47 protein-coding genes and 2 pseudogenes (1 of these 49 running past the window's edge) are annotated in these 56840 nt (G+C 66.1%); 24 read left to right on the top strand and 25 right to left on the bottom strand.

Annotated features, from left to right (window positions below):
• A protein-coding gene (locus tag F0Q34_RS12090) for an ABC transporter substrate-binding protein (protein WP_149812480.1) crosses the window boundary here: on the bottom strand, positions 1-1012 show its 5' portion. Its footprint begins 593 nt before the window's first position; 1012 of the gene's 1605 nt are visible here — the first part of the coding sequence; it begins with the start codon at positions 1010-1012; the stop codon falls past the left edge of the window.
• A 210-nt stretch (positions 1013-1222) separates the two neighbouring features.
• On the opposite strand from F0Q34_RS12090, the gene F0Q34_RS12085 reads away from it, so the two are divergent.
• The gene (locus tag F0Q34_RS12085) at positions 1223-1990 is read left to right on the top strand and encodes an IclR family transcriptional regulator (RefSeq protein ID WP_149812479.1); all 768 of its coding nucleotides are present in this window, start codon (positions 1223-1225) and stop codon (positions 1988-1990) included.
• Positions 1991-2035: 45 nt separating this feature from the next.
• Here F0Q34_RS12085 and F0Q34_RS12080 read toward each other — a convergent pair whose 3' ends face one another.
• Positions 2036-2632, bottom strand: a complete 597-nt coding sequence (locus F0Q34_RS12080) for a TetR/AcrR family transcriptional regulator (RefSeq protein ID WP_241665458.1) — start codon at positions 2630-2632, stop codon at positions 2036-2038.
• A 178-nt stretch (positions 2633-2810) separates the two neighbouring features.
• On the opposite strand from F0Q34_RS12080, the gene F0Q34_RS12075 reads away from it, so the two are divergent.
• Positions 2811-3221: a RidA family protein gene (locus F0Q34_RS12075; RefSeq protein ID WP_149812477.1), complete on the top strand. Its 411-nt coding sequence runs from the start codon at positions 2811-2813 to the stop codon at positions 3219-3221.
• Between the two features lie 198 nt (positions 3222-3419).
• Here F0Q34_RS12075 and F0Q34_RS12070 read toward each other — a convergent pair whose 3' ends face one another.
• Together F0Q34_RS12070 and F0Q34_RS12065 are read right to left on the bottom strand one after the other, a co-directional pair.
• On the bottom strand, positions 3420-5096 hold the full coding sequence (locus tag F0Q34_RS12070; protein WP_149812476.1) for an alpha/beta hydrolase: 1677 nt from the start codon (positions 5094-5096) through the stop codon (positions 3420-3422).
• A 109-nt stretch (positions 5097-5205) separates the two neighbouring features.
• Entirely contained in the window at positions 5206-6210 is a 1005-nt protein-coding gene (locus tag F0Q34_RS12065) for a Bug family tripartite tricarboxylate transporter substrate binding protein (RefSeq protein ID WP_149812475.1), read from the bottom strand.
• 79 nt (positions 6211-6289) lie between these two features.
• Between F0Q34_RS12065 and F0Q34_RS12060 the strand changes: the two genes are divergently transcribed.
• Positions 6290-7189 carry a MurR/RpiR family transcriptional regulator gene (locus F0Q34_RS12060; RefSeq protein ID WP_149812474.1) on the top strand — a complete coding sequence of 300 codons (900 nt, stop codon included), beginning with the start codon at positions 6290-6292 and terminating at the stop codon, positions 7187-7189.
• A 70-nt stretch (positions 7190-7259) separates the two neighbouring features.
• Positions 7260-8738 (top strand): M81 family metallopeptidase, encoded by a 1479-nt coding sequence (locus F0Q34_RS12055; RefSeq protein ID WP_149812473.1) that lies wholly within the window; start codon positions 7260-7262, stop codon positions 8736-8738.
• A gap of 39 nt (positions 8739-8777) precedes the next feature.
• On the opposite strand, the gene F0Q34_RS12050 is transcribed toward F0Q34_RS12055, so the two are convergent.
• Positions 8778-9539, bottom strand: coding sequence for an IclR family transcriptional regulator (locus tag F0Q34_RS12050; RefSeq protein ID WP_161600852.1), 762 nt, complete (start codon positions 9537-9539; stop codon positions 8778-8780).
• A gap of 209 nt (positions 9540-9748) precedes the next feature.
• On the opposite strand from F0Q34_RS12050, the gene F0Q34_RS12045 reads away from it, so the two are divergent.
• The 5 genes from F0Q34_RS12045 to F0Q34_RS12025 are packed head-to-tail and all read left to right on the top strand — an operon-like array spanning position 9749 to position 14913.
• Positions 9749-10747, top strand: coding sequence for a Bug family tripartite tricarboxylate transporter substrate binding protein (locus F0Q34_RS12045; RefSeq protein ID WP_149812471.1), 999 nt, complete (start codon positions 9749-9751; stop codon positions 10745-10747).
• Positions 10744-11175, top strand: a complete 432-nt coding sequence (locus F0Q34_RS12040) for a tripartite tricarboxylate transporter TctB family protein (RefSeq protein ID WP_149812470.1) — start codon at positions 10744-10746, stop codon at positions 11173-11175. The genes F0Q34_RS12045 and F0Q34_RS12040 overlap by 4 nt, the downstream gene beginning before the upstream one ends.
• A gap of 6 nt (positions 11176-11181) precedes the next feature.
• Positions 11182-12693 carry a tripartite tricarboxylate transporter permease gene (locus F0Q34_RS12035; RefSeq protein WP_149812469.1) on the top strand — a complete coding sequence of 504 codons (1512 nt, stop codon included), beginning with the start codon at positions 11182-11184 and terminating at the stop codon, positions 12691-12693.
• Positions 12694-12727: 34 nt separating this feature from the next.
• Positions 12728-13687, top strand: coding sequence for a hydroxymethylglutaryl-CoA lyase (locus tag F0Q34_RS12030; protein ID WP_149812468.1), 960 nt, complete (start codon positions 12728-12730; stop codon positions 13685-13687).
• On the top strand, positions 13684-14913 hold the full coding sequence (locus F0Q34_RS12025) for a CaiB/BaiF CoA transferase family protein (RefSeq protein ID WP_149812467.1): 1230 nt from the start codon (positions 13684-13686) through the stop codon (positions 14911-14913). The genes F0Q34_RS12030 and F0Q34_RS12025 overlap by 4 nt, the downstream gene beginning before the upstream one ends.
• Positions 14914-14976: 63 nt before the next feature.
• Here the strand turns inward: F0Q34_RS12025 and F0Q34_RS12020 are convergent, their stop codons facing one another.
• From F0Q34_RS12020 to F0Q34_RS22640, 4 genes and pseudogenes are all read right to left on the bottom strand, one after another.
• Positions 14977-15177, bottom strand: a complete 201-nt coding sequence (locus tag F0Q34_RS12020; RefSeq protein WP_149812466.1) for a hypothetical protein — start codon at positions 15175-15177, stop codon at positions 14977-14979.
• Complete coding sequence (locus F0Q34_RS21810; RefSeq protein ID WP_161600851.1) at positions 15174-15347, bottom strand: hypothetical protein; 174 nt, start codon at positions 15345-15347, stop codon at positions 15174-15176. Before F0Q34_RS21810 ends, F0Q34_RS12020 begins: the two co-directional genes overlap by 4 nt.
• A gap of 260 nt (positions 15348-15607) precedes the next feature.
• Positions 15608-17164, bottom strand: a complete 1557-nt coding sequence (locus F0Q34_RS12015) for an FAD-dependent monooxygenase (RefSeq protein WP_149812465.1) — start codon at positions 17162-17164, stop codon at positions 15608-15610.
• Between the two features lie 178 nt (positions 17165-17342).
• A pseudogene (locus F0Q34_RS22640) lies at positions 17343-17684 on the bottom strand (TRAP transporter large permease subunit); the annotation flags it as partial.
• 317 nt (positions 17685-18001) lie between these two features.
• Between F0Q34_RS22640 and F0Q34_RS12005 the strand changes: the two are divergent.
• Positions 18002-19744, top strand: a complete 1743-nt coding sequence (locus F0Q34_RS12005) for a transglycosylase domain-containing protein (protein WP_161600850.1) — start codon at positions 18002-18004, stop codon at positions 19742-19744.
• A 211-nt stretch (positions 19745-19955) separates the two neighbouring features.
• On the opposite strand, the gene F0Q34_RS22330 is transcribed toward F0Q34_RS12005, so the two are convergent.
• On the bottom strand, positions 19956-20507 hold the full coding sequence (locus F0Q34_RS22330) for an addiction module antidote protein (protein WP_241665457.1): 552 nt from the start codon (positions 20505-20507) through the stop codon (positions 19956-19958).
• A gap of 1531 nt (positions 20508-22038) precedes the next feature.
• Between F0Q34_RS22330 and F0Q34_RS11990 the strand changes: the two genes are divergently transcribed.
• Entirely contained in the window at positions 22039-22323 is a 285-nt protein-coding gene (locus F0Q34_RS11990) for a hypothetical protein (protein WP_149812463.1), read from the top strand.
• A gap of 47 nt (positions 22324-22370) precedes the next feature.
• On the opposite strand, the gene F0Q34_RS11985 is transcribed toward F0Q34_RS11990, so the two are convergent.
• From F0Q34_RS11985 to F0Q34_RS11965, 5 genes are all read right to left on the bottom strand, one after another.
• Positions 22371-23354, bottom strand: coding sequence for a Bug family tripartite tricarboxylate transporter substrate binding protein (locus F0Q34_RS11985; protein WP_149812462.1), 984 nt, complete (start codon positions 23352-23354; stop codon positions 22371-22373).
• Entirely contained in the window at positions 23354-24337 is a 984-nt protein-coding gene (locus tag F0Q34_RS11980) for a helix-turn-helix domain-containing protein (RefSeq protein WP_161600849.1), read from the bottom strand. Before F0Q34_RS11980 ends, F0Q34_RS11985 begins: the two co-directional genes overlap by 1 nt.
• 1035 nt (positions 24338-25372) lie before the next feature.
• Positions 25373-25747 carry an SUMF1/EgtB/PvdO family nonheme iron enzyme gene (locus F0Q34_RS11975; RefSeq protein ID WP_149812460.1) on the bottom strand — a complete coding sequence of 125 codons (375 nt, stop codon included), beginning with the start codon at positions 25745-25747 and terminating at the stop codon, positions 25373-25375.
• A 148-nt stretch (positions 25748-25895) separates the two neighbouring features.
• Positions 25896-27026 carry an OmpA family protein gene (locus F0Q34_RS11970; RefSeq protein ID WP_149812459.1) on the bottom strand — a complete coding sequence of 377 codons (1131 nt, stop codon included), beginning with the start codon at positions 27024-27026 and terminating at the stop codon, positions 25896-25898.
• Positions 27027-27454: 428 nt separating this feature from the next.
• The gene (locus tag F0Q34_RS11965; RefSeq protein ID WP_161600848.1) at positions 27455-27928 is read right to left on the bottom strand and encodes an RT0821/Lpp0805 family surface protein; all 474 of its coding nucleotides are present in this window, start codon (positions 27926-27928) and stop codon (positions 27455-27457) included.
• A 490-nt stretch (positions 27929-28418) separates the two neighbouring features.
• Here F0Q34_RS11965 and aspT point away from each other — a divergent pair, with 490 nt between their 5' ends.
• The 6 genes from aspT (at position 28419) to cysC (ending at position 37241) form a co-directional block, all read left to right on the top strand.
• Positions 28419-30110 carry an aspartate-alanine antiporter gene (aspT, locus tag F0Q34_RS11960; RefSeq protein ID WP_149812457.1) on the top strand — a complete coding sequence of 564 codons (1692 nt, stop codon included), beginning with the start codon at positions 28419-28421 and terminating at the stop codon, positions 30108-30110.
• 270 nt (positions 30111-30380) lie between these two features.
• Entirely contained in the window at positions 30381-31973 is a 1593-nt protein-coding gene (locus tag F0Q34_RS11955) for a DUF3300 domain-containing protein (protein WP_149812456.1), read from the top strand.
• A gap of 80 nt (positions 31974-32053) precedes the next feature.
• The gene (locus F0Q34_RS11950; RefSeq protein WP_241665456.1) at positions 32054-32971 is read left to right on the top strand and encodes a DUF2950 family protein; all 918 of its coding nucleotides are present in this window, start codon (positions 32054-32056) and stop codon (positions 32969-32971) included.
• A gap of 53 nt (positions 32972-33024) precedes the next feature.
• Positions 33025-34218: a sulfotransferase family protein gene (locus tag F0Q34_RS11945; protein WP_149812455.1), complete on the top strand. Its 1194-nt coding sequence runs from the start codon at positions 33025-33027 to the stop codon at positions 34216-34218.
• Positions 34219-34419: 201 nt separating this feature from the next.
• Complete coding sequence (gene cysD / locus F0Q34_RS11940; protein ID WP_149812454.1) at positions 34420-35373, top strand: sulfate adenylyltransferase subunit CysD; 954 nt, start codon at positions 34420-34422, stop codon at positions 35371-35373.
• The gene (gene cysC / locus F0Q34_RS11935; RefSeq protein WP_149812453.1) at positions 35373-37241 is read left to right on the top strand and encodes an adenylyl-sulfate kinase; all 1869 of its coding nucleotides are present in this window, start codon (positions 35373-35375) and stop codon (positions 37239-37241) included. Before cysD ends, cysC begins: the two co-directional genes overlap by 1 nt.
• Before the next feature lie 115 nt (positions 37242-37356).
• Here the strand turns inward: cysC and F0Q34_RS11930 are convergent, their stop codons facing one another.
• From F0Q34_RS11930 to F0Q34_RS11915, 4 genes are all read right to left on the bottom strand, one after another.
• The gene (locus F0Q34_RS11930; RefSeq protein ID WP_149812452.1) at positions 37357-39048 is read right to left on the bottom strand and encodes an aspartate-alanine antiporter-like transporter; all 1692 of its coding nucleotides are present in this window, start codon (positions 39046-39048) and stop codon (positions 37357-37359) included.
• A 33-nt stretch (positions 39049-39081) separates the two neighbouring features.
• Complete coding sequence (locus tag F0Q34_RS11925) at positions 39082-40782, bottom strand: aspartate:alanine exchanger family transporter (protein ID WP_149812451.1); 1701 nt, start codon at positions 40780-40782, stop codon at positions 39082-39084.
• A gap of 29 nt (positions 40783-40811) precedes the next feature.
• On the bottom strand, positions 40812-43523 hold the full coding sequence (locus F0Q34_RS11920; RefSeq protein WP_149812450.1) for a decarboxylase: 2712 nt from the start codon (positions 43521-43523) through the stop codon (positions 40812-40814).
• Positions 43524-43669: 146 nt separating this feature from the next.
• Entirely contained in the window at positions 43670-44272 is a 603-nt protein-coding gene (locus F0Q34_RS11915) for a hypothetical protein (protein ID WP_149812449.1), read from the bottom strand.
• A gap of 488 nt (positions 44273-44760) precedes the next feature.
• Here F0Q34_RS11915 and F0Q34_RS11910 point away from each other — a divergent pair, with 488 nt between their 5' ends.
• Positions 44761-45996, top strand: a complete 1236-nt coding sequence (locus F0Q34_RS11910) for a patatin-like phospholipase family protein (RefSeq protein ID WP_149812448.1) — start codon at positions 44761-44763, stop codon at positions 45994-45996.
• Between the two features lie 57 nt (positions 45997-46053).
• Here F0Q34_RS11910 and F0Q34_RS11905 read toward each other — a convergent pair whose 3' ends face one another.
• The 3 genes and pseudogenes from F0Q34_RS11905 to F0Q34_RS22325 all read right to left on the bottom strand — a co-directional run.
• Positions 46054-46440, bottom strand: a complete 387-nt coding sequence (locus F0Q34_RS11905) for a hypothetical protein (protein WP_149812447.1) — start codon at positions 46438-46440, stop codon at positions 46054-46056.
• Between the two features lie 297 nt (positions 46441-46737).
• Entirely contained in the window at positions 46738-47526 is a 789-nt protein-coding gene (locus F0Q34_RS11900) for a hypothetical protein (protein WP_149812446.1), read from the bottom strand.
• Between the two features lie 300 nt (positions 47527-47826).
• Positions 47827-48267, bottom strand: a pseudogene (locus F0Q34_RS22325) (transposase); the annotation flags it as partial.
• A 756-nt stretch (positions 48268-49023) separates the two neighbouring features.
• Between F0Q34_RS22325 and F0Q34_RS11890 the strand changes: the two are divergent.
• Positions 49024-49971: a helix-turn-helix domain-containing protein gene (locus F0Q34_RS11890; protein WP_161600847.1), complete on the top strand. Its 948-nt coding sequence runs from the start codon at positions 49024-49026 to the stop codon at positions 49969-49971.
• A 48-nt stretch (positions 49972-50019) separates the two neighbouring features.
• On the opposite strand, the gene F0Q34_RS11885 is transcribed toward F0Q34_RS11890, so the two are convergent.
• On the bottom strand, positions 50020-51066 hold the full coding sequence (locus F0Q34_RS11885) for an AI-2E family transporter (protein WP_161600846.1): 1047 nt from the start codon (positions 51064-51066) through the stop codon (positions 50020-50022).
• A 454-nt stretch (positions 51067-51520) separates the two neighbouring features.
• On the opposite strand from F0Q34_RS11885, the gene F0Q34_RS22320 reads away from it, so the two are divergent.
• From F0Q34_RS22320 to F0Q34_RS11860, 5 genes are all read left to right on the top strand, one after another.
• Positions 51521-51805, top strand: coding sequence for an SDR family oxidoreductase (locus F0Q34_RS22320; RefSeq protein ID WP_306419391.1), 285 nt, complete (start codon positions 51521-51523; stop codon positions 51803-51805).
• Positions 51802-52257, top strand: a complete 456-nt coding sequence (locus tag F0Q34_RS11875) for a hypothetical protein (protein WP_149812442.1) — start codon at positions 51802-51804, stop codon at positions 52255-52257. The genes F0Q34_RS22320 and F0Q34_RS11875 overlap by 4 nt, the downstream gene beginning before the upstream one ends.
• Before the next feature lie 658 nt (positions 52258-52915).
• Positions 52916-53770, top strand: a complete 855-nt coding sequence (locus F0Q34_RS11870) for a hypothetical protein (protein WP_149812441.1) — start codon at positions 52916-52918, stop codon at positions 53768-53770.
• Between the two features lie 438 nt (positions 53771-54208).
• Complete coding sequence (locus F0Q34_RS22035; RefSeq protein ID WP_206668002.1) at positions 54209-54703, top strand: hypothetical protein; 495 nt, start codon at positions 54209-54211, stop codon at positions 54701-54703.
• A 3-nt stretch (positions 54704-54706) separates the two neighbouring features.
• Positions 54707-55948: an HlyD family secretion protein gene (locus F0Q34_RS11860; protein ID WP_149812440.1), complete on the top strand. Its 1242-nt coding sequence runs from the start codon at positions 54707-54709 to the stop codon at positions 55946-55948.
• 29 nt (positions 55949-55977) lie between these two features.
• Here F0Q34_RS11860 and F0Q34_RS11855 read toward each other — a convergent pair whose 3' ends face one another.
• Together F0Q34_RS11855 and F0Q34_RS11850 are read right to left on the bottom strand one after the other, a co-directional pair.
• The gene (locus tag F0Q34_RS11855) at positions 55978-56331 is read right to left on the bottom strand and encodes a hypothetical protein (protein ID WP_149812439.1); all 354 of its coding nucleotides are present in this window, start codon (positions 56329-56331) and stop codon (positions 55978-55980) included.
• Positions 56332-56453: 122 nt separating this feature from the next.
• Positions 56454-56840, bottom strand: a 387-nt coding sequence (locus F0Q34_RS11850) for a DUF3141 domain-containing protein (RefSeq protein ID WP_149812438.1), incomplete at its 5' end; no start/stop codon positions are given.

Here is a 56840-nt window from a genome sequence, read left to right as displayed (position 1 = left end):
ACAGGGAATGGCAGCTCCGCCAGGCCGTGGGGTCCCCGCCGGTGACGAGGTTCATGTAGTTGGGCTGGCTCACCGCCTGCAGGACGATGCGGCGGATCTCCGGCCGGTTGAAGGGCGGCTGCAGCGAGTTGAAGCGGATTACGCCCATGAAGCCGGCCGGGTCCAGGATGTCCGTCGCCACGTCCCGGTTGCGCGACAGAAGGGGCAGCAGGTCGGCCTGCACCTGGTCCAGCCAGTCGATCTCGCCGGTCTGCAGGGCGGCGAGGCCGGTGGCCTGGTCCGGCATGATGGTCCATTCGACGCGGTCGAAATGCATCACCTTGCCGCCCGAGAAGAAGTCCGGCGCTTCCTCGCGCGGCTGGTAGCCCTCGAACCGCTCGTAAACGACCTTGCTGCCGGACACGAACTCGTCCGTCTTGAAGCGCAGCGGGCCGGAGCCGACCATCTCGGTCACCGCCTTCATCGGGTCGGTCCGCGCCAGCCGTTCCGGCATGATCACCGGCAGGGCGGCGGTGGGCTTGCCGATCGCCTCGATCAGCAGCGGAAAGGGCCGCTTCAGCCGGATGCGGAGGGTGCGGTCATCGGCCGCGCCCCATTCCTCGACCACCGCCGCGAGGTCGCGGCCAAAGGTATCGCGGGCGGCCCAGCGGCGCAGGCTGGCGGCGCAGTCGCGTGCCAGCACGGGGCTGCCATCGTGGAATTTCAGCCCTTCGCGCAGGCGGATCGTCCAGGTCAGCCCGTCATCGGAAACGCTGTGCCCCTCGGCCATCTGCGGGCGCGGGCGCAGGCTGGCATCCACGGCGTAGAGCGTGTCGAAGACATAGAAGCCGTGGATGTTGGTGATCGCCGTCAGGTTGGCGACCGGGTCCAGGAAGGTCAGGGAGGCATGCGGCGCGAAGCGCAGCACGCGGGCCTGCTGCGCGACCGCGGGCTGCGCCAGGGCAAGGCGGGGCGGCAGCGCGGCCCCGGCGGCGACGGCGCCGGCGGTTCCGAGAAAGGCGCGGCGCTTCATGGATGACACCGCTGGGCAGGCCGGTCGATGGTCATGGCTGTTCCTCCTTGGCGGGCGGGCAGGCCTGGGCCGTGCTTCACCGCGCTTCTCCCGAAAACCGTTCTTATGGCTTGGCCGGAGCACATGATGCTTTCGCGCCGATGTCAATATACAGGATCGCATCCCAAAATGCGGGATTGCCCTTGAGGGCTGCGCTGCTACCTTCCCGGCATGACCTTTCCCGCCGCCGACGCCGTTCCCACCACCCTGCGCAAAAGCTTCCAGATCCTGGAAGCGGTGGCAGCATCGCCCCGCCCTGTTGCCGGGCTGGTGCTGGCCGACAGCCTCGGCCTGACGCGGTCCACGCTGTCGCGCCTGGCGCTGAGCCTGGCGTCACTCGGCTATCTGGAGCGGGTGGAAGGCCTCGGATGGCAATTGGGGCCGGCCGCGCTGCGGCTCGGGCTGGCCCGGCTGGCCAATCTCGACATCCGCGGCATCGCCGCGCCGCTGATGCGGGCGCTGAGCGAGGAGGTGGACCTGCCGGTCGACCTCGCCATGCCGGTGGGCGACGAGATGCTGCATTTCGAGCTGGCGCAGAAGGCCGGCCAGGTGGTGGTGGCGAGCGAGATGGGCGCGCGGCTGCCGATCGCCCGCACCGCGCTCGGCCATGCGGCGCTGTTCGCCATGGAAAGGCGGCGGCGGCAGGAGATCCTGCGGCGCCTGCGCGACGCCGCCGGGGCTGACTGGCCAGCGCAGGAAGCGGCGCTCGCCGCGTCCTTCGCGCAGCTGGAGCAGGCCGGCTTCTGCATCGTGGCCGGGCAGCTCCGCGCCGATGTGGCGGCGATCGGCGCGCCCTTTGTCGATCCCCGGCGGGGCAGCGTCTTCAGCTTCAGCTGCTCGGCGATCGGCTTCGCGGTGGAGGCCCGGCGGCTGGAAGCGATCGGTCCCCGCCTGCTGCACATGATCCGCCAGGTCGGCGCCGCCATGGGAGCGGGCTGACGGCTTCGCCGCCGCGCCGGCCATGCGGGCGGCGCGGCGGAATGGTCACGCCCTGGCCGCCAGCAATCCCGTGGCGAGGCAGCGGAACGCTTCCACCGCCCGGGGAAGCACGGCCGGGGGATCGGAACTGGCCGCGGTCCAGAGCGCGGCGTTCAGGGCGGCCCCGTTCAGGAGGCGGGCGGCCGCCTCGGCATCCACAGGCTTGAGGACGCCTTGCGCGATCAGCCCCCGCACGGTGTCCACCGTTGTGCGGAGGCAGCCATCCTGGCTGGGCCAGCGCGACGGATCGCCCAGAACGGCGGGCCCGTCGAGCAGCACCACGCGCTGCACCTCCGGCTCCAGCGCCATTTCGATATAGGCCGCCCCCTCGGCCAGCAATCCTTCCCAGGCGTTCTCCGCCCGGCTGCCGATGGCCCGGGCGCGGGCGGCCATTTCCGCGTCGATCTGGTTGACCACCGCCTGCAGCAGCCCCCGCTTGTCGCCGAAATTGTGGTAAAGCGCACCGCGCGTCAGGCCGGCCCCGGCGGTGAGCTCGTCCATCGAGGCCGCCGCGTAGCCCTTCTCGGCGAAGGCCGCCCGGCCGGCGCGGATCAGCTTCGCGCGGGTTTCCTCCATCATCTCGGAACGCCGTTTCGGGGGCAAGTCCAGCTCCTGTTTTTCACATACGCCGCGTATCCGAATTGACAGGCGCGGCGCGTTCTGCGACCGGTTCACATACGCCGCGTATATCGAATTCGAATCGAACAATGAAGCCCCGGCACCGACACCGACCCCGGCCCATGCCGCCGGGCGGGCTCGCCGCCTCCTGAAAGGAACCAGCATGTCCGACCGCGAAGCGATCTTTCCCGCCAACCGGCACGCGCTTTATGAGGCGCATGGCTATTCCGCCGCGATCCGCTCCGGCGACCTCCTGTTTGTTTCCGGCCAGGTCGGCAGCCGCGACGACGGCTCGCCCGAGCCGGATTTCGGGCAGCAGGTGCAGCGGGCCTTCGACAATCTGCAGGCGGTGCTGAAGGCAGCCGGGTGCGGCCTGCGGGACGTGGTGGACGTCACCACCTTCCACACCGATCCGGAAAACCAGCTCGGCACCGTCATGGCGGTGCGGCAGAAGGTCATCGGTGAGCCGCCTTATCCCAACTGGACGGCGGTTGGCGTGACCTGGCTGGCGGGCTTCGATTTCGAGATCAAGGTGATCGCCCGCATTCCGGCAGGCGCCGCCGCCCCGGCATGAGCGGCGGCCTCATGCCGCCGGCCTCCTGTTAGGGGCCGGCCGGGGCAGGGCCGGAGGCCGCCTGAATAAGACGGCCCCTGGCTCCCGCCGGCCTTGGAGCGGATCCCGATCGGGCGGGATCGCCTGATCGGGTCAAGATGCCCGGCAGAACAAGGAGCCAGAGCATTTGAAGTGGAGCCAGCGCGAACGGAGAATGCCCTAGGCGCCTTCCATGCGAGCGCGCAGATGCCGCTTGAGCGCATCGGCCCGCTCGCGTGGCCAGCCCGGCGGCTGCGTCACCTCGATCCAGGGGTCCACGTAATGCTCCGGCGCGTAAACATGGCCGTGGCCCATGGGCGTCGTCGTGGCGACCGCCATGTCGAGGGCGAGCTGCAGAAAGGTGATGAAGGGATACCAGCGCAGCGCCGGCGACACGTCCGGCCCGCGCGGCTCCGCCAGCCAGTCCGGCGCGCGGAAGGCCGAGCCCGGCTCGAAGAAGGTGATCGGGTCGCTGGCATATTGGAGGTAGACGATCCGCAGCGGCCCCCAGGGCGCGGCGGCCTCCCGGAGCGTGTTGGCCTGGCCGGTGAAGCGGACAACCGAGCCGTCGCGGAAGCGCGGCAGCCAGGCGGGCGATTGCGGGTCCCGCTGCGCGGTGGCCTGCCGCCAGGTGCGGCTGGAAAAGGGCGGGCCGCTCCAGAGCGCACCCTGGAACGGCGCGCCGATAACATCGAAAAGATCCACCGACAGGTCGGAATTCAGCGCGCCCAGGCTGAGGCCGTGCAGGTAGAGGCGCGGCCGGCTTTCCTCCGGCAGCTGCCGCCAATGGTCGTAGACCCTGCGGAAAAGCTGCCGCGCCGTGTCCGCGCCATAGGTCGGCTCGACCATCAGCGTGAGCCAGCTCGGCGTGTAGGAATACTGGATGGCGACGGTCGCGACATCGCCGCCATGCAGGTATTCGAGCGGCATCTGGCTGGCCGGGTCGAGCCAGCCCGTGCCGGTCGGCGTGGTGACAACCAGGACCGACCGCGTGAAGGCGCCGACCCGCTGCATTTCCCCAAAGGCCAGCTCGACCCGCTCCCCGATGCTGTCCGCCGAGTTCAGCCCGACATAGATCCGCAGCGGCTCCAGCGCGGGCTGGCCGGTGAAGGCCTCGATCTCGCCGCGCGTCGGCCCGGCCGCGACGGCCGCGCGCCCCATGCGTCCCAGATCGTCCCAGCGCAGGAGCGAGGCGCCGCTGCCTGTCTTGAGCGGATCGACCGGCGGCCGCAGCTCGTCATCGATCAGCGCGTCGAGGCTGCTGTAGCTGGAATCCATCGCGCGGATGCCGGCCTTCAGGATGATGCCGTTGCCGATCGCCCAGAAGCCGATAGCAGCGATGGCGATGCCGCCGAGGATGGACACGCGGCGCGGCGCGACATGGCCGATCGGGTGGGCCGCCTTGCGGGCGACCACCTTGAACAAGCGCCCGAGCAGCAGCAGGGCCAGCGCGACGGCCGCCGCGACCAGCCCCACAAAGGCGGGCCGGGCGCCCTCGACCGGCGCCAGGCCCATCGGGATGCGGATCGAGTTCTGCCAGTCCGAGGCCTGCCAAAGAAAGCCCGCCGCCACCCCGACGCAAAGCGCGGCCGCGAGCAGCTTCAACGCCAGGCCGGCGCGCCCCCGGTCGAAGCCCGGCAGGCCGAGAAAGCGCCAAAGCGCGCGCAGCAGCACGCCGATGCCGTAGCCGAGCGTGAAGGAAAGGCCCGAAAGGATGCCTTGCAGCAGGGCGTCGCGCGGCACGAGGCTCGGCGTCAGCGATCCCGCGAAGAACAGCGTGCCGAGCCAGAGCCCGGTGCCGCAAAGGGAACGGATGAAGCCATTGTCGATCCACCGGTTGACGGCGCTGCCGGCCATCGGGCCCTCCTTCGGGAAAACGCATCGCGGCCGGCGGCCGGGCTTCCCGGCCTGCCGGGAAAGCGCTTCCTTGTCCAGGGCCCGTGCCTGGGGCCGCAGCCGGCGGCGCTCAATCCAGCGTCGCGCCCGATGCCTCGACCAGGCCCTTCCACACCTGTTCCTGGGCGCGCAGATATTCCGCGAAGGCCGCGGGGGAAGCGTCGCTGACGGGCGCGAAGCCCAGCGGCTCCATCTTGGCGCGGAAGGCGTCGGACTGCGCCACCTCCCGCACGGCGCGGTGCAGCAGGGCGATGCGGTCGGCCGGGGTGCCGGCGGGGGCCATGACGCCATACCAGGATTGCGCGTCGATGCCGGAGCCGGGCAGCAGCTCCGCCATGCCCGGCACGTCGCGCAGCTCCGGCACATAGGTCACGCGCTGCGCGCTGCCCACGGCCAGGGCGCGGAAGCGGCCTTCCCGCACATGCGGCATCAGGGCGGGGATCACGTCGAACATCATGTCGATGTTGCCGGCCAGCAGGTCCTGGATGGCCGGCGCGCCGCCGCGATAGGGCACATGGGTGATCTCGACGCCCGCCGCCTTGTTCACCGCCGCCAGGGAAAGGTGGCTGACGGCGCCGGTGCCGGAGGAGCCCATGGTGATCCGCCCCGGCTTCTCCTTCGCCGCGGCGATCAGCTCGGCGAAGCTTTTCCAGGGCCGGTCGGCATTGACCACCAGCAGCACCGTGCCCGTGGCCACCCGGCTGACCGGCGCCAGGTCGGTGATGGGGTCGAAGGGCATCGACTTGCGGAACAGGAACTTGTTGGCCGCCAGGATGGTCGCGGTGCCCAGCAGCAGGGAATAGCCGTCCTTCGGAGACTTGGCGACATTGTCGCCGCCCAGATTGCCGCCGGCGCCGCCGCGGTTCTCCACGATCAGGCTCTGGCCCAGGGCCGGGGGCAGCATCTCCGCCAGCAGGCGCCCCGTCAGGTCCACCGCGCCGCCTGGGGTGAAGGGCACGACGAGGCGGATGGGACGGTCTGGGAACTTGTCCTGCGCCCGCAGCGGCGAGGGGGCCGCCAGGGTGCCCAGCCCTGCGGCGAATGGCGTGGCGAGAAGGGCGCGGCGGCTGGTCATGCAAGTTTTCCCTGATGGATGAACATGTCTCGATGATCCAAACGTTGCAGCAACTTCCGCCTTGTGCAACACGCATTTCATGACCGCCCCAGCGCCTTTCGACCGTCTGCGGCGCGCCCTGCCTGATCTGCCGCCACGCCTGCAGGATGTTGCCCGCTTCGTGGCCAGGCATGAGTTTGATGCCGCCACCCGTTCCATGCGGGACCTGGCGGCGGCGGCCGGCGCCCAGCCCGCCAGCTTCACGCGGCTGGCCCAGGCGCTCGGCTATGCCGGCTGGGACGCGCTGCGGGAAGCGTTGATCGAGAACCAGCGCCAGGCCGCTTCCCGCCCATTCTCCGCCCGCCTCCGCCAGATGGCGCCCGGCGCCTCCATCCTTGCCCCCACTTCCGCCGCGAGCCCCGCCATGGCCCTGGCGGGCAGCATCCTGGCCGCCGATGCCGCCAGCCTGGCCCGCACCGATGCGGCGCGGATCGGCCGGGCGGCGGAAGCGCTGCATGCGGCGCCGCGCGCCTGGGCGGCGGGCTTCCGTTCCTGCCGCGCCGTCGCGCAATTGCTGCATTACCAGCTGAGCCTGTTTCGCCCGGAGGAAACGCGGCTGGTGGGGGGCGACCGGCCCGAGGACCTCGATCTCGGCGCCTTCCGCCCCGGCGACGCGGTGCTGCTGGTCACCTTCGCCCCCTATTCGCGGACGGGCCTCCGGCTGGCCCGGGCAGCGCGGGAGGCGGGCTGCCTGCTGATCGCCCTGGCGGACCGCGCCGACGCGCCGGTGGTGGAAGGGGCCGACCACCTGCTGCTGTTCGAGGCCGCCGCCACCCCCGGCTTCTTTCCCAGCCTGACCGGCGCCCTGGCCACGGCGCAGGCGCTGGTCGCCGCTTGCTTTCTCCTGGGCGGGGAAGCCGCGCTGGCGCGGCTGCGCGAAACCGAGGAAAGGCTGCTCGCCCTGTCCCAATACCTTCCCGACAAGGAGCTTCCGGCATGACCCGCATCCCCCCGCGCCGCCATTCGCGCGGCGCCCCTTCCGTCGCGGCCGGCGCGAAAGGTTTCCGGGCATGACCCGGCTGGCGATCGCCCGGCTCTGGCACGAAGGCAATTCCTTCAGCCCGGTGCCGGCCGGGATCGAGGATTTCCACGCCTCCGAATGGGTGGCGGGCGACGCGGCGCGCGGCGTGTACCGGAACACCGAGACCGAGATCGGCGGCGCCCTGGACTTCCTGGACGCGCATCCCGGCTGGGAAGCGGTGTTCCTGCGGCAGGCGGCCGCCATGCCCGGCGGCATCCTGCGCCGCGCGGTGTTCGAGCAGGTCAGCGCGGAGATCCTGGAAGGACTGCGTGGTGGCAGCTTCGATGCCGTTTATCTTTCCCTGCACGGCGCCATGGTGGTGGAAGACCTGCCGCTGGCCGATCTGGAGCTGGTCCGGCGCGTGCGGGACACGGTCGGCCCGGGGGTGAGGCTGGCCGCCAGCTTCGACCTCCACGCCAACATGCACCCCGCCATCGCCACGCTGATCGATGCGGGCACGGCCTACCGCACCTATCCGCATATCGACATGCGGCCCACAGGGCGGCGCGCGCTGGAAATGCTGCGGGCGGCGGTGGAAGGGGAAACGCGCCCGGTGGGCCGCATCCTCAAGCTGGGCGCCATCCTGCCCAGCATCAACATGCGCACCGCAGCCGGGCCGATGGCCGCGATGGAAGAAGCCGCCCGTGCGGCCGAGGCCCTGCCGGGCGTGCTGGATGCCAGCGTCTTCGGCGGCTTCAGCTATGGCGACACGCCCTCGGCCGGAGCGGGGGTGATGGTGTTCGCCGATGCCGACGCGACGCTGGCGGAGCGGGCGGCGGCATCGCTGATCAACGACTACGCGGCGCGGCGCGATGCCTTCTACATCCGCCTGCCCGGCGCCGCCGAAGGGCTGCGCCAGGCGCTGGAAGGGGGTGCCTGGCCCACCGCCGTCATTGATGCCGGCGACAACCCTTATTCCGGCGGCATCGGCGACACCCCGGAACTGTTGCGCGCCGTGCTGGCCCGCCCGCCCGAGGTGCCGACGGTGGTGGCGTTCCATTGCGACCCGGATCTGGTGCTGCGGGCGCGGGAAGCGGGGCTCGGGGCCACGCTCTCGGGGGAGATGGGCGCGCGGCTGACGCGCGCCTACGGCCCGCCGGTGCCGTTCTCCGGCACCGTGTCCCTGCTGACCGATGGGCGCTTCCGCAATCGCGGGCCGGTGCTGGGCGGCATGGCGGTGGATCTCGGCCCCACCGCCGTCATCACCATCGGCCAGGTGCGGGTGATCGTGACCTCCCGCTGCATCTCCCCCAGTGATCCCGGCTTCTTCGACCTGCACCAGGTGGATGTGACGCGGCTGGCGTTGCTGTGCGTGAAGGCGAAGAACCATTTCCGCGCCGCCTTCGAGCCGCTGATGGCCCGCATGATCGACGTGGACGCGCCCGGCCCGGCGGCGCTGGACATCGCGGCCTTCCGGTTCCGCCACGCGCCGGCGGAATTGTACCCGCTCGGGGGCAAGGCCGGCTGAGCGGTCCCGCCGGGGCGAGGGGAGCGGCGGGCCGCTTCCCTATTCCGCCTCCGGCCGCGAGAAAACCGCGGCATCGCCGCCCAGGGCCAGCGTCAGGCGGGCGGCTTCGCCGAACACCAGTTCCCGGATGCCGCGCAGCCGCTCCGCATCCGAAAGCCGGGTCGCCGTGCCGGCCACGCACAGCACGCCCATCAGCCGCTGGCCCGCGCCGAAAACAGGGGCGGCCACGGCGGCCAGCTCGGGGTCCCGCTCGCCCATGGAGGTCACGACCCTGGCGGGCTCCCGCGGGGTGATGCCGGGCGCGGTGAAATGCGTCAGGACGCGCCCGGCCGCGCCACGGTCGATCGGCAGCAGCGAACCCACCGGGATGTGGTCGCGCACCTGGTGGCAGCCATCGACGCGCATCAGGCACAGCCGCCGGTCGCCCTGGCGGATGTAGAAGGAGGCGCTTTCGCCGGTCTGCTGCGCCAGGGCGCGCAGGGCCGGCGACAGCGCGCCGTTCAGGTCGATGGAGCGCTCGTAAAGGCTGCCCAGATGGTAAAGGGCGGGCCCCAGACCATACCGCCCGTCATCGTGCCGCAGGGCGAAGCGGTGCCGGATCAGCGTCGCCATGATGCGGGACAGCGCGCTCTTGTAGAGGCCGGTGCGGCGGGAAAGCTCCGCCAGCGTCAGGCCGCGATCCCCTTCGCCAAAGGCGTGCAGGACGCGCAGCGCCCGCTCCACCGCCGCGATCCCGCCGGGCTGGGCCGTGGCCGGATGTGGCGCGGGTTCGCGCGGGGGCAACAAGGACTTGACAGCCATGGCGCGGCGATGAACCCTGAAAATGGAATGGCCGTCCTGTTGGATAGGACGGCCTTGCCAAGCTGTAAAGCGGGTCGCAGAGCCCGCCACGCAGATCGGGGAAACATTGCCGGCCAGGCAGGCGGGCCGCGCCATTGGCCCGCTCCCATGCTCCGGCCCGGCAGGGCGCGGGCATGGCTGCGCCGCACGGGAAAGAAAGGAAACGCCGCATGAAGATCACCGCGGGCAGGCGCGAACTCGCCGCCGGCATGCTGGGCCTCGCCGGCCTGGCCCTCGCGCGGCCGGCCTCGGCCTTTGTCGGGCCAAGGCCGGAATGCATCGCCCCCTCCGCGCCGGGCGGCGGGTGGGATTTCACCTGCCGCACGGTGGGACGGCTGATGCAGGAGCTGAAGGTCGTCGAGCAGCCGGTGCAGGTCTCGAACATGCCGGGCGCGGTGGGCGCCGTCGCCTATGCCAACGTCACCGGCCGCCGCAACAGCGACAACAACCTTTTCGTGGCCACCAGCACGGTGGGGCTGACGCAGATCGCGCAGCGCCGCTATCCGGGCGATGTGGACCGCGTCCGCTGGCTGGCCATGCTGGGGGCGGATACCGGGGTGATCCTGGTCCGCGCCGATTCCCGCTTCAAGACGCTGGGGGACTTCCTCGACGCGCTGAAAAGCGATCCCACCAGCGTCGTCACCGGCGGCTCCAGCAGCCTCGGCGGCTATGACCATCTCCGCCTGCTGCTGCTGGCGCAGAAGGCCGGCATCGCCTCGGCCGACCTGAAGAAGTTCCGCTGGATCCATTACGATGGCGGCGGGCCGGCGGTGACGCAGATGCTGGGCGGCCATGTCGAGGTGGTCTCCACCGACCTCGCCGAGATCGCGGGCTTTGTCGAGGCCGGGCAGATTCGCGTGCTGGGCACCATGTCCGAGGCGCGGCTGGCGGGCAGCTTCGCCAACATCCCCACCGCGCGGGAGCAGGGCTTTGACGTGGTGGGGCTGAACTGGCGCGGCTTCTACACCGGCGGCCGCGTGTCCGACGAGCACTACAACGCCATGGTCGCCGGGCTGAAGCGCGTTTACGACAGCGACGGCTGGAAGGAAGCGGCGCGCCGCTCCGGCCTGCAGCCCATCTGGCGCTCCGGCCCGGAATTCGAGCGCTTCGTGGCCAACATGGTCACCGAGCTGCGCAGCCTTTCGCAGGAAATCGGCATCATCTCATGAGCGACCGGATCGTGGGCGTGCTGCTGGCGCTGTTCGCCGGGTGGTACAGCTGGGAAGCGGGTTCCTACGCCGTGGATTTCGGCGACCCGATGGGCCCGGCCTTCTTTCCCGAGCTCCTGGCCCCGCCGCTGGGGCTGCTCGGCCTTTACCTGGTGCTGCGCCCCGATCCGGAGCCGGAATGGTCGACCGGGCGCTACCTGCTTTCGCAGGCCGCCACGGTGGTGGTGCTGGTGGCCTATGCGCTGCTGCTGCAGCCCATGGGCTTCATCCTGGCCACGCTGCTGATGGTCACCTGCCTCACCGCCATGCTCGGCGCCCGGCTGCCGCAGGCGCTGGGCGGCGGCGCGGCGACGAGCCTCGGCGCCTTCGCCCTGTTTGACTGGCTTCTCGGCATTCCGCTGCCGCCCGGCATCGCCTTCGGAGGATAGGGCGCCATGGACATCATTCCCTCCCTGGCGAATGGCTTCGCCGTGGCGGCGCAGCCGATGAACCTGCTGGTTGCCTTTATCGGCTGCTTTGTCGGCACGGTGATCGGCGCGCTGCCGGGCATCGGGCCGGTGAACGGCATCGCCATCCTGATCCCGCTGGCCTTCAGCCTGGATCTTTCGCCCGTCTCCGCGCTGATCCTGCTGACCAGCGTGTATTACGGCAGCATGTTCGGCGGGCGCATCGCCAGCATCCTGCTGAACATCCCGGGCGATTCCTCCGCCGTCGTCACCTGCATTGACGGCTTTCCCATGGCCAAGAAGGGCCGCGCCGCCGATGCGCTGGCGATCTCGGCCATTTCCTCCTTCTTCGGCGGCACGCTGGCGACGGTCGGGTTGACCGTGCTGGCGCCCAGCCTGGCCATGGCCGCCATCCATTTCGGGCCGCGCGAATATTTCGCGCTCTATGTCATGGCCATCATCATCGTCGGCGGCATCGCCACGGGCAACCCAGCCAAGACCCTGGTGGCCGGGCTGCTAGGCCTCGTCATTGGCACGGTGGGCATCGACCCGGCGACAGGCATCCCGCGCTTCACCTTCGGCGCCTATGAGCTGTATGAGGGCATCGACTTCGTCATCGTCGCGATCGGGCTTTTCGCCATCAGCGAGTTCCTGATCTATATCGAGCAGCGGCGGACCGGCCCCGTCGAGCAGGTGCCGGTGGGGCGGCGCACCACGGCGCTGCGCCGGTTGACCTATCCCGCCACCTCCCTGCGCGCCAGCCTGCTCGGCTTCGTCATCGGCGTGCTGCCGGGCGCGGGGGCCACCCTGGCCAGCTTCATGGGCTACGCCCTGGAGAAGCGCGTTTCCGACAAGGAGAACACCTTCGGCAAGGGCGACCCGCGCGGCGTCGCGGCGCCCGAGGCGGCGGACAACGCCGCGGCCGGCGGCAGCCTGGTGCCGATGCTGACGCTCGGCGTGCCGGGCAGCGGCACCACGGCCATCATGCTCGGCATGCTGGTGACGCTGAACGTGCAGCCGGGACCACTGTTGTTCCAGCAGCAGCCGGACATCGTCTGGGGGCTGGTGGCGGCGCTCTATGTCAGCAACATCATCCTGCTGATCCTGAACATCCCGCTGGTCGGCATCTTCGCGAAGCTGCTCAGCGTGCCGCCGCATTACCTGATGCCCGGCGTCGTCACCGTCAGCTTCCTCGGCGTTTATTCCGTCAACCAGAATTCCTTCGACCTGCTGATGATGGTGGGCTTCGGCGTGTTCGGCTACCTGCTGCGCAAGATGAGCATTCCGCTCGTGCCGGTGGTGCTCGGCATCATCCTCGGCACGCCGATGGAGCAGAGCCTGCGCCGGGCGCTCGCCGCCAGCGGCGGTGATGTCTGGACGCTGTTCCAGAGCCCGCTCGCCCTCGGCCTGCACGCCGTCACCGCCATCATCGTCGCCATCGCCATCCTGCGGGAATCCCGCCGCCGCATCGGCGAGGCCGCCGCAACTCGCGGCGCCTGAACGCTTCCTGCGGCCCAGAACGGAGACAGCCTCCATGTCCGACCTGCCCGACCGGATCGAGATCTATGAGGAAGGCCCGCGCGAGGGCTTCCAGATCGAGCCCGGACCCATCGCCTCCGCCGACAAGATCGCGCTGATCGACGCGCTCTCCGCCACCGGCATCCGCCACATCCAGATCTGCTCCTTCGTTTCGCCGAAGCTGGTGCCCGGCTGGGCGGATGCCGAGGATGTGGCCGCCGGCTTCACGCCCCGCCCCGGCGTCGCCTACAACGCGCTGTGGTTCAACGAGGCGGGGCTGAAGCGCGCTTTGGCCTTCCGCGACCGGCTGAGCATGACCGGCTCCATTTCCCTCGCGGCGTCCGAGGCCTTTTCCCGCCGCAACCTGAACCGCGACCGGGCCGGCAACATCGAGGCGATGCGGCGGCAGACGGCGGCCCATCTCGCCGCCGGAATCGCGGTGGAGCGCGTCGGCGTGATGGCCGCCTTCGGCTGCAACTTCGCCGGCGACATCACGCCGGAGCTGGTGGTGCAGACCGTGGCCGACGGGCTGTCGATCGCCGCCGAATACGACCAGACGATCCGCGACCTTTCGCTGGCCGACACCATGGGATGGGCAACGCCTGCCCGCATCGAGCGCGTGGTGGGCGCGGTGCGGGAGCGCTGGCCGGAGCTGACCCTGCGGCTGCATCTGCATGACACGCGCGGCCTCGGCATCGCCAATGCCATGGCGGGGCTGCGGCTCGGCGTCACGCGTTATGATTCCACCGTGGGAGGGCTCGGCGGCTGCCCCTTCGCCGCGCACAAGGGCGCGCCCGGCAACATCGCGACGGAGGAACTGGTTCTCCTTTGCGAGGAGATGGGCATCGCGACCGGCATCGACGCCGACGCGCTGATCGAGGCCGGGCATCTGGCGGAGCGCATCGTCGGCCACACCCTGCCCAGCGCCGCGCTGCGCGGCGGCAGCCTGTCCGCCTTCCGGGCGCATGCCGCATGAGCGGGACTCTGCCGCTGCGAGGCCTGCGGGTGCTGGAATTCAGCCATACCATCATGGGCCCCTGCGCCGGCCTGCTGCTGGCCGATATGGGCGCCGATGTGGTGAAGGTGGAGCCCGCGCCCGATGGCGACCGGACGCGCCGCCTGCCGGGCTTCGCCGCCGGTTTCTTCGCCACCTTCAACCGCAACAAGCGCAGCATCGCGCTGGACCTCAAGCACGCGGAGGGACGCGCGGCGCTGCATCGGCTGGTTGCGGATGCGGACATCGTGCTGGAGAATTACGGCCCCGGCACCATGGAACGCCTGGGATGCGGCTGGGAAGCGCTGCGCGACCTGAACCCGCGGCTGATCTACCTGGCGCTGAAGGGGTTCCTCAGCGGCCCCTATGGCAACCGCCCCGCCCTGGATGAGGTGGTGCAGTTCCAGACCGGCCTCGCCTACATGACGGGCCCGCCCGGGCAGCCGCTGCGCGCCGGTGCCTCCGTCATCGACATCCTGGGCGCCGTGTTCGGCGTCACCGGCGTGCTCGCCGCGCTGCGGGAGCGGGACAGGACCGGGCAGGGGCAGCGGGTCGGCAGCGCGCTGTTCGAATCCTCCGTGTTCCTGATGGGCTCGCACATGGCCGGGGGCGCGGCGGTCGGCGAGCCGCCGCCGCCCATGCCCGCCCGGCGCGGGGCCTGGGGCATCTATGACGTGTTCAAGGCCGCCTGCGGCACGCAGCTTTTCATTGGCGTCACCAGCGACGCGCAATGGCAGCGCTTCTGCGCCAGCTTCGGCCTGCCAGAGCTGGCGCAGGACCCGCGCCTCGCCACCAACGCACAGCGGGCCAGGGAGCGCGCCTGGCTGCTGCCCAGGTTGCAGGAAACCATTGGCGCGCTGGATTTCGACACGGCCACCCGTCAATGCGCGGCAGCCGACGTGTCCTGTTCGCCGGTCGGGCGGCCGGAACAACTGGCGCAGGACCCGCATCTGCTGGCCAGCGGCGGACTCCTGGCCACCGCCATCGCCGCCATGGGCGGCGGTCCGGAGGTGCCGCTGCCGGCGCTGCCGCTGGAATTCGGCGAGGAGCGCGATCGCGCCCCGCTGCGCCGGCAGCCGCCCCGGATCGGCGAGCACACGCGCGAAATCCTGGTTTCCGCCGGTTTTGATCCCGGATCGATCGAGGCGCTGCACCGCTCCGGCGTGCTGATCGACGGGGCGGCGGCGCCGCAGCCGCAACCGGGCTGACGGCGCCTGGGCGGGCTGGCGGGCATCACCCGATCAGGCGGTCCCGCCCGATCGGGCTCTGCCTTAGCCCAGCAGCTGGGGCCACCAGCGCAGCACCGACCGCGCAACGATCCATGCCAGGAACAGGAGCGTCGCGATCAGCCAGCGCATCTGCCCTGGCGTCATGTCGCCATGCCGCTGCCCGTCCTGTTGCCTGTGCCGGCTTTCCTCCGCGTGGAAGGCCTCGCGCATCACGGCATTGTCCGCCATCACCTGCCCGCTCATCGGCGGCCTCCCGCGGCGGGCGCATCGGCGCTGGCGGTGTGGCCCTGGGGCGGCTCGCGCACCGTGATCGAGACAGGGTCGCTGGCCGGGAAGGTGTCGGCCAGGGCCGCGTCAAGCCTCGCCTCCATCGCGTCCGCGCCGATCCGTTCCGTGAAGTTCTTCATCACCATGTTGGTTCATCCTCCATTCAGGGCGCGCGGCGCCGCGCCTCGCGGTGGCCGCGCGCAGCGATTGTTTGTGCTGGATGTCCCCGGGCCCGCGCGGCGGATGCGCGAAGGGCTGGGCCCGGGGCTAAACGCCCGCGATCAGCACACCCGCGCGATCCGCGCAGCGAAAATGGGGAAAATTCAAGCACATGGCATGACTGATATGGGGATGCCCGGCAGCAACTTCAACTTGGAGGAAGCAGCGGCGCCCTGGCCTGCCCCCTTCACGCCGCGCCGGCCGCCCGCGCCCTGTGGCGGCCGAGATAGCGCTCCAGCGTGGCCGGATCGGCGTGGGGGTCGGCCAGGCCGACATGGCCATCGGGGCGGATGAGATAGGCGGCATCCTGCTTCAGCCCCGCCCGGCGCGCGGCGGCGGACCAGGGGAAGCAGTGAAGGGCCAGGCCCTGCCGGTCGCAGGCCCGCGCCATGGCCGGGTTGGCGGAGCCATGGATGTGCAGCTGCCAGTCCAGCGAAGCCAGCGGCGCGAAATTGTCGCCCGCGCCGCCGGGAGGGCCGCCCGCGGAAGCACCGGCGGCCACCCAGGGCAAACGGTCCCCGCCGCCGATACCGCCGGCCCGCCCCTCGCTCAGCGGGCCGGCGCGGTAATGCACCGCCGTCTGGGACAGGGTGCGGAACATCAGGCGGCGAAAGGAGGGCGCCTTCGCCAGCGCCGGAAACAGCCACGGCGCCAGGCCGGTCCGGACCAGGCGGGCGAGGCGGCCGGGGCTGGTCACCAGGGTGAAGGCGCGGTCGGTGGTGGCCACCAGGCGCCGGGCGAAGGCGATCCGCTCGGGCTCGAAACTGTCGAGCAGGGCGGGCGGGGCGCCGTCCCGCAGCACCGCCGCCAGCTTCCAGGCCAGGTTCACGGCGTCGGCGATGCCGGTGTTCATGCCCTGCCCGCCCACGGGGCTGTGGACATGCGCGGCATCGCCTAGCAGGAAGGCGCGGCCCAGCCGGAAGCGGCCCGCCACGCGGTGATGCACGCGATAGGTCGAGAACCAGTTGACCCGCTCGACCTCGACGCCCAGCCGGCGCAGCAGGCGCTTGTCGACATCCTCCCAGGCGGGCGCCCTATCTGCGTCCTCATCCGCCTCGGCCATGCCGACCAGTCGCGCATGGCCCCGCCCGCTCATCGGGAAGGAGGCCAGGAAATCGGCCTCGTCGAGCGATACATGCAGCTCGCCATTCATCACCGGCCCGCTGCCCTGCGCGTCGGCGACATAGAACAGATGCTGGTAGGTGCCGCCCGGAAAGCCGATGCCGAGGAATTGCCGCAGATGCGACCTGGCCCCGTCGCAGCCGGCGATGAAGGCTGCCTCGCAGATCTCCTCCGTGCCGTCCTGCCGCCTGAGGCGCGCCCGCAGGCCCGGGCCCTTGCCGGCGACGTCGAGCAGCTCCGTCCGCCGCTCCACCGTGACGCCCTCCATTCCGAGGCGCGCGATCAGCAGGCGCTCATGCCTGTCCTGGGGAAAGATCAGGACATAAGGATAGGGGCTCAGCCCCTCGCCCATCTCCCCGAAGGCGGCCCGTGCCACCTGGCGGCCGCCGACCCAGAGATTGGCGGCGGCGAGCGGCACCCCGCCCGCCACCACCGCTTCCGCCAGGCCGAGCTGCCGGTAGAATTCCAGCGTGCGCGCCTGGATGGCCAGGGCGCGGGAGGTTGTGCCGGGTTCCGCGGCCTTGTCGACGATGCGGACGCGGATGCCGCGGCGGGCCAGCCACAGGGCCAGCACCAGCCCGGTGGGGCCCGCGCCGGCGATCAGCACCTCGGGATTGGACATGCGCAGCCCTCCACGCCGCCGGGAGCCCCGGAAGCGGAAAGACTACCTTCGCCCTCCGGCGGTGGAAAGCGCCCCGGCGGGGCCGGGAGAAGGCGCGGCCGGCGCCGCCTCGGAACCGGAGGGCCGGCACGTAGCTGATGGCCACCAGCAGGGCGATGGCGGCAAAGAAGAACGGCCACAAGGCGCGCACCGTTTCCGCCATGGAGCTGGCGGCGATGGAGGAGGAGATGAACAGCGCCGTGCCCACCGGCGGCGTGTAAAGGCCGATGCCCAGATTGAGCACCATCATCAATCCCAGTTGCAACGGGTCGGGGCCGATCTGCTGCGCCAGCGGCACGAGGATAGGCGCCAGCAGCAGGATGGCGGGGGCGAGGTCCAGCGGGCCGCCAACCAGCAGCATGATGAGGTTCATGGCCAGGATCACCAGCCAGGGGTCCCGCAGTGCCGCCGACACCCATTCCGCGAAGCGCTGAGGCACCTGGCCATAGGTCAGGATCCAGCTCGCCGCGGCGCTGCCCATGATCACCATCACCACCACGCCGGTCGCGATGCCGGCATCGATCATCGCTTACCAATATTATGGCGGAGAGGCCAAATCATGGACCTTGGTGCCAAAGGACAAAGACGGTGGCATCGCAGGACGAAGCCAAGGCCAGAGAGGTCGTGGCTGCAAGTCATTCGGCATCTCGCCAAGGACTGCTTGCTTGGCGCCGCACCTTATCCATGTCGCATGTTGTGAGCTGCTGCCGGGTGCGCCACGGTGTATCAGAACACATGCACCAGCCACCTTCTTCCCGCCCCGCGGTACCCCTGAACCGCCGACAGTTCCTGGCGTTGATGGGGCTGGCGGCTGCGGCACCGCGCGAGGCAGAGGCGCTGCAACTCGCGGATGCCGGCCGCCTGATCACCGAGAACCGGGAGAACGGCGTGCGCTTCCTGAGTGCGCAGGGCGAATTCATCGGCGCACGGGGTGCCTACTACGCTCCAACGGTCCCCTTCGCCCAGCTGCCCAAGCACCTGATCGATGCTCTGGTGGCGAGCGAGGATCGGCGGTTCTACGAGCATTGGGGTCTCGACCCGCGCGCCATGGCCCGCGCCATCTGGTCGACGCTGACAGGCCGCACCCAGGGCGGCAGCACCCTGACCCAGCAGACCATCAAGGAGATCTACCTCAAGGAGCACAGCCCGATTGTGCGGAAACTCCTGGAGGAGCCCGTCTTGGCGCCGATCCTGGAGCTCAATCTCAGCAAGGAGGACATCCTGTTCGTCTATCTCAACAGGGTGTTCTTCGGCGGCAACGCCTACGGGATCGAGGCGGCCGCCCGCGTCTACTTCAACAAATACGCGCGCAGCCTCAGCGTGCTGGAATCGGCCATGCTGGTCGGCCTGCTCCCTGCCCCTAACCGCTACAATCCGCATCGCAACCTCCCTGTCTCGCGCGACCGTGGTTTCCGCGTCATCGAGCAGATGGTGGAGGCCGGTTATCTTTCGCGACGGGCGGCGAACCGTGCCCGGCAACAGGCCATCGCCTTGGCTCCTTCCCGCTCGGCCTGGGGCGGGGTCTATCCGCGCGGCACACAGATCGGCTGGCTCGCCCGCTGGGCCGAGATCGAAGCCAATGCCAATGCCCCCGTCTCCGCGCGCGAAGGCACCAGGACGATCACCACGACCCTGGACATCCGGGTTCAGCAGGCGGCGGACCGGCACCTGCAGCAGGCGCTGCGCCAACATGGCCGCACGGGCCAGATCGAGGAAGGGGCCGTGGTCGTCATGCGCTATGACGGCGCCGTGCTCGGGCTGGTGGGGGGACGCGACTACCGGCAGAAGGAGTGGGACAATGCCACCCAGGCCCGGCGGCAGCCCGGCTCGATCGCCAAGCTTTTCGTGTATCTCGCCGCGTTGCAGCGTGGCGCTGCGCCCGACAGCCTGGTCAGCGACGCGGCCCTGACCTTGGGGGGCCGCCCCGTCCGAAATTTTGACGACCGGTACCTCGACGAGATCTCGCTGGCGGCCGCGCTGGAGAAATCCTCCAACACGGCGGCCGTGCGACTGGCGCTGCGCAACACCGACAAGATCGCCGGCCTGCTGCGGGCGTTTCGCATCGGCGACGATATGGAGGGGGAGGCCGGAGACCTGGCGCTGGGCACCTACGAGGCGAGGCTGGTCGACCTCACGGCGGCCTTCGCCAGTGTCGCCAATCATGGTCGGATGGTGGTGCCCTACGCCGTGCAGAGGGTGCAGGACGCCACGGGCGCCGAGACCCTGAGCCGCCTCCTGCCGGAGCCGTCGGACATCCGGCAGACCATCGGGTCGCAGGAGGCCGACGCCATGCGGCAGATGCTCGCCGGCGTCGTGCAGCGCGGCACCGGGCGGGCCGCGGATCCCGGCTTCTGGGCGGCGGGCAAGACAGGCACCACCACAGCCAGCCGCGATGCATGGTTCATCGGCTTCACGGAGCGATACGTGGCCGGCGTGTGGTTGGGCAATGGAGACAACAGGCCGATGCTGGGCGTGTCGGGCGGCGGCCTGCCGGCCCAGATCTGGCGCGCTGTGATGACCGATATCACCCGAGGCGCCTGATTCGGGGCGGCTGGAACCTTGCCTGCCACACCCGTCCTCATGTCCCTGCCAGCATTCTTTCGTTCACTCGCTAGGGTTCTGACAAAGCCGCTGGCAGCAGAGGGGGTAGGTGAATGGTTCCCTGTTGGCCGCTCCAGGCGGAACCTGCCATGCTCACCACGTGGCATGGCCAGGCTTTTCGCTTTGTCTTTATTCTGCTTGGCCCGCGTGCCTAGGCCGGGTGTCTCGGGTTCACGGAGAGACCCAGCCCCAGGGTCCCCAGCACTTTCATGATGGTGCCGAACTCGGGGTTTCCCTCGCCGCCGAGGGCCTTGTAGAGGCTTTCACGGCCCATGCCGGCCTCCCGGGCCACAACCGTCATACCGCGTGCCCGCGCCAGCGTGCCAATGGCCTGGGCAATCTCGGATGGGTCGCCGCCCTCCATGATCTCGGACAGGTAGGCGGCCTGGGCTTCGGCGCTGCCCAGCAGCTCGGCCGCATCGAACGCGAAGGTCCTGGTTGCCACGATCAATCCTCCAGATCCCTGGCCAGGGCTTTGGCCAGGATGATGTCCTTGGCCTGGGTTACTCTTACCGCCGCCGCACAGCAGGATCACCAGCACCTGGGCCCGCTGGGCGAGGAAGACCCGGTAACCGGGGCCGTGGTCGATGCGCAGTTCAGAGACACCGTTGCCAAGGGGTTTGATGTCGCCCATCAGGCCGCGACCGACATGCTCGATCCGCAGGGCGATCCGCGCCTTGGCCACAGCGTCCCGAAGGCTCATCACCTACGCACGGAACTCCTCTCTCTCTGACGGATCTCAGGCATCTACGTATCCCATGAGACACGGTCTGTGATGCGCAAGCGCGATGTGTCTCGGGCGGTGCTCGGGCTGACAGCGCCGGGCCAGCTTGAAGGCGATGCACAGCGCAGGGCAGGCTGCCATTGGCACCGATCTCCCCTTCCAGCCTAGGCGGCACGCTGGCCTTGATGGCCCGGCGCAATCCGGGGCTGGGGCCACTGGCGCCCGTGGTCCGCGGTCTGCTCAAGACCAGTGTGTTGGAGGAGGACACTGTGGAGGGCGAACGCGACTGGTCGCACCTCTCAGGGTGACGCCGCTTTCAAGATTGGCCCTTCCCTCGCATCGGACCGCCTCCGGTGGCTGCCGCCGAGTGTCCAGATCCCGCAGATCCGGCCCTGCTTCCCTGAAAAGCGCCTCCATCGGGTTGCGATCCCGTGAGGATGCCGTGGTTGTCCGGATTGTCGCCGCGGCTGTTAACCGCCTCACCTTTCTCCGTCAGCGCCGTTTGTTTGGACCCCCCGTTACCATCGCTGTGCAGCGAGGAGAGGTCCTGTGCGATTATATCGCCCTTCGCATTCCGCCAGGGCCCGCGCCCGGTGCGGTCCCGAGCATTCACGGCCTGCGCTCCGGCGGTAGCGGAGGCGCTGAGATAGGCTCGCCAAGTGTGATTACCGGCGCCGACCGCCACTGCAAGAGACCCGCAGCGTCTGCTCCGGCGAGCCCGCCGAGGTTCGCGCCCTGTCCTGATTGATGGAGGTGACAAAGAAGGTCATCGCGCTGGCCTGCTGCCTTCGAGCGCCCGGAGCCACGAGAAGCGTAGCGGCGGCAAGCGCGAGTGTGACGGCCGGATGCAGGTCTTGTTCCTCTTGTTCAGGAACCCGATCAAGGAGGCCACGGCTGGCCCCGTGTGGGGCTCCGATGGCCCAGCGCAGCTGGCAGTAGCGGCAGGGGTGTGTGGGAAGCTACCGAGGACCAAGTTTGCCTGCCGCCATTTCGGCGGTGCGGGAGTTGGGCCATCCCGTGGCACAGAGCGTTGTGCCGCAAGGCGCCAGGTCAGCAAGGGGCTCAAGAAGAGCTTGCTCATCTGCAGGTGCGTGGTCGTGGACTCATTCAGCTCAGCACCTAGCGTCCAGATTTCTCTCTCCAGCGGTACGAGTGAGTATGGCAGTGGCTACCAGAGCTCACATCCTGTGGTGAGGTCCGGCCGAGCGCTGCTTGTCCGCTGTCGGCATGCATGACGGAGAAGCGGACGCAGGCATCTCTCACGGACTTCGCCGTTCAGTGTCCCCGGATGCTTGAGTCGCGCTCATTTCGCGTATTTGGTGTATAAGGGCCAGCAAGGTGAGCTGCTAGACTTCGATTGGAAACGACAACAAAGGTCGCGCATCGTCCCGTCCACTTGCAAAGCACAGCCCACGTCGACGTCAACACCCAAATTAGGCTGGATGATTACTGAGTTGAGATTGCTGCAAACGTTCAATCACTTGCTTCGTCTCGGCGCGGCTGCATCGGGATGAAACATCCGGACCTAATCCCGACCTACGCGCACCTGCTGTGCAACGAGAAACTGTCTGAAGCGATAGAGGACACCTCGCAAGACCTTTTCCAGCAGGCAGTTCATGCCGGATTGTTGCAGCCTGACGAGTATTATGGAGAGTCAGTGTCCTGTTCCGAGCCAATGATGATGCGGCTGCTGGAAGTCAGCACAGCAAGCGCCGAGGAGGAACTACGTCGCTTGGCAGACAGGCTTGAGGATCTTCTGCTGCAGGAGTTCTCAACGACGCTGATCCGCCACTAAGTCGACGGCCGCAAGGCTGATCCCGTGAGGCGGTGAAGGTCAGTGGCCTAGCGTGGCGATGCCCTGGCGCGGGCGATGATCGAGGCGACGCGGGGCAGCTCCTCGGCCAGGAATGCGCGGAAGGGCTTGGTGCCCATGTCAGGCCAGAGCACCGTGCCCGTTCCGTTGAAGTGTTCCTGCACCATTGGGTCGAGTAGCGTCTCCCGCAATGCCGCCGCCAAGGATGCAACGATGGGTGAAGGGGTGCGGGCTGGGGCGAAGACCCCCGCCCAGCCGCGCATCTCGGCTCCGCGGAAGCCGCACTCCGCCACGGTCGGCACCCCGGATGCGATGCGCACCCGGTCGAAGTCGGTTATGGCGAGGGCCCGCAGCCGTCCGTCGCGCATCTGCGGGGCTGCGGTCAGCGGAAAGTCCCAGCTCACGTCCACCCGGCCGTCCATCACGTCGTTCAGCATTTGGGTGGTGTTGACATAGGGCACGTGCAGGAGCCGCAGATTGGCAACCTCCTGGAACACCTCCGCCGCGAGGTGGGGCACGGTTCCAACCCCGGGTGAGGCATAGACCAGACCATCCGATCGCGCACGCGCCGCGGCAGCGAGTTCGCCGAGGGTGGTCCAGGGTCGCTGCCGGCCGACGATGATCACGCATGGCGAGGCGCCGATGCCGTGCACTGGGGTGAGGTCCCTCATCGGATCGAAGCGGAGGTTAGGGAAGAAATGCGGCGCCGCCGCGATCGGACCCAGGCCGCCATAGAGCAAGGTTTGGCCGTCTGCCGCCGCACGAGCCACAGTCTCGGTCCCTATCGTCCCTCCTGCACCCGGTCGGTTCTCCACCTCGACGTACCGGCCGAGTGCCTGCCCCATGCGCCGTGCGATCACCCGTGAGGCGGCATCGGCGATGTTGCCGGGAGGGAAGGGCACCACCCAGGTCAGCGAGCGGGCCGGGAAGTCTTGCGCACTGGCATGACCGAGCGAGGTGGCGGGCAAAGCGAGCAGCGCTCGGCGAACGATCGCGCTGATGACCGGGTCCATCAGCCCAAGCCACCCGGTGTGGCTGTGCCGCGCGCGCGGGCGAGCGTCTCCGAGGGCATCTCGCCATACAGGGCCCGGTAGTCGATGGCGAACTGACTCAGGTGCCAGAACCCGTGCGACAGGGCCACAGACTTCACCAGCGGCGCCGGCCCCTCCTGGCTCCGCAGCATGCTCCGCACCATGACGAGGCGCCGGAGCTTCAGGAAGCGGTGCGGGCTGAGGCCGAAGGTGGCGCGGTACGCTTCGGCGAGACTGCTGGCGGAGGTGCCGAGTGCCGCGCACAGCTCCTCGGTGTAGACGGGGCGCGCCATGTTGGCCCGCAAGTACTCGTCGGCGCCCACAACGATACGGCGCCAGGCGCGCGGCCTGTAGCGGTCGCCCGAAGGTCCGGCGTCTCGCGCCCCGGTGAGGAGGTCGCGCATCGCCTGCAGAAGCGCGTCGCGCAGCGCCTCGCGCGGCGGCTCGGCGTCGAAGGTCCGCGGCGCCCGCGCCGCGGTCGCTGCCGCGCTCCGCACGATCCCGACGGCCTGATCCCATGCCTGGGCGCTGGCCTCGAGCAAAGCCTGCGCTCCCGGGTGGAGCAGGGGGGACGCGGAGCCAGGGCACAGGAGCACCTCAGCCTTGTCCATCGGCAGGACCAGGACCGCGTGGCTGCTGTCCCTTGGATTGCTCCTGATGAGCTCGGCGCCGCCGCCATAGAGGCCGAGTGTCCGCGGACGAGCGGGCTGGCCATTGAGCAGCAGGGTGTCAGCGTTCTCCAGCGGCAGCTGCAGGACTCCTGTTCCAGGAACGGCTCTGGCGAAGGCCAGATGGGGCGTGGCGCGCCCTGTCTGTAGGCTCATATCGCCCAGGCCGATGGTCGTGAGCGATACGTCGAAGGGATCGGCGCGCAGGGGTGTGGCCTGGAAAACCACGCCAGGTATCGCCCTGACGAGCTCCTCCGGCTCTCGGAAGCGGGATAGTTCGACGCCCTCGTGTGGCATGGTGTCGCTCCGGGGCATGGCTCAGAGTTTCTGAAACAAGTTTCGTTACGGCAAGAAAATAGTTGGAGGGTCCCATGGCCGGCAGCAAGGCACACTAATGCATTCGGCATGCCATAGGTCAGGCTGAAGGCGTGCGGTGCCGGGCGTTGCAATGGCCGCTCCCGAAGGTCAGGTTGCGCTTCCGCAGCGACGGCTGTGGGCACGTTCCAGCCTGAAGCACCATCTTGGGCGTCTTGGGGTAGTGCTGCCTTCCCAAGACCAAGCGCGGCCTCGAAGTTAACTCAGCGTGCCAGTCCCCATCGGGATCGATTGCTGCTGCGCCGTAGCCTATTGCCAGCAGGCCGTCCGGAAGGCCACGGCATGCCGAAATAGGTACCGAATACTGCAGCGGAGCTGATGGACCTATTTGTGGAATTTAGATAGCGAGCCAGATCGCCGAATGCAGCACGTTTCGCTTGACTAGGGCGTGGCCTGTCCGGGGCCGTGAGCTGCGCCAACTCTCCACCAGAAACGCTCGCACAAGGAAAGCAAAAATGGAACGCCGCCGAGCCATCAGAGAAATGGGCCTAATTCCATTAGGCATTCTTCTCTTTACGAGCTGCTCCAATTCGCAGGCAACTGTCCAGACATCGTCTGATCTAGAGCCTACAGAAGGTACGGTGACCTTCACGGGCGGAACAGTGGCGGCTGGCATTGGCTATCAGTGGGGTAATGGCGTCCTCACTTGGCGAGGTGCCCAATACCCCTTCAGGCTGACCGGCCTCTCCGTCGTGGATGTCGGCATTACGCGCCTGAGTGCTACGGGCAGGGTGCGCAATCTGCGCCGATTGGAGGATTTCAATGGCAACTATGTCGCTGCCTCGGCGGGTGGCGCGGTGGCTGGAGGCGCATCGGCTACCACGCTCAGGAATCAGAATGGCGTTGTTATGGAGGGTATTTCCACCCAGCAGGGGGTTAGGCTAACGCTAGCGCCTGGCGGCGCTAACGTCACTCTCGCTGCGTGATTCATTCGCCAAGCTTGCGCGGCCCATCACGTCACGACGTCCATGGGTCGCGGCCCACCTGCCTGCCGACTGGAGGAACCTGACGGTGGCGCGACAGGATCAGCGGCCGTATGGCACTGCTCCACTTGGGGTGGTGTTGCTTGGCGAATGAAGGAGGCTTGGCGCCTGGATAGGCAACCGCCTTTGGCGTTGTCTCCATGACGGTCACATAGCCTGGGGCCAGAACGAATTGTAGGGAGTCGGCATTGCTGACCGAGGTAGGGTCAATCCAGAAGTCGTTGACGCTGACGCTGACGCTGACGCTGACACTGACGCTGTGAGCTGGGGCTTTCTCGGGATAATGCTCGTCTGACCCCATTCGGAGCCTCCCTCCGGGATCCAGATGATCCTCTTGGTATGCTGCCATTCTCCCGATATGGCCTCGCGTGCAGGAAGATCAGAAGCAGTGACCAGAAGCTCGATACATCGAGAAGCCACGGCACAGCCTGTGCGCGCGGATCCTTACGCGTCGCTAGCGACTTGACTGAGGGAGCCCCCTTACCGGAGCCTCGAGCCTAAAGCACAATCTCTACACGACGATTCTGCGGCTCACGCACACCGTCTGCCGTTGGAACCAACGGGCGGCTTTCACCGAAAGCCTGCACATTGATCGCATTCTGCGACACGCCGTGACGCACCAGCTCTGCCGCCACTGCTTCAGCGCGGCGCATGGATAGACGCTGATTGTATTGCGGTGTCCCGGAGCGGTCGGCGTGACCAGCGACCTCGATCCGCGTCGTCTGCACCGTGCGCGATGCCTGCGCCGCGTCAACAATGATCTGCCGGGCTCGATCGGTCAGATCGGCACGGTCGAAGTCGAAGAACACTAAGTAGGTTCGGGCCGGAGCTCGCGTGACGGCGGGTGCCTGCGCCTGGGCGACAACAGGTGCCGGCCGGGGTGGGTTGAAGGCGTAACGCAACCCGATGAGGATGGAGTGATTGGCGTTCTCGACCTCAACTGCCCCACGTGATGTGATTGTGCCGCCGGCCACGGGACGGAAGGTGGCGTCCACATCGTCTGAGAGCGCCTGCATGAAGCGGTACTCGGCGGTGAGCGACAGGCCGGGAACCCGAGTGATCGGAAAAGCGGCGCCGGCGATCAACTGGTAGGCGAAGTTGCCATTGTCGCCGTCGATGTTGATCTGCCCGTTCGGCCCGCGGATGTTTACATTGTCCCAGTTCTGCACGACATAGCCGGCACCCGCCCCAAGATAGGGCACGACGCCGAAGCCACCAAAGTTCCAGCCGAGGTCGAAGTCGTAGAAAACGTTAGCCATCACGCCGTAGCTAGAGATATCGCCGCCCTGGCTGCGCGGCGCCTGGATGCCAGGGAAGCCGGAGATTCCATCCAGGTTGTTCCGGCGGTAATTACCTTCAACTTCGGCCCGGAAACCATTGCCGAAGCCCCAGCCGAGACTGAGAACGCCGGCCCAGCCAATATCAAAGCTCGCCGTGCCGCTTTGGCCGACACCGGCTGCGCCCAGTGCAGTGCGGAGCCCATCCTGCGAGCTCAGGTCACTTTCCTGCTGCCAGTTCGCGCCAAGGCCACCGCCAAGATACAGCCCTGTCAGGGGTTGGGCTTCTGCTGACAGGGAGATGGAGCTGAAGGCGAATGTGCCAGCCAAGATGGCGGTCTTGATTTTCATGGGAGCTCCCTCTGCTTCGGGACAGCGTACAGCGCGAGACTTGTTCACCGGGCAGTATGGCGCGGAAGCGGCGAGGCGAAACATGGAACGCTATCGAGAAACAACGCTTATGCCTTCCCGCGCGGCGCCGGACAGGCGGGTCGGAGATCTACATGGCGAATTTTCGGCCTCTCCGCAGGAGGGTTCCGCCTCCAGACGCTCGCTGATGCGGGAGCCTGTTTGGACAGCGGTCCGGCCGATGCCAGCGCCAAGCTGGCGGCAGGAAAATCGTCCGCGGTTCCGATAACCCTAGAAGCGTGCAAAGCGGACCCGCTTTGCCGTCGTCGCCGGACGGGGGCAGCAGAAGCTGTGATGAGGGGGCTTCCCGCAAAATCAGACCTTCAGCCTGCCGCTCCCGCAACGGGCTGAGGCAGCCTTGAACCGGGCGATTAGCCGACGATCTTCCAGTCATCATCCCCCACCCGACACAGAGTGAAGGTCATCTCAACCGGATTGGCCGAAGCTCGGGTGACAACGACATATCGCAACGCGCGGCATGGAGCGCCTTGCCTTTGGGATGTTCTGAGCAATGTCACCCTGCCGCGCGCACCGGTTTCCGGGTTCTGCCAATCGCGGCTTCGACCGATCGGCGCCGGCTCCGCCTCCAGCAGAGACCGCGCACTTTCCCGCTGCAAATCGATATCCGTCTGCGTCATCGGATTGTCGTAGGGACGGACGTCGCGCCACTGTCCGAAGGCTGGCATTGCCGCTGTCAGACCGAAGAGCAGAGCTAAAACGCCGCAGCGCATCCGTCGGATTGAAAGCATGACATCCTTCTCCACTGGCCCACAAGCCTCGGGACAGCCGGCGCCGTGCTCCACGATGCGGCTATCCGTGATCGCCGGCCTGCGCAACTCTTCCATGCCAACCATCATGCATGTGTCGGACGGCGAGGCGGGCCACAGACGATAGGCGCGGTCGTGCCGGAGTGGGGTAAGAAGTTGTATCGCTTTCCCGGCATTTGCCACCCCATCGCCGCAGCCAATCCTCCAGCCCCAGCACTGCGTGGCGCGGAATGACGAGGAGTAAGGCCAGCGCCTTGCCGACCAGGAACCAGGACGCACATGGTTGACGTTGAGAAGACACCGAAACTGTTGCGGCCGCCTCAAGCTGCCTCACGGGGAGCAAGCGAAAAGCGCGTTTTCGATAGTGTTTCCATGCCTGCCGATGCGGAGCGCGCACTACTCTCCTGAAACGGCGCCGCCTGAATTGGAACCGGGATGGCGAGCATGTTCGGTTGCGGTGCTTCCGTCTCGTCCGCTTCACGACCTTGCCGGATGTGGATGGCGGTCGCGGGGTACAGCCTTGCCCGGCGCCGATGCCCATTCACCTGTTTTCCGTGAAGGCTCGGCAATGATCGACTGGATCCGCGAGTTCCTGGTTCGCTATCCTGAGTTCACGCTCTTCCTCGCCATTGGCGCCGGCTACTGGTTCGGCGCAGTCACCTTCTGGGGCTTCCGGTTCGGGCCAGTGACCGGCTCCCTCTTTGCCGGGATCGCTATAGGCCAACTCGCGCATGTTCCGGTATCCGGCACGACCAAGTCCTTTCTATTTCTTCTCTTCCTTTTCGGCATCGGCTACTCCGTCGGTCCGCAGTTCATGCAGGCGCTGAAGCGAGACGGCCTGCGCCCGATGGCGCTCACGGTCGTGATGTGCTTGACGGGTCTGGCAGTTGCCTTCGCAGTGTCACGGCTGCTCGGCCTCGATGCCGGCTTCGCTGCGGGGCTGGTTTCGGGTGCGCTGACCGAGAGCCCGGCGATGGGCACAGCGACTGAGGCGATCAATGCACTTCCACTGCCTGAGCCGGAGCGTGCGCGGCTCGTCGCGCACATCGCGGTGGCCGATGCAGTCTGTTATCTCTTTGGTGCCGTTGGCGTGATCTGGTTCTGCTCGCAGATCGGCCCCCGGCTGTTAGGCGTCGATCTGCAGGCTGAAGCGCTTAAGGTGGAGCAGGCGCTCGGGATTGTCCGCGACCGCCCCGGGGTTGCCTCTGCCTGGAGACCCTTTGAGCTGCGCGCCTATCGCCTCCTGGCCCAGGCGCCGGTCCTGGGCAGAACCCTGCGCGAGGCGGAGGCGCTAATTGCACAAAGCCGGAGCATTATCCAGCGCATCCGGCGTGGTGGCGAGATCCTGGAGGCGCAGCCCGAGCTCCGCCTGGAGGCTGGAGACGTGCTTGCGATCGCCGGCCGCCGCGAAGTCCTGATCGAGATGATCGGCCCCCATGCCGAGGAGGTTGAGGATCGCGATCTGCTCGACATACCCGTCACGATGATCGAGGCGATGCTCGCCCGAGGCGAACTGGATGGCCAAAGGCTCGGCGAGCTAGCAGAACAGAATTGGGCCCGTGGGGTTTACCTGCGCGGCATCCGGCGCGGCGGTGAATCAGTCCCGATTGCGCCTGGCACGGCATTGCAGCGTGGGGATCTGGTTCGCATTGTTGGCCCGGAGACCGCTGTGAAGGCTGCGGCGTCTCGCATCGGCCCGATCGTGCTGCCGGCGGAAACAACCGACTTCGTGGTGCTGGGACTGGCAATCTTCCTGGGCGGGATGGCTGGCGTTCTTGTGCAGTTTCACCTCGGTGACATGCGCATTTCCCTCAGCACCAGTGTCGGAACCCTGCTAGCGGGGCTCGTCGTCGGGCATTTGCGCACGCGTATGCCGCTGTTCGGGCGCATTCCGGATGGCGCCGTATCGCTGATGACAGCGCTCGGCCTCGCCGCCTTCGTGGCACTGACGGGCCTGCATGCCGGCCCGATCTTCTTCGGCGCGCTGCGTGAGGCGGGCATCGGCCTGTTCCTGGGCGGCATCGCCGTGACGCTCGCGCCGCTGATCGTCGGCCTGTATTTCGGGCATTACGTCCTGCGGATGAACCCCATCCTGCTGCTGGGGGCACTTGCGGGGGCGCAAACCTTCACCGCAGCGATGGCAGCCGTGCAGGAGCGGTCGGGAAGCCCGGTTGCTGTGCTCGGCTTCACCCCGGCCGTTCCCCTGGGCCACATCCTGCTGACCACCTGGGGAACGGTCATCGTTGGTCTCGTCGCGTGATCCCGCTGGCCGTGACCTGCTGTGGAGCAATGGCGGCGCCGGATGGAGCAGGGGATCACCAATCGCTGCGGATCTCCGCCGCGGCAGTCCTGCCGCGCCATGCGGAAGCAGCCGAGCCATGGGCCGCGGCAATCTGCACAGGCCTGGAACTTCCCCGCCAGCCGAGATCGCGGCGGTGCAAAATCCTGACATCGTTCGCCTGAGCGCCGGCGCGCCGTAGCTGCTACAGAAGCAAGCGAGGTGTGGGCCTGGAGCCTGGCGGAGGAAACCATGAGCCTGCCTATCGGCGCGACGGGTTCTCCAGGCTGTTACCGGAGCTTGACGCTCTGCCTTGCGACGTGCTTCGGCATCAGTACCATGGGCGGCCCACCGGTCCGGCCGGCAATGGCACAGGATGCGCCGCCGCCCGCCGCGGCGCCTGCGCTGGCGGCGGCCCATCCGGCCGACAGCCGGATGACCCAGCCGCAGCTCGAGCAACTGCTCGCGCCCATCGCGCTCTATCCCGACTCTCTTCTGGCGGAGATGCTGATCGCCTCGAGCTATCCGTTGGAAGTCGTGCAGGCGCAGCGCTGGCTCGGCCGCGAGGCCAACGCCAAGCTGCAGGGTGAGGCGCTGGCGCAGGCCTTGCAGCAACAGCCCTGGGATGACAGCGTGAAATCGCTGGTGCTCTTTCCCGACGTCCTGAAAATGATGAACGACCAGCTTGAGTGGACGCAGCAGCTCGGCGATGCGGTCCTGGCGCAGCAGGCGGACGTGCTCAACGCTGTGCAGGTGCTTCGGAACCGGGCGCAGCAGGCCGGCAAGCTGGAAAGTGGCTCGCAGCAGACGATCACGGTGTCGCAGAACGTGCCGCTCCCCCGACAGGTGGACCTGGTGGGCGAAGCGACACCGGTGAGTGTCGCCGTGGCACCGCCGCCGCAGATCATCACCATTGAGCCAGCACAGCCAGACCAGATCCACGTGCCCGCGTACAATCCGGCGGTTGTCTACGGTCCCTGGCCTTATCCATCCTACCCGCCCCCCTATTATCCCCCACCTGCCGGCTGGGGCGTCGGCAACGCGCTGCTGACAGGCATGGCCTTCGCCGGGGGGGTTGCCCTGGTCGGATCGATCTGGGGCGGGGCAGGGTGCGGCTGGAACAGTGGCGACATCAACATCAATTCAAGCCGGGTCCGCAATGTGGACCGGTCGCGCACAACAGGAGATGTCGGCAACCGGTGGCAGCACAATTCCGCGCACCGGCAGGGCGTCGCCTACCGCAACGAGGAGGTGAGGAATCGCTTCCAGGGCGACCGTCCAGGCTCGGCGGCGGCCCGGGACCAGTTCCGTGGACGTGTCGAGCAGGCTGATCGCGGTGGATCCGCGCTCAATCAACGTGCCAGCCCCTCGCGCTCGAACACCGCCGGCACTGGGCAAGGAGCCCGCGCCGGACCGTCGCCGCCGGTGCGGGCCGGCGCGGGGGAGCGCGCATCGGCCGCAGGCGGCACCCGGGCCAGTGGATCTCAAGGCGGGGCCACGCGAGCCAGTGGTGCTCAGGGCAGTGGCACCCGGACTGGCGCCGCCCAAGGCAGCGCTGTCCGAGCGGGCGGCGAACGCGCCGCTGGCGGCGGAGCCAACAGCCTCCGGCATGCGCCGAGCGGGCGCCCGGCGGTCAGCGGGCAGGCTGCGCAGGACCGGCGGGGCACCGGGGCCACGCGCGGCGCACAAAGCTTCCAGGGCATCGGCCAGGGCGGGGATGTGCGGACCGCCTCGCAGCGTGGCCAAGCGAGCCGCCAGTCACCGCCAAGCGCGCGCCCCGCTGCGGGTGGAGGCGGGCGGACCGCAAGCGTCGGCGGGCGGGGCGGCGGAGGACGCGGGCGGTGAGCACGATGCGGTGGATCATTCTGGGCGTCGGCATGGCTGTCCTCCTCTGGCCTGGGCCAAGCCTTGCGCAGGAGCGGCCCTTGCCGGCTCCGGATCCAGCCCGGCGTGAAGCGCCTCAGGCGACGCCACGACCTGTTCCGCCCCGAGCCTTCCGGACGCCGGAGGAAGGCTTCGCCGCCCTCGCAAACGCCATACGTGGTCACGATGAGCGGCGCCTCATCCAGGTTCTGGGCGGCGAGGCGCGCCGCCTGATCCGCTCCGGCGATCCGGCGGCCGATCGAGCGGCGCGGGAGCGCTTCGCCTCGGCCTATGCCGAACGCGCGGAGATCCTGCATCCGGACGCAAACCGCGCCACCCTCGAAATCGGGAACGACCGATGGCCCTTCCCGATTCCCATGATCCGGCGTGTCGGCCAAGCCGGCTCATGGCGGTTCGACGCGCGCCAGGGCGCTCAGGAACTGATCGACCGCCGCATCGGCCGCAATGAACTCGACACCATCGAGGTCCTCCGGGCCATCGTCGCCGCGCAGTCCGAATATGCAGTCACGGTGGGGCGCCAGGGCGGCTTCAGCGTCTATGCGCGACGCATCTTCTCCACGCCTGGGACACATGATGGTCTCTACTGGCCTTCAAAGGAGGGGCAGCCGGAAAGCCCGCTGGGTCCATTGGCCGCGGCGGCGAGCGCCGGCGGCTATGGCGGCTCGCCCGCTTCGGGCGATGCGCCACAGCCCTTCCACGGCTACATCTTCCGCCTCCTGGAGGCACAGGGGCCTGCCGCCGGGGGAGGCGCGATGGACTATGTGGTCGGCAGGCGGATGATCGGGGGCTTCGGCGTCCTGGCGACGCCGGCGGAATACGGCGTTTCCGGCATCCAGACATTCATGACCAGCCACGCGGGCGTGATCTACCAGCGCAATCTGGGCCCCGCCACCAACCGCATCGCCCGCAGCATCCAAACCTTCAACCCCGAGCCAGGCTGGGAGGAGGTGCGGCAATAGCGTCGGGAACAGGCAGGCGCGGCAGTCCTGCCGACAGTTGGAGGACATGTGCAATGGATGGCATGCTCGCCGCACTCGGCCAGCGCGCGGTTACCCATCTCGGGTTACCGGACCGCTTTTTGCAGCCTGACGCGCTGCTCCATCGTGCCAAGGCGGCTGAGGCACTCGCGGCTTTCGACGGCGAGGCGCCGTTCCGTATGTTGCTCGAACAATACCGCCAGGAAGCCGATCTGAACTTCATCGGCTGCTTCGCCGCGCGCTACGACGCCCTGAGGTTGCTGCGCAACCTGGCGGCCCTGAAGCGGCGGGAAACCAGCCAGCCAGCCGTGCTCCGCACACCGATCAGCAAGCCCATCTTCATTACTGGCCTGCCGCGCAGCGGCACCACCTTTCTGCACAAGATGCTGGCGGAGGATCCGGAGAATCGTTGCCCTGCAGCATGGGAGACCGTCTTTCCGTTGCCGCGCAAGCCAGACGATCCGCCATCACAACGCATCGCCGCCATGGGCCGCCTGCTGGCCGCATTCGAGCGCATGGCGCCCGGCTTCCGCGCCGTTCATCCGATCGACGCCGAATCTCCGCAGGAATGCAGCGAGATCACCGCGCATGTGTTCCGAAGCTATCGCTTTCAGATAACGCACCACATCCCGAGATACCTCGCCTGGCTGCGCGCAGCCGATCATGCCCCGGCCTACCGCTTCCACCGCGTCTTCCTGCAGCACTTGCAGCACACGGATGGGAGACCGCGCCGCTTCGTGCTGAAATGCCCCGACCATGTCTTTACGCTCGGTGCATTGGCTGAGGCATACCCCGATGCGCGGATCATCTTCCTCCACCGTGACCCGCTGGAGGTGCTGGCCTCGGTCGCCGGGCTGACCGCCATTCTGCGCCGCCCCTTCACCACGGGCGCGAACAGGCAAGCCATTGGCCAGCAGGTGGCCGAATCCTGGCTGGCCGGGGCCGAGGCGATCCTGTGTGCGGATGCCGGGCGCCTGTTTCCCGAAGACCGGGTGGCGCATCTTCGCTTCCGCGAACTCACCGCCGCGCCAATGGCCACGATCGCCTCAATCTATGAGCGTTTCAACCTGCCCCTCCTGCCCGACGTAAGGCAGCGAATGGAGCGCCGCATCGCCAGACTGCCTCATGGGGGATATGGGGGCGTGAAGCATGCGCTCGCCGACTACGGCATTGATGCCGACGCCATGCGCCCGCGCTTTGCCGCCTATGCTGCCCGGTTCAACGTCTAGGCAGCGCGTGGACCTGACCCGGCACCGGATCCCGGAATTCGCGGGCGTGCATCCACGACCCTGCGCTTCTCCGCTGTTGCTGGCCGCGATCCGTGACATCCCGTCGAAACACATGAGGGAGGCACTGATGAACCTTCCAGGCCAGATCGCCTGGCATCCGCGGGAATGCCGGTTGGTGCCCTGCCAGCAGGACAGGGCCTGATGCCGCTGGTGCGCCCGCCCGTCACATGGACCCCGCCGGAACAGGTTGAGGCGCGGCCTTCATCCCGCTTTTCGCGGCTGGAGGGAGAGGCGATCGGCATTCTGCGCGAGGCCGCAGCGGCTTGCCGCCGCCCGGTGCTGCTCTACAGCATCGGAAAAGACTCTTCCGTGCTGCTCCATCTGGCCAGGAAGGCCTTCTTCCCTGGCCGGATGCCTTTCCCGCTGCTGCATATTGATACCGGCTGGAAATTCCGCGAGATGATCGCTCATCGCGACCGCATCGTCGCGGAACTCGGGCTGGAATTGCTCGTTCACGTTAATGTGGAGGGGCGGCGCCGCGGCATCAACCCGTTTACCTCGGGCGCTGCGGTGCACACCCAGGTGATGAAGACGGAAGCACTGCGCCAGGCACTGGACCTGCACGGCTTCGACGCCGCCATCGGCGGTGCGCGTCGTGACGAGGAGAGGAGCCGTGCGAAGGAGCGCGTCTTCAGTCTACGTGGTTCGGGCCATAGTTGGAATCCGCGCGACCAGCGGCCGGAACTCTGGGGCTTGTGGAACACGCGCCTGGGACCCGGCGAAAGTCTCCGGGTTTTTCCGCTTTCCAACTGGACCGAGGCGGATATCTGGGATTACGTGTTGTCCGAGGACATCCCGGTGGTACCGCTTTATCTTGCGCGAGAGCGACCGGTTATCCGCCGCAGCGGCATCTGGATCATGCGCGATGATGACCGCATGCCTCTGCTGCCAGATGAGCAGCCGGAAACGCGCAGCGTCCGCTTCCGCAGCCTCGGATGTTGGCCACTGACCGGCGCGATTGAGAGCACTGCGACGACAGTGCAGGACATCATCGCCGAGATGCGCGCAACCCGATGGACCGAACGGGCAGGGCGGGTAATCGACGGCGAGGGGGAGGCCTCTATGGAGAGCAAGAAGCGCGAAGGATATTTCTGATGCCGGACAGTCTGGCGCTCGTTCATTCGCGCGAGTTGTTGCGCTTTCTCGCGTGCGGCTCGGTCGATGATGGAAAATCGACCCTGATTGGCCGGTTGCTGTTCGAGACGGGGAGCGTGCCGGACGACCAGCTGGCGAGGTTGGCCCGCGAAAGCCGTCTACACGGAACAACAGGCAATGATCTGAACTACGCGCTTCTTCTTGATGGATTGGAAGCTGAACAGCAACAGGGCATCACTATCGACGTTGCCTGGCGTTATTTCCGGACCCCGAAGCGAGCCTTCATCGTCGCCGATACACCCGGCCACGCGCAATATACCCGCAACATGGCAACCGGCGCCACTTACTGCTCGCTTGCCATCATTCTGGTTGATGCGAGTCGGGGTTTGCTGGAGCAGACGCGACGGCATGCAATGATCTGCGCCTTGCTGGGCATCCGCGAGGTGGTGCTGGCTGTCAACAAGATGGACCTCGTCGGATATGACGAGGCGGCCTTCATCCAGATTTCCACCGCTTGGTATGCTCTTGCTGGCTCGTTGGGCTTCAGCTCAGCCACCGCCATCCCGCTTTCCGCGCGTTCTGGGGAGAATCTGGTTCGGCCCTCGGGCGTCATGCCATGGTATGATGGGCCTTGCCTGCTCGGATTGCTGGAGGCGATCGAGATCTCAGATGATGCTTCCCTGCTGCCCTTTCGCTTTCCAGTCCAGTGGGTCATCAGGTCAGATGAAGGCTTCCGTGGCTTCGCCGGGACCGTGGGTTCGGGCCGCGTCAAGGTGAGCGACTCCCTCGCGGTTGCTTCATCGGGTCGTGTAGCCTGCGTCGCGCGCATCGTCACTATGGACGGGGATCTGCCCCAGGCAGAGGCGGGGCAGGCGGTCACGCTAGTGCTGAATGAAGCCGTCGACATCGCCCGGGGCGACCTTCTGGTGGAACCTTCATTACGCCCAGCCATGGCGGATGAATTTGCTGCCCAGCTGATCTGGCTTGACGAAGAGCCAATGCTACCAGGTCGCGGCTACGCTCTCCGCATCGGCCATCTTTGGACCTCCGCCTCCATTACCTCTGTCCACTATGCACGGGAGGTGATGACAGGAGGCATACGGCCAGTGCAAAGGCTGGAGATGAACGAGGTCGGGCTCTGCCACTTCGCGGCAGCGCGGCGCGTCCCCGTCGATCCCTACCAGGCAAATCAGGCTACCGGCGCCTTCATACTGGTTGACCAGCTGACTAGGAGAACCGTTGGCGCGGGATTGATGGAGCGCTCTCTGAACCAAGCCAGGAACATCCATCCCGAGGCATCCCCTGTGGACCGGCGGGCCCGTGCCGCGCTTGTGGGGCAGAAACCGCTGGCTGTCTGGTTCACCGGCCTTTCTGGCTCGGGCAAATCCACCATTGCCAAGCAAGTGGAGCAGGCGCTGCATGCCGCGGGTCGGCACACCTACTGTCTTGATGGCGACAATCTCCGCCACGGGCTTTGTCGTGACCTCGCCTTCACGCCAGAAGACCGGATGGAGAACATCCGCCGCGCCGGGGAGGTTGCGCGGCTGATGCTGGATGCCGGATTGATCGTGCTTTGTGCATTCATCTCGCCTTACCGCGCAGAGCGGAAGCTGGTGCGCGACCTTTTTCAACCCGACGAGTTCTGCGAGGTTTTCGTCGATGCGCCGATCGGGATCTGCATGGCGCGCGATCCAAAAGGGCTTTACGCAAAGGCACGAAGGGGGCTGATCCCGGATTTAACTGGCATGGGAAGTCCGTATGAGGCGCCGGAGGCGCCGGATCTGCATCTGCGCACGGATAGGCAACCGCTAGAGGACTCGGTCGCCGAAGTGCTGGCACATCTACGAGCGGCAGGGATCGATTTCTGAATCGCGGATGGAAAGCCAAGTGCCCAGCGATTTGGCGATGACCTCGGTCTTCTGACAGGGGATTAGTTCCCGGAAGCCGGACGCACAGGCTTGCATTTGTCTCGCTGGCCCTCTCTCAAGAAGAAACCAGGCCGACGATAACCGTGCCCCAGGTCGTCAGAAGGATCTGGCCGATCGGTACCGCCGCTGTGTAGCCGAGGACAGCAACCGGGCTCTCCGACTGCTCCTGTACAGCCGCCATGGCTGCGGTTGTCGTTTGGGCGCCAGCAAGGGCGCCAAGCAGGAGAAGCGGGTTCATCCGCAGCAGGTTCCGACCGGAGTAGAGGCCCACCACCATCGGCGCCATCGTAACCACCGCACCGCCGAGTAGCAGGCCAACTCCGGCTTCCGCCACGGCCGACAGGAATACCGGGCCTGCCTGCAATCCAGTCATGCCCACAAAGGCCGCGAGGCCGAGCGAAGTCATCAAGGCAACGGCACCATCCGGGATAGGACCAAGTAACGGAAGGCGGGTGCGCAAATAGCCAACCAGCAGACCTGCCAGCAAAGTCCCCACGCTGGTACCCAGGGAGACTTGCATGCCTTCAATGGAGAAGGTGACCAGAGCCCCGGCCAATCCGCCCAGGAAGATCGCCAGGCCAAGCGTGACGAAGTCAGTGGCAGTGGCCGACGCAATAATCCGGCCCATCCGGCGGGCGGCACCTGCGACGACCGGTTCCGGTCCCACAAGATGCAGAATGTCCCCATTCTCAAGCGTGAGCCCGGGAGCCAGCGGGACCGCCTCCCCGCCGCGCATCACCGACCGGAGGTAAAGACCACGCGCTGATTCCTGGAACGCCAGTTCCCCGAGGGGCCGACCAACCAGATCGTGGCTGGTCAGGAGAACCCTCGCAACAGAAAGCGGGATGTCCAGCAATACTGGGTCCTCAACTTCCTCCGCCTTCTCGCCGAGCATCCCGATCAACTCCTCCCGGCGGCCGGACAATGCGACAACATCGCCGGCATGCAGAACGAGATCTGGAGTAGCTTCGTGCAATTGCTTATCGTGACGGACCCGCAGGATGAAGAAACGATGCTGCGATGCATGTGCCTCGGCGGTTGCCACCGAGAGGCCGGCAAGGGCTGAATCCGCCGAAAGACGATAGGCGCGGACCTCGAAGCGGCGCCAGGCCGAGAACACGCCGGGTGCCGCCCGCTTCATTCCAAGCTCCTGCTCCAGCTTCCGCGCCTCTGTCTTCAGGTCGATTCCGAGAATCTGCGGGCCCACAACGCTGCAGAACATGATGACGCCAACGGAGCCAAAGACATAACAGACCGCATGCGCAACAGCGACATGAGCGATCAGCCTGGCGCGCTCGGCTTCAGGAAGTGGCAGCAGGCCGATGGCTTCCGTAGCGGTGCCGATGGCGGGACTCTGGGTCAAGGCGCCAGAAACAAGACCCGCCGCGAAGCCGACATCGAGGCCCATGAGCTTCGCCACCATGGTCGCCGCGGCGAGCCCGGTCGCGCAGCAGATCACCGCCAGCAGCATGGGCTTCGCGCCCTGCCGCCGCAGGGCCTGCATGAATTGCGGCCCCACCGAGTAGCCGATACCGAAGAGGAAAAGCAGGAAAAGGAAGGACTTCGTCATGTCGGGTACGGGGACATGCGCGAACTGCCCCACCAGGATCCCGGCGAACAACGACCCGGTCACCGGGCCGATGCTGAATCTGCCGAGCCTGATACCGCCGAACCAGGCACCGAGGCTGATCACCAGGAACAGCGCCAGCTCGGGATACCTGACCAGGAAGGCTTCGAACCATGTCACCGCAGTCCCCCTAACTGGCCGTGTTTCCCCTCGCTACTGCGCCAGGATCATGGCGAAGTAGCCGAGTACGGTCAGCAACACACCGGAGACCGCATAGGCCACCGGAAAGCCGATCCAGGGCACGTTGGACTGGATCTCCACCGCGGCCTCGCGGCAAGGACCGCTGTGGCTGCGGGCTCCCGCCACGCCGCCCATCAGCACCGCCGCGTTCATCCGGAAAACGTGGTAGCCGATGGCCCAGACCACGATGGGAGGCACGGTGCAGGCAATGAAGCCGACGAGAAAGATCTTCAACGCCAGAGCCCCCGTAAGCTGCGCGAGCAGTGAATTGCCGGCGTTGATGCCTACAATGGCAACGAAGACGATCAGCCCGAGATCCTCGAGCACGTTCCGCGCCGCCGCCGGCGTATTCCCGAAGAAGCGCAGGCGCGAGGCCAGAGAGGAGACGATCACGCCCGAGACCAGCAACCCTCCGGCATTGCCAAGGCCAACCCTGGAGCCGAAAGCAGGGAAGTCGATCTGCCCGATGAGGAAGCCGAGGATCATGCCAATTGACAAGGTCAGCAGGTCCGTTGCCGTCGACGGGCGTACCACGCGCCCGAACGCCGCACCGACCGCGCCGACCGCGTTCTTCACGCCGACCACTGTCACCAGGTCCATGCGCTGAAGCTTGGTGTTGTTGCCGATCGGAACCGGGACACCTGCGCGCTCCAGGCTCACGACCTGGATCTGGTCCACGCCAGGCAGGGCGCGCCATTCCTCCCTCGTCTTCTGGAGGACCTCTTTATTGGTGACGAGGATCTCGGCACGGTCCAGAGGCAGGTCCAGCGCCGTGCGGTCCGAAACCTCCGGGCCTATCAGCCCCATTTTCTCGGTCATTGTTTCCCGGCGCCCACCCAGGGCGATCACGTCGCCGCGGAGAAGTTGCAGATCCTCCTCCGGGCCGAGGGCGACCTTGTCCCGCACTATGTTCACCACGCGGTACTCGGGGTTCTCCTTCAGCATCTCACGCACCGTGCGACCAACCCAGGCCTCGTTCTCCAGCCGGTAGGCGCGCAGTCCGCCAGCCGTCCAGCCTGATAAGGCAGGCACATCGCCGGTGGCCACGCCATGCTTCGCCTCGTATTCGCGTGCCGCCATACGGGCGTCGACGCCCCACCACTTGGGCAGGTACTTGGTGATGAGGATGATGCCAACTGTTCCCCAGATATAGGTGATACCGTAGGAAAGGGCGATCATCGCGCTGACCTGTTCCGGCGTGGTGCCCGGCGGCAGCGCGAGGGCGCCGGACAGCACGGCCTGCTCGGCGGAGCCGATCGCCGCCGACATGGTTTGCGAGCCGGCCAGCATGCCACCGGCGGCGCCGACCGGCAGGTCGAGCAGTTTGGCGCCAAGGACCACCAGGACCAGCCCGACGGCGCAACTCACAAAAGCAAGGAAGGTGAACTTCAGCCCGTCGCCGCCGAGGCTGTTGACGAAGGATGGACCCACGCGGAGCCCGACCCCATACATGAAGAGGTAGTAGAACAGCAGCCTGGTGAAGTTGTTCAACTCCAGTTTCGCGCCGTAGGCCGAGGCCCAGACCGAAAGGCCACAGCCGACGACGATAGCCGCGGCCACCATGCCGAGCCCGTAGCCGGCGATGGTCTGCCGGCCGATCCAAACCGAAAGCCCGACGGTCAGGAACAGCAGGATATATGGATTGGCGGCGAGGAAGTCGAAGAAGCCTTGCATGGTGTCGATCTCCCGACGGTTGCCGCCGATCAGCGCCTAGCTCGGGCCGACAAGGCGTCCGCCCTCAACAACTTCAGTCCACGAACCCGTTCGTAGCCATGGATCTCCTTCACATCGAGCTTGCGCATGAAGTCGATCGTCTCCTGCGTCAGCACCTGTCCCGGCACCATGATAGGGAAGCCAGGCGGATAGGGGATGACGAAATTGGCCGAGATCATCTCTGGCCCTTCCTGCAGCCGTCGATCACACTCGGCGGCGAAGAGCGGAACGTACTCGCAAAGCGCAGGATCATAGGCACCGAAGAATCCTGCGCGGATGTCACCCTCCGGCGTCGTGCGGCCGGCATTCCCGCGAAAGGCCTCATCGAAGCGGCTGAAGTTCGGGAGGTCAGGGACATCGGTCATCAAGGATTTCACCCGGGCCTCGAAGCCCTCCCGCTCCGCATCGCCACCCGTCGCAAGGCGGTTCTCGATGCCGCGGCAGATCTCCACCAGAACGCGCACAAGCTGGGCAACATCACTGCGTGTATTGTTGATATTAGACTGCAAGAGTACGCTGTTACGGGAAGTCTTGTTTACCTGGATGTTGTAATCTCCGGCCAGGATTCCCTTGAACTGCGTGCCGTCGAAGCCGGCCGTGCCGCAGACCAATGTCATGCGGGTGGGATCGAGATAGAACTCGTCCTCCCGCATCGCCTTCACAACATCGGCCCAGCTCGCGCCCGGCGCCAGATAGTCCTTGAAGCCCGATTGGCGGTAGGCCGCGGGGATCATCTCATCGGCTCCGAGCACGCGGAAATACTTCGAGATCAGTGGGTGCCCGTTGACCGCCCGGCGGATCTTCAATGCGATCTCGATGGCATTCATCACCAGTCCGTAACCCTCTAGTTCCATCTGCCGCCGAGCGACATCAAGGCTGGCGATGAGCTGTTGGTTCGGACTGGTGGAGGCATGGGTGAAGACCGCCTCATGAAACTGTGCCTCGACCGTGTGAAAATCCACATCCTTGACCAGCAGCATCGATCCCTGCCGGATCGCCGACATTGACTTATGGGTTGAGTTGGTCTGGTAGACCCGCAGTCGAACCCGGCGCGGATCTGGGATAAGGCGGGTTGAGAGCAGAACCTCATCGGACGGCGCCTCCCCCACTTCCCGCTGCTGCGCATCATAGGCGTCACTAGAGGCCGGATTGCGCAGCCATGCCTCGATGTCGGCGGCCGCGCCCATTGCCGTCCGAGGGCGCAGAAAAGGCGAGAAGCGGGCGAACCCGGACCAAGCCTCGTCCCAGAGAAAAACAAGGTCCGGCTTGATGGCGAGACATTCCTCCATCACGCGCCGCACATTGTACATGTGACCGTCGAACGTGCAGTTCGTGAGATCGAGCAGCCGCAGCCGGTCAAGCCTTCCTTCGGCCCGAAGGGCCAGCAGCGCACGCTTGATGGTCTGCAGCGGCACCGCCCCGTACATCGAGTATTCGGTCATAGGGAAGGCTTCGACATAGAAGGGCAGGGCCCCGCTCAGTACCATGCCGTAGTGATGCGATTTATGGCAATTGCGGTCTACGATGGCGATGTCGCCCGGCGCCAGCAGCGCCTGGACCGCCATCTTGTTCGAGGTCGAGGTGCCATTGGTCACGAAAAACACATGATCGGCCCCGAAGGCTCGTGCTGCCAGTTCCTGCGCACGCTTGATGTTTCCTGTCGGCTCCAGGAGACTGTCCAAGCCACCGGTTGTTGCGCTGCTTTCGGCAAGGAACAGGTTCAGCCCGTAGAATTCGCCCATGTCGCGGATCCAGTCGGATCTGAAAACCGACTTGCCGCGGGCGATCGGCAGCGCGTGGAAAGTCCCGATCGGTCGGCGCGCATACTTCTTAAGGTTATCGAAGAATGGTGTTTCGTAACGCGCCGCAACTCCTTCGAGGATTGAGAGATGCAACTCCAGCGGCTCTTCCACCGCATAGAAGATGCGCCGCGCCGATTCTGCTTCAGGGTTTCCGGCAAGGCTTTCTACATTCCGCTCGGAAAGCAGATAGACGTCAAGCTCCGGCCGGATTCTCTTCAGGCTGCAGGCAAGACGCAAGGCAGAAGCGTCCCGCGAATCCTTTTCGCCAAGCGGGTCTAGGATCGACCGCAAGGCCGGCGCATCGTGGCGAGACCTGTACGGAAAGCCCTCCGCTAAGACGACAGCTGCGATCGCCGGGTTGACGGCGGCCGCGCAGAGTGCGTCTTCGAAGGATCCAACGAAGACTGGCTCATAAAGAAAGGCATCCTCAGGCCGCCGCATCCGCCGGAGTTCTGCGGCGAGAGCGGGCCACCGCGAGGCTGGCTGGCTGTTCACGAACAGAACCTCGAGATAAGGCCGGTGTATCCGCGCCTTGCCGAAAGCTGATGGTAGAACATCCGCGATCTCCGCGGCCGAGGCATCCTCCGCAATGTCCCATTCGCCAGGCTGGCCGCGGTAAGAATGGGTCAGCAGCGCGTTAGAGATACGCCGCGCCAAACGGGCGGCGTCGCCAGCATCGTCCGAAGCAATGCGTTCACGCAGGGCACCTAGGAGGCGCGGGCCTGGATAAGCATGAAATTCCTCGATCGGCGCCATGGCTTCAAGCGCTGCTTCGAAGGGCAACCGCTTTCCAGACCCCGAGGCCCATTCCTCGGCCAGCACGGTGAGGTCTCGCCAACCGTCCGCACGTGCCGAATGCAGGAGAAGGAACTGGTCAATTTTCTTGGCTTCGTAGTTCATTGGCATTCCTCCGAGCGCGGGCATCCGGGGCTGACCAAGACCGATCAACGTCGCCGCACGCCGCGTCCGGAAGCGGCAGCGAGTGAACCTGTGTTCTCTGGCATCGACTCTGTAGGATTACCCTTCCGCCTAATGGCACAGGGTGCTCACTGCGAAACTGGATCAACGGCGACAGCAACGGATTCCGTGTAGATCAGGTCAACACGATCACCCACCTTCAGCGTTTCGACAAAACGCTGCATCTCCGGGTCCTGGACCCTGACCGTCTGCGAGCGGTTGGCCGCACCGATGAAGGTGACGGCATGCGACGCCTTGTCGATCGCGCTGATCGTCACCGTTGAGCGGATCTGGTCGCCTATAGTGCCCGTGGGCGCCGACTGACCAGGCGCGTGCCGGGCGATGCCAGCTTGACTGGTCGCGGTGCCCCCGCCGCCCTGCCCAGGCCGGGCGAGGCTCGCGGCGAGCGCCTCGACATAGCGCACGACAACACGGTCGCCCTGCTTCACCCGCGAAAGGTTCTCCACGCCTGGCCCGGCCTGCATTTCGAAGGTATTCCCCCCCGGGCCGCGCAGCACAACCTTGCGCGCTTGCTGATCGATCGACTCAATGGTTGCGACGGCTTCGGTGGTGTAGGCCACCATAGCGCCCGGGGCCTGCGCTGCCTGTGCGAGCGCGCCCGACGACCCTGCCTGGGCCACAAGAAGTGCTACTCCTGCGGCCAGCATGGGAAATAGGCGGACGGTGTTCATCTGCATCCCTCCTGCGGATTGTGTTTTCATCCTGCCTCCGCGCGAAGCTGTGCGATCGCACGGTGCACGGCTCAGACGGGATCGTCGATCCATCCCAATGGCTGCACGCAGGCCGTGCCTCGTCCAGTCATCGCTCAGGCTCGGGCATTTTCCGGCAAGATGGTAGAATGGGCTCGGTTCGTGTTCATCCCACATCGATATCGAGAATCCGCGTCTTGGGACGGAGTTCATCCGCAGTACAACCGGAACAACAGGGCGGCCAGTCTACCTGCAGCCGCGGCGGCTATCTCAGGCAAGTAGTGGCTGCTTCACGGCCACGCCGGGTTCAGTCTGCCAAGCCAATTTCTGATACCGATCAGGCTTCCCGTTCGTCGGATATCCTTACAACAATGCGGCGGAGTGGCCGCCGGAGCCGTGTCGCGGTATGGCTGCCGCATCAGGAAGGGGCAGGTCGCTGGCGCAAATTCATTCAAGACGTGAGGTCTCCGATGCCCCAGCTTCAATCGGTGCTGCGGGCAGCGCTGCTGTCCCGGCGCCGGCTGCTTGCTTTTGCCGCCGGCGCGGCGATGACCGCAGGGCTGCCGGGCTGCTCGATCCCGTCGCGACTCGCCGCCGTGCCACGCGGGCATGCCAGTGCCGCTTCGGTTCTCGGCGTCCCCAACGAACGCTTCTTTCCAACGGAGGTCTCTGGGCAGGCGGCGCTCGAGCAGGAATTCGTCGCTGCCGTCGAACGTCAGCTCATGGCGCGCGGCCTGCCACAGACTGCACCACTGCCAGAGTTGGACCTGCTCGGAATCTCGGGCGGTGGAGAGAACGGCGCTTTTGGCGCTGGCCTGCTCAATGGCTGGACGGAAATCGGCGGCCGTCCGACATTTTTCCTGGTCACAGGCATCAGCACTGGGGCGCTGAGCGCGCCCTTTGCCTTCCTCGGCGGTGCCTGGGATGCCAAACTGAAGAGCGTGTACACTGATATCACACTGGCTGATGTGCTGGTCCAACGCGGCTACATGGCGGCCATCTGGAACGACGCCATGGCGGATAACAGCCCACTGTTCCGCACCATCTCCCGTTACCTTGATGAGGAGATGCTGGCGGAGATCGCCCGCTCTTATGCCGGCGGTCGGCTGCTGCTGATCGGGACCTCGAATCTGGATGCGCAGATGCCGGTGATCTGGAACATTGGTGCCATCGCGCAAAGCGGGCACCCGGGCGCGCTGGAGACCGTGCGGCGGATCCTGCTGGCCTCATCCGCCATTCCGGGCGCGTTCGCTCCTGTGCTGTTCGACGCGGTGCTGGACGGGCAGCGTTATCAGGAACTGCACGTGGATGGTGGCGCTTTTGCCCAGGTCTTCCTTTATCCCGCCAGTGTTTCACGGTTCCGCCGGGAACGGGCGGCGCGGCGACTGCCTCTGGCACCTGTGCGGGCCTGGGTGATCCGAAACAGCCAGTTGGATCCCGAATGGGCCTTAGTCGATCGACGCACAATCGGTATCGCGGGACGGGCGATCACCGCCATGATAAGCGCCAGCGGGCTGAACGATGTGCTGAGGATCTACGCAGCCGCCGAGCGTGACAAAGTGGACTACAACCTTGCATTCATTAGACGTGACTTCACGGTTCCGTACGAAGAGCCCTTTCAGCAATCCTACATGCGCCCGCTCTTCGAGTACGGTCGCCAGCGCGCGCTGCGCGGTGATGCTTGGGTAAAGAAACCGCCATTCTGAAAGGTGGTGAAGGTGTTCGGGATGCTCTCATCCAATTGGGCTGAGCATTCCGCGCTCTCATTGCATGGGTTCGACCGAATCCGCCACTGCCTCATCATAAACCGGGTCGACCTCGCCGCCGACGCGCAGCTGACGAATGAACGCTTGGACCTCAGGGTTCTCGGTCACAACGGTGCGCGGCACGTTGTTGAGGCCGAGAAGGCTGATCGAGTTGGTCGCTGGATCAACCGCGGTGATGGTCACCTGTCGGCGCCGCACCCGGGTAATCTCGCCGCCCGGCCGACCGGCGGCCTCATGCCGGTCAACGTTCACGCCATCAAAGGGCTGGCTGCTGGGCGGAACGGGAGTGACCGCCTGAACGGCCAGCGCCTGATAGTGGCACCCCGTCACCCGATCGCCGGGCCGTATCTGGCTGAGGCGCTGCGCTCGCGGGCTGGCCGCCATACTCAGAAATTGCCCGGCTGCGCACCGCTGCTACCCCGTAGCAGGAGTTCGCGCGAGGCTGAGTCCACCATCTCGGCAATGGCGTTCAACGTGAACGTTGCTTCATTATCGATTGAACGACATGAGGCGATCCAGGGCGGAGCCGGCGGCTAGAGCGGCAACGCACGGCGATGCATGGCCTTCCTCCGAAACCAGAAAGGCAGAGGGTCGCGGGCTTCATCCCTGATCTGCCGTGGAACAACTATCGGAAATGTTTTATAGGCAGTGAAGCGTTGATGATCCCCTCCGGTTGCGCCGCTAGCCATGCTCGGCCACCTGATCCAGGGAGGATGCACGCGCCTCGAAGCTCGCCCGCACGGTTGTGGCGCGCTGTTCGATGATGGTGCGCGTGCCACCATCCAGCCGAGCCATCTGCGCGCGTAGCACGTCGACCTTGGCAAGGCCCTCGCGCCGCAACGCACCCGCGAGTGCTCCAGCACGGCGCCTTGCCTGCTGCAACTCCAGGTCCCGATCGCGCGACAATTGCTTGAGCGTGTCGTTATCCTGTCCGCCGCGCAATTGTGCGCGGAGCTTCTCTACCTCGCTCCGCAAAACGGCGACTTCGTGCTCGATCTTGACCACCGCGAGCGTTCCCTCAAGATGATGGCGGAAGGCATGGCCGCCCAGGATGGCAATCTCTGTGTCGAGCATCGATGGCTGATCCTCCTCGACTTCCGCGATAATCGCCGCGCCGCCAGGCTGCAGGTCATGCGAGATCTGCTCCAGGAAGCGGGCGTTCAAACCCGCCCGATGGATCTCGCTCACCGTGCTGACCAGTCCTGACCGGATTGTCCGCAGGACTGCTGGAACCGGTCCACCGAGCAGGGACACGAGCACGCCGACGGCTGCGGCAACGGCCGGAGCGGCGGCGCTTTTGCCTCGGGGAACGGGCTGGCTGACCTTCAGTCCCACCCGGTTCGGTGCCCTGGCGATGATGGCAAGCGCATAAACCGAAAGGCTGCCTTCGGCATGGCTGGCGGCCAACAATCGTGCACCCTCGCGTGCTCTTGCATCGCTGCCGAACAGAGCCACCAGCAATTCATCCATCTAGATTCCCCACGCCACTATGAGGGAGAGGAGCGCCGGGTTCAGCGCCAAGGTCACGCCTCGACGGAGGGGAGCATCCTCGCGCGGCGTGTGGCACGAGCCGGCCACGTATGGCCCGCGCGCCACACCCCGAGGCAGGTTCGGCATCAGAGGCGCTGGAATGGCTCTCCTTTCCACAGGCCATGATGTACCCGCCTATGGCCATGTTCCCCGAGGCTACGCCGGATGCGTCGCGATACCGAGGCCGAAGCCTATCGCAATTCCATCACCTGAACCGGCAAACACAAGCCGCACCTGACGGAACCTGCGGATCTGGTTGTGGCAGAAAAGGGCGCTGGCGAACGTGAAGGCCAGGTGAATGTCAGCGCATCGTTTGTAGCGGATGGTGAGGCGGCGGAAGCGGTTGATCCAGCGAAGGTCCGCCCAACGACCCATCTGTGCTTGCCAAGCCTTTGGCTGCTTTCGATGCCGCGTCGTGCAAGCCGTGAAGTGACGCTGCGGATGCGGCACTCCTGGCGGCAACGGTGATGATCGCGGGCCTTCGGCGTGCAGCTTGCGAGGCCTGCGGCAGGGTCGGCCGGGTCCGCCGATCCGGACGCGCGGCACCGCATCCAATGTGGCGGCCGGCATCCGGCTGTCGTGGCGGTTGGCGCCGCTCAGGGTCAGGCCAAGCGATGTGCCGCGAGCGTCCGTGACAATGGGGCACTTGGTGCCTGGCTTGCCGCAGTCCGTCGGTTCGGGGTGCATTTCGGTGTCGAGACCCCGCAGCAGTGGTCAGACCTCGCCATCGCCCACAGAACGCCATGCCTGCTTGGGCTATTCTCGCTCGTCGTCTTCCCGGCCGCCTAGTTCAGAACCTCGGAACGCAAAGCCGCAGCGAGCAGCGCCAGGTCCCGCAAGGAACGCCCGACCTTCAGGCGACTCCCTCGCCGCCGTGCGGCGTCACATCTGGTGTGAGCAAGGTTTCCTCACATCTCGGCACGGAGATCACGGCGCAGAACCTCAGCGAGCGCTCAAGCGCGCCTGGGCTCAGGTCCTCTGTCACGCAGCCTGATGGCTAAAGTCGAGCTTAGAGGAGGGTGTCGACGCCGAGGATAACACACCGGAAGCTGGCGGTGAGACTTCCGGCCTGAGCCCGGCGCCGTGACTCGAAGCGAGGCGGCGAGCATGTGGTTCCCATATCAGCAGACAAGAAGAGAAGCAGATATGGAATTAAAGCCACGAGACACCACGAACACTTTAGCACATCCGCGGCCTTGCGGCTCCAACCGCTGGATGCTCGGGTAGAACATCTCACCATCATTGCTGAACGGACATGTTTGTTGCTGCTGAATGAAAGAACGTCGAGGAAAATAGCAATTGAATTCTGATATAGTATTGTGGTCGCAACGTTTACGGCGAAGCTTTAACATATTGGACGTGAGGCACAGTTGTGACCTGAAGGGGGGTGAGCAGGAAGCATAGGCCGCGTAGGGAATGTCAGGGACGGAGGTCACAATGACACCCGACCACCCAGCCCTCAGTGGGTCGCTTTGCGAGGCGCGAGATCTGGCGGCACATGTCCGGAGCATCGCCCTTGAGGCCGTGCCTGCTCGTCAGGGGCCGTTCAAGGGATCGGTCTTAAACATTGATCTCGACGGTGTAACGCTCGAGATCGTCCACAGCGATCCGGTCCTGCTGCTTGGCCAGGCCGCGGAGGATCAAAGCGGCTTTCTCCTGATGCTTGACGGGAAGGTGAAATGGAACGGTGCGTCGGTCGGCGGGGGCCAGGTCGCTCTCTTCGGGGATGGCTGCCCGATTGCGATTGCCAGCCGCGCCGCGCTCAATTGCGCCCTCGTGAGCTTCAACGGCTCGGAAGCCGGAGGTCCCTTGCCTCCATGCGAGCGCCGACTCTGGCAAGACCGGTCCGTTCCGGTGATGCAGGTTGATGGGCGGGCACATGCGCAACTGGCAGCCTTCGCTTGCGCCGCCGAGCAGATTTCGTTGTCGAACGAGGGCATCCCTGGCCACGCCGAGACACTTCATGCCCAGCGCGCCTCGTTTCAGGACGAGGTCCGGAACCTGTTCGCGCCGCTGCAAAGAAATGTGCCGCAGCGCCGCAGCAGGCCGTTTTTGCGGGTGCAGATCGTGCGTAAGGCCGATGACTACCTTCAGGCCAACCCGGCGCGGCCGATCTATACGGACGAGCTTTGCGCCGCGCTGGGCGTCTCAGCATCCTGCCTGCATGGGGCTTTCGAGACAACACTCGGAATCAGCCCACATCGCTACCTCAAGCTTCGGCGGATGACCATGGTGCGAGCCATGCTCCTGTCGGGCTCGACTCCCTGGCATTCGGTCAAGGCAGCGGCGCTGTCGCACGGCTTCTGGCACCTTGGGCAATTCGCTCACGATTACCGCTCCCTGTTCGGTGAGTCGCCCTCGGAAACGCTCATCCGCGCCCAATGATACGGCCGAGGCAAGCCCCGTCCTTAGCTGAATAAGGGAGAGGCGGCCTCACTTGACCGTAGGCGAGCCTCCCCCCCTCCAGGCCTGCAACAGGGTAAAGGCGACCGCGAGCAGGACCGGGCCGGTGAACAGGCCGAGGAACCCGAAGGAGATGAAGCCGCCAAAGACGCCCAGGATCACGAGCGCCAACGGCATCTCCACACCACGGCTGATCAGCCAGGGCCGGATCAGGTTGTCGCTGGCAGACACGAGCAGCAGGCCCCATGCAGCCATGAAGGCGCCCCAGCCAGCCGCATCGTGGCGGAAGAGCCACCAGGCGGCGCCGCCCCAGACGAACGGGATGAACAGCTGACCGATCTGGCTGATCGCCAGGAGGAGTACAAGGAAGCCCAGCGCCATTGCTCCAGGAACACCGGAAATGCCAGCCCCGATGCCCATGGCCACGCCTTGGAAACAGGCCGTTCCAACAACGCCATAGGCCACGCTGCGCAACGCCCCGCCGGCCGCCTGGAGTGCCACCACAGCCGGCGCGCCGCCGAGTCTCTGGACCACATCCATCAGAACCCTGCCAAGTGTATCGCCGCTCGCCCAGAACGTCCCGGCGACCACGAGAGCCAGCAAGAATTGCAGCATGCTGTCCACAAGGCCGCGCGCCACGGCCAGGACGCCGTGCATCAGCCAGTCCGCATAGGAGTCCACGGCGCGCCGCAGGCCGCCCTCTTCAACCGCCAGTTCGTGCCAGGCGAGCGACAGCCGCTTGCCCAGAACAGGCATGCCGCTGATCCAGTCCGGTGGAGCCTGCGGGAGTGTGGCGAGGCTGGTCTGCAGAAGCCGCGCGCCCTCTCCGATCCGGCTCGCCAGGCGCGGGGTCGTGGCCAGCAATGGCAGCCCCACCAGGGCAAGGCCCAGCAGGACCATCAGCAATGCGGCAAGGCGCCGGGTCAGACCGAGACGCACGAGCGCGGACCGTAGTGGCCAGGTGGCAACTGCCAGGACGACTGCGAACAAGACGGCGGTCAAGAAGGGCAGGAGGACCAGGGCAACGCCAAGCAGCAGACCGCCCAGCAGCAGCAGAACCACCGCCCGCTCGATCATGCTCGTTATGCCGCCGCCTGATGCCGCCCCACCGCCGAGTGGTGGAGTGTCAGCCACATCAGTTTTCAATTCCGGAGGGCGATTCATTCGTGGCTTTCCTGCGGCAGCACATCCGGGCTGCGGATCCGCCTTTGCCAATGCGGGGAGCAAGGAGGAACCGTCCCGCCCACTGTTTCCTGCCGCCGCCGTGCGTTTGCCGCCGGGCCTATATTAAGGGGGCGGCGCTCCGCGCGCCTCATTTGCCGCTGTCAAGATTCGAGCAAGCAGGTTTTTGACACCGAGACTTCTTGCTCCAGCTCGGATCACTGCCGATGCTAGAGACAAGCACACCCTCCGGCTGCCATCAGCCTGACAGAGCTCCTTTCGAACGCCTAATACGCGCTGCTAGACCCGCGCATCCTGTCGAAGACTATGGCATAGTGGGACCAGTCAAGGCCGCGTTAGAAGCCGCCACCTGCTATATGGCGGGAAACTCGGTCAGAAGGACATTCGCGTCCACGCAATCAGCTCAGATCCGTTTGCAACTCGCGCTGCATCCGGCTTCGATGGCTTAACGACCAAGGCTCCGTCGCGAGCGCTGGTGCGACGGTTGGTTACCATTGAGGAGGTCGGTGCCGCCTGCGTCTTCCTCGCCAGCGATTATGCTGTGGCGATGACAGGAAAAGCCCTTTACGTCGGCGGCAGGTATCACATCCTTGATCAAGTGAACGCAAATCTGGATCGGGAGAGCCTGACATGAGCTTCACCGGCAATTCACTGAGCGCAGATGCCGTGCGCTCCTACTTGAAATCAAAGAAGGAAGAGGAAGCGGCGAAGCAGCGGGATTTCGAGGCCTCGGCCAAAGTGGAACTGGACAAGCTGCGCGAAGCCTTCAACCAACGCGATGTACAGCCTGAGGCGCTGGACCGCATCGCATTGCTGGTTAGGAAGACGATCGACATGGGGGACAAGCAGGCGCTGGTCCTGCGCTTCCCTTCCGAATGGTTGCCAGATCGGGGACGTTCCATCACCAACCATGACAAGAACTGGCATGAGAAACTCGAAGGCTTCGCCAAGCGCGCATATGATTTCTTCAAGAAGGAGTTAGAGCCACGTGGCTTCCAGATCCGCGCGGCGATCCTCGACTGGCCAGGCGGGATGCCCGGAGATGTCGGCTTCTTCTTACAATGGAAGTACACCGACGAGACGTAGGGCACCAAAGTCTGCACCTAGCTTGGCACATGAACGACGCTACGGCACAAGATGATGCAGATCATCTCTCCGCATATGTGCAAAAGGCTTTAGGGAATATGGTCATACATAATGTCAAGCTGGCGATAGCAGTACAAACCACCAAAAGAGACTGCCTGAACACCTACTGGATTCTGCGGGGCAAGAAGCATTCCTCTCATATGCTGGCTGTTTCAACTCGAGCCGTGCCTCACCACATCGATGGCCCTGCCTAAGTGCTTATAGCTGGGTGAAGCGAACAGCTGTGACCATTCCGCCCGGCATGGCGCATCTGGCAGCGCCGTGCCGCGGAGCGGCTGACGCCCGTGTCGCACGCCAGCGCCAGGACCGGCGGCAGATCTGCCATCAAGTCAGTGAGATCGACCTGTTTCACATGTTTGATCAAGTCGTCCCGGTCGCTGAGGATCGTAGGCCACAGCGCGGTCGTCTATCCTGGCAATGCCTCGAAAGGCCAAGGTCATATTGACATGGCCTCAAGCATTGCAATCCCGTGTGCGTCTATGCCTATGCCCCTGGCGGTCATAACGGCCATGTGATAGTTCTTTGAAAATTTTCAAAGTCCTTCGGCGTTGTTCATATACGCTTCTCGCGACTGGTAGACAGGGGTCCGGCCGCTCCAATGAACTCGCACAGAGTATCATACGCTACCTTCGATCACTTCGACGAGTTCGCGGCCTCGCTGCCAGGCACTTCATTGATTGTTACGCCTTTCGCCCTCCCACCATTTTCTGCCCAAACCACCTTGCTGAGGTTTGACGAAATGGTGGTGACAACAGGCCGCGCTACGCCCCTGATGTTCACCGGCAGCCTGAGCGCCGGCTCGGCCCGGCTTGTGCTGCCGCTAGAAAAGACCCAGGCGTTGCGGCTAAACGGGCTGATGGTCCAGACGGGCGACGTAGCCGTCTTCGGAGCGGGGACTAGCTATGACGGTGCAGGGTGCCACGGCGTCAACTGGGCATCACTGGTTCTCCCTTCCGAAACGCTGCAGCCTCTGCTGAAGGGGTCGTGCCAGTCATCATTACGCCGCGCTGGTGCTCATGCGGTGCTTCACGCCAGTCCAAGGAACTGGGCAGAGGCCACATCCCTCTTAACAGCGGCCGCGCAAATTGGCCTTGAGGACCCACAGGCGTTAACGGTCGCCGAGGCCATGCGAGGGTTAAGGGCCGATCTGTTGGAGGCGCTACGGGAGCTTCTTGCTACCGCGCGTCAGAGTGATGCTGCAAGGAGCAAAGCCATAGTGCAGGGGCGACAACACATCGTCCGGGCGGTTGAGGACCTCCTCAAAGCGGAGGGAGGGGAAATTAGAAGCGCCAAAGATCTCTGTACCGCCATCGATGTGACACCGAAGCGGCTCAGGGCTGCTATCGAGATGAGCTTCGGCATCGGGCCTGAGCACTACCTCGAGCTGCGCCGGCTGGCCATGGAATGCGCTGTGCCAGGCATAGTCCCTCGACACCCAAGCACGCCGGAGTAGGCCGCAGCTACGCGCGTCGTTAGAGGGGCTGCTTCGTGCGAGAGCACCGCGAGAGGAGCGGCGGCAACCAACTGCCCGCTGCCGATCACAGGATCACGTGAAGGTCTGCACGCCAGACCATCGCGCATTCCACTCAAGTGATCACAAGGGTTGTGCTGCCCGCTCATGGGTACCAGGCGAGCAGCCGGCGGCCGGAACGAGATTGCAAAAGAATCCTGATAATGATTCCCGAAAGGGTACGGTCCCGTGAGCGCTATGTTTCTGGCCATCGGTGATGCTGCGGCTTCGGCCGAAATGAAGGAGAGCCATCCCAACTCCGGTGGATGCGGTTGAACTGCGCCACTATCGGTCGTGAATGCGGCGAGAGTCCTAACCCGGCGGATGGGGCGGTTCGTCAGATCAATCGACCCAGGCATGCTATTTCCAAGGGACAGGCTGTTGGAAACGTCTCCCCACGCTGCGGCGCCGCCTCACCTGCCATTCTTCCTCCCCGGACCCGATGGGGCGGACCCGGTGCTGGTAGGTACGGGCATCTTCCTGGTCCTCACGATGTTAGCCTTCGGCCTGCTCTTCTTGCGGCTGCATACGCTGCCGGAGCGCATGGCCCATCGCGGACATAAGCTGCAGTTCGAGATTGTCGCCGTGTTGGGCCTGCTCGCTTTGTTCACGCACATGCACATCTTCTGGGTGATGGGCCTGCTTCTCGCCTTGATCGACCTACCTGATTTCACCGGACCGCTGCGCCGCATCGCTGGTTCGGCGGAAACAATGGCCGGCCTGAAGCCAGGCGCAGGCGACATCATCGGCGAGGATGCCGCCGCCGTCCCGACGCAGAGCCACGACGCAAAGAAGGAGCTGGCGGAACGTCATGCCACGGACTTCGTACCGCCACAGCGCGCAGCTGAGATCCCGCGCGCGCGCCATGAGGCCTGAGCCATGCTGGAACTGCTTGTATGCTCTCTGCTGACGATCTTTCCGGACTATCTCTATCGCCGTTACGCCCAGGGAAAGCGCATAGGGCGCGAGATCACGCTCTTCTCGGTATGGTTCGAGCTGCGCTGGGGCATCGTCTCCTGCCTGCTGCTCACGGTCTCGCTGATCACCCTCATCTTCTACTACCATCCGGCAACTCAATATGTCACTGCCGTCTTTCGCAGCGTGCCGATCATCTCGGAATCAGTCGGGCGGGTGGCGGAGATCTACGTCCGCGGCAGCGAACGCGTGGAGGCAGGCCAGCCGCTGTTCCGCCTGGAGGATTCGACCCAGCGCACCGCTGTCGAGACAGCACGCCGCGCCATCGCCGAAGTGGACGCGGCCGTTGCGCTGGCACGTGCCGATCTTGCTGCATCTGACGCGCGGATACTGGAAGCCCAGGGCGCTCTGCAGCAGGCCCAGGATGAGTACGCCACCAAGGCGGAACTCAACCGAAGCGCCCCGAATGTCGTGGTCGCGCGGCGCGAATTGGAGCGGATCGCGGTGTTGGTGCAAACTCGACAAGCCGGCGTCGCTGCGGCCCGTGCGGCGCGCCAGGTGGTCGAGGCGCGATTGGCTGAGCAACTGCCTGCCCAGCATGCGAGCGCCGTGGCGGCCATGGAGGAGGCGGACGCAGCCCTTGCGAAGACCGTGGTGCGTGCCGGCGTAACTGGCCGTGTCGAGCAATTCCTCCTGCAAGTTGGCGATATTGTAAATCCGATCCTGCGTCCGGCGGGCGTGCTGGTGCCTGAGGGCCGCGGCCTCAGGCAGATTGGTCTTGCCGCTGGCTTCGGCCAGATCGAGGCGCAGGTGATGCGCGCTGGCATGCCCGCGGAGGCGACCTGCGCTTCGCTGCCATGGACCATCATTCCAATGGTCGTGACGAATGTGCAGGGCTACATCGCTTCTGGCCAGATTCGCAGCACCGATCAATTGCTCGAGCTTCAGCAGTTTCGGCAGCCTGGCACCATTCTGGTGACGCTAGAGCCACTCTACGAGGGGGGCCTTGACGGTGTGGTGCCCGGCAGCAGCTGTATCGCAAACGCCTACACCACGAACCACGAGAAGCTATCGGACCCCAGGATCAGCTCGGGCAAGTGGGTCGCGCTCCATGTCATTGATGCCGTTGGACTCGTGCATGCCATCCTACTACGCATTCAGGCCGTCCTGCTGCCGTTCAAGACCCTCGTACTGGGTGGCCACTAAACAGTTCATGCGATTTATTCGCCAAGAAGCTAGAACTGCTGGCGGAGGATACGCTCGAATTCGGCAAATGGTATTCTCTCCTGGCCTCTCTCGCCTCGGATGAAGGCAAAGGACCGCTCATCCGCGTTGGCTGTCGGCAATCTTACCCATAGCAAGGCACGCAGCACCGTTTCGTGCAGCCCGCCTTGCTTCATCGCTGCGTGCAAACGTTCAACGGCGAGCGCCACGAGGCGAGCATCCTCCAGGCCACCGCCTGGGCGCTGGCGCGGAGGCATGGTTTCCGTCGCAAGGCCGGTAAACGACTGAACGACCGGCGCGGCGTAGACGTCCCTGAATATCGCCTCGAGCAGTTCATCACGCTGGCGGCCATAGGCCTCCAACATGCCAATGACTGCTTCGGAGATCCGGCGCTACCGATCGCAACGGGTTTTCCCTCCGTATCCTTGTGGCGCCTTCAGACCTCCTCAGCGAAGGCAATGATGGCGCGGAACACGTCCTCGATGGCTCAGCCCGGCTCGGACGCAGGCCGGAAGCCGACGAAGTAGCGGGGATGGCCGGCACCGGTGAGTACCACTATCTCGCTGCCTTCCTTGAAGCCGCCAATGCCGGGCCCATGGCCGGCACGCGGATCCATGATGATGAAGGGGCGCGCCCCGGGATCGGTAAGGGGCGCATCCGCTGGAGGTTTGATGCAAGACGGCCAGTAGATCAGAGGCTGCGGAAGGTCACGTCCTTCCATGACGACATCGAACTCGAAGGTGAGGACGTGCCGCATCGGGCCATCTTCCCGTTCCAGGAACGCGTTGCCGGGCTGGCCAGCCCCCGTCGACTGGTCTGGGCAAGATTTTAGTGGATCATGGGCAGTGACGGCGCCGATGAACCATTGGAGTTG

The organism is Teichococcus oryzae (genome assembly GCF_008386565.1).
Taxonomy (GTDB): Bacteria; Pseudomonadota; Alphaproteobacteria; order Acetobacterales; family Acetobacteraceae; genus Pseudoroseomonas; species Pseudoroseomonas oryzae.
Note: the sequence above shows the minus strand (reverse complement) of the source record. Positions and strands in the feature narration are given on the sequence as shown.

Excerpts from the sequence above, each read along its gene's own strand:
- F0Q34_RS12085 (WP_149812479.1), top strand. The coding sequence starts at position 1,223 with ATGACCTTTCCCGCCGCCGACGCCGTTCCCACCACCCTGCGCAAAAGC.
- F0Q34_RS12075 (WP_149812477.1), top strand. The coding sequence starts at position 2,811 with ATGTCCGACCGCGAAGCGATCTTTCCCGCCAACCGGCACGCGCTTTAT.
- F0Q34_RS12070 (WP_149812476.1), bottom strand. The coding sequence starts at position 5,096 with ATGGCCGGCAGCGCCGTCAACCGGTGGATCGACAATGGCTTCATCCGT.
- F0Q34_RS12065 (WP_149812475.1), bottom strand. The coding sequence starts at position 6,210 with ATGACCAGCCGCCGCGCCCTTCTCGCCACGCCATTCGCCGCAGGGCTG.
- F0Q34_RS12060 (WP_149812474.1), top strand. The coding sequence starts at position 6,290 with ATGACCGCCCCAGCGCCTTTCGACCGTCTGCGGCGCGCCCTGCCTGAT.
- F0Q34_RS12055 (WP_149812473.1), top strand. The coding sequence starts at position 7,260 with ATGACCCGGCTGGCGATCGCCCGGCTCTGGCACGAAGGCAATTCCTTC.
- F0Q34_RS12050 (WP_161600852.1), bottom strand. The coding sequence starts at position 9,539 with ATGGCTGTCAAGTCCTTGTTGCCCCCGCGCGAACCCGCGCCACATCCG.
- F0Q34_RS12045 (WP_149812471.1), top strand. The coding sequence starts at position 9,749 with ATGAAGATCACCGCGGGCAGGCGCGAACTCGCCGCCGGCATGCTGGGC.
- F0Q34_RS12040 (WP_149812470.1), top strand. The coding sequence starts at position 10,744 with ATGAGCGACCGGATCGTGGGCGTGCTGCTGGCGCTGTTCGCCGGGTGG.
- F0Q34_RS12035 (WP_149812469.1), top strand. The coding sequence starts at position 11,182 with ATGGACATCATTCCCTCCCTGGCGAATGGCTTCGCCGTGGCGGCGCAG.
- F0Q34_RS12030 (WP_149812468.1), top strand. The coding sequence starts at position 12,728 with ATGTCCGACCTGCCCGACCGGATCGAGATCTATGAGGAAGGCCCGCGC.
- F0Q34_RS12025 (WP_149812467.1), top strand. The coding sequence starts at position 13,684 with ATGAGCGGGACTCTGCCGCTGCGAGGCCTGCGGGTGCTGGAATTCAGC.
- F0Q34_RS12020 (WP_149812466.1), bottom strand. The coding sequence starts at position 15,177 with ATGAGCGGGCAGGTGATGGCGGACAATGCCGTGATGCGCGAGGCCTTC.
- F0Q34_RS21810 (WP_161600851.1), bottom strand. The coding sequence starts at position 15,347 with ATGGTGATGAAGAACTTCACGGAACGGATCGGCGCGGACGCGATGGAG.
- F0Q34_RS12015 (WP_149812465.1), bottom strand. The coding sequence starts at position 17,164 with ATGTCCAATCCCGAGGTGCTGATCGCCGGCGCGGGCCCCACCGGGCTG.
- F0Q34_RS12005 (WP_161600850.1), top strand. The coding sequence starts at position 18,002 with ATGGGGCTGGCGGCTGCGGCACCGCGCGAGGCAGAGGCGCTGCAACTC.
- F0Q34_RS22330 (WP_241665457.1), bottom strand. The coding sequence starts at position 20,507 with ATGAGCCTTCGGGACGCTGTGGCCAAGGCGCGGATCGCCCTGCGGATC.
- F0Q34_RS11990 (WP_149812463.1), top strand. The coding sequence starts at position 22,039 with ATGAAACATCCGGACCTAATCCCGACCTACGCGCACCTGCTGTGCAAC.
- F0Q34_RS11985 (WP_149812462.1), bottom strand. The coding sequence starts at position 23,354 with ATGGACCCGGTCATCAGCGCGATCGTTCGCCGAGCGCTGCTCGCTTTG.
- F0Q34_RS11980 (WP_161600849.1), bottom strand. The coding sequence starts at position 24,337 with ATGCCACACGAGGGCGTCGAACTATCCCGCTTCCGAGAGCCGGAGGAG.
- F0Q34_RS11975 (WP_149812460.1), bottom strand. The coding sequence starts at position 25,747 with ATGGCAGCATACCAAGAGGATCATCTGGATCCCGGAGGGAGGCTCCGA.
- F0Q34_RS11970 (WP_149812459.1), bottom strand. The coding sequence starts at position 27,026 with ATGAAAATCAAGACCGCCATCTTGGCTGGCACATTCGCCTTCAGCTCC.
- F0Q34_RS11965 (WP_161600848.1), bottom strand. The coding sequence starts at position 27,928 with ATGGAAGAGTTGCGCAGGCCGGCGATCACGGATAGCCGCATCGTGGAG.
- aspT (WP_149812457.1), top strand. The coding sequence starts at position 28,419 with ATGATCGACTGGATCCGCGAGTTCCTGGTTCGCTATCCTGAGTTCACG.
- F0Q34_RS11955 (WP_149812456.1), top strand. The coding sequence starts at position 30,381 with ATGAGCCTGCCTATCGGCGCGACGGGTTCTCCAGGCTGTTACCGGAGC.
- F0Q34_RS11945 (WP_149812455.1), top strand. The coding sequence starts at position 33,025 with ATGGATGGCATGCTCGCCGCACTCGGCCAGCGCGCGGTTACCCATCTC.
- cysD (WP_149812454.1), top strand. The coding sequence starts at position 34,420 with ATGCCGCTGGTGCGCCCGCCCGTCACATGGACCCCGCCGGAACAGGTT.
- cysC (WP_149812453.1), top strand. The coding sequence starts at position 35,373 with ATGCCGGACAGTCTGGCGCTCGTTCATTCGCGCGAGTTGTTGCGCTTT.
- F0Q34_RS11925 (WP_149812451.1), bottom strand. The coding sequence starts at position 40,782 with ATGCAAGGCTTCTTCGACTTCCTCGCCGCCAATCCATATATCCTGCTG.
- F0Q34_RS11920 (WP_149812450.1), bottom strand. The coding sequence starts at position 43,523 with ATGAACTACGAAGCCAAGAAAATTGACCAGTTCCTTCTCCTGCATTCG.
- F0Q34_RS11915 (WP_149812449.1), bottom strand. The coding sequence starts at position 44,272 with ATGAACACCGTCCGCCTATTTCCCATGCTGGCCGCAGGAGTAGCACTT.
- F0Q34_RS11910 (WP_149812448.1), top strand. The coding sequence starts at position 44,761 with ATGCCCCAGCTTCAATCGGTGCTGCGGGCAGCGCTGCTGTCCCGGCGC.
- F0Q34_RS11905 (WP_149812447.1), bottom strand. The coding sequence starts at position 46,440 with ATGGCGGCCAGCCCGCGAGCGCAGCGCCTCAGCCAGATACGGCCCGGC.
- F0Q34_RS11900 (WP_149812446.1), bottom strand. The coding sequence starts at position 47,526 with ATGGATGAATTGCTGGTGGCTCTGTTCGGCAGCGATGCAAGAGCACGC.
- F0Q34_RS11890 (WP_161600847.1), top strand. The coding sequence starts at position 49,024 with ATGACACCCGACCACCCAGCCCTCAGTGGGTCGCTTTGCGAGGCGCGA.
- F0Q34_RS11885 (WP_161600846.1), bottom strand. The coding sequence starts at position 51,066 with ATGATCGAGCGGGCGGTGGTTCTGCTGCTGCTGGGCGGTCTGCTGCTT.
- F0Q34_RS11875 (WP_149812442.1), top strand. The coding sequence starts at position 51,802 with ATGAGCTTCACCGGCAATTCACTGAGCGCAGATGCCGTGCGCTCCTAC.
- F0Q34_RS11870 (WP_149812441.1), top strand. The coding sequence starts at position 52,916 with ATGAACTCGCACAGAGTATCATACGCTACCTTCGATCACTTCGACGAG.
- F0Q34_RS11860 (WP_149812440.1), top strand. The coding sequence starts at position 54,707 with ATGCTGGAACTGCTTGTATGCTCTCTGCTGACGATCTTTCCGGACTAT.
- F0Q34_RS11855 (WP_149812439.1), bottom strand. The coding sequence starts at position 56,331 with ATGTTGGAGGCCTATGGCCGCCAGCGTGATGAACTGCTCGAGGCGATA.